The sequence below is a fragment of the Caproiciproducens galactitolivorans genome, from assembly GCF_029266045.1.
Lineage (GTDB): Bacteria > Bacillota > Clostridia > Oscillospirales > Acutalibacteraceae > Caproiciproducens > Caproiciproducens galactitolivorans.
This window is the reverse complement of record NZ_JAJUFJ010000014.1, coordinates 1-57,671: the sequence shown is the minus strand read 5'-3', so window position 1 is coordinate 57,671 and position 57,671 is coordinate 1. Positions and strand designations below refer to the sequence as shown.

The 57,671-nt window shown below is 51.8% G+C and carries 47 protein-coding genes and 1 tRNA gene (1 of these 48 running past the window's edge); 25 read left to right on the top strand and 23 right to left on the bottom strand.

Translation table 11 applies throughout. The features are described 5' to 3' along the window. A protein-coding gene (locus P9B68_RS10265) for a hypothetical protein (RefSeq protein WP_277668975.1) crosses the window boundary here: on the bottom strand, nucleotides 1-212 show its 5' portion. 142 nt of this gene lie to the left of the window's left edge; 212 of the gene's 354 nt are visible here — the first part of the coding sequence; its start codon is at nucleotides 210-212; its stop codon lies off the left edge, out of view. Nucleotides 213-572: 360 nt separating this feature from the next. Then, nucleotides 573-980 carry a Fur family transcriptional regulator gene (locus tag P9B68_RS10260; RefSeq protein ID WP_243112981.1) on the bottom strand — a complete coding sequence of 136 codons (408 nt, stop codon included), beginning with the start codon at nucleotides 978-980 and terminating at the stop codon, nucleotides 573-575. A 170-nt stretch (nucleotides 981-1,150) separates the two neighbouring features. Here P9B68_RS10260 and P9B68_RS10255 point away from each other — a divergent pair, with 170 nt between their 5' ends. From P9B68_RS10255 to P9B68_RS10230, 6 genes are read left to right on the top strand one after another with little or no spacing between them, the layout of a single operon-like run. Next, nucleotides 1,151-2,290 carry a cysteine desulfurase family protein gene (locus tag P9B68_RS10255; protein WP_277668974.1) on the top strand — a complete coding sequence of 380 codons (1,140 nt, stop codon included), beginning with the start codon at nucleotides 1,151-1,153 and terminating at the stop codon, nucleotides 2,288-2,290. Nucleotides 2,291-2,301: 11 nt separating this feature from the next. Continuing rightward, nucleotides 2,302-3,498, top strand: a complete 1,197-nt coding sequence (gene thiI / locus P9B68_RS10250; protein WP_277668973.1) for a tRNA uracil 4-sulfurtransferase ThiI — start codon at nucleotides 2,302-2,304, stop codon at nucleotides 3,496-3,498. Further along, the gene (locus P9B68_RS10245) at nucleotides 3,488-4,762 is read left to right on the top strand and encodes a competence/damage-inducible protein A (RefSeq protein ID WP_135659468.1); all 1,275 of its coding nucleotides are present in this window, start codon (nucleotides 3,488-3,490) and stop codon (nucleotides 4,760-4,762) included. Before thiI ends, P9B68_RS10245 begins: the two co-directional genes overlap by 11 nt. Before the next feature lie 26 nt (nucleotides 4,763-4,788). After that, complete coding sequence (srtB, locus tag P9B68_RS10240; protein ID WP_277668972.1) at nucleotides 4,789-5,775, top strand: class B sortase; 987 nt, start codon at nucleotides 4,789-4,791, stop codon at nucleotides 5,773-5,775. Next, nucleotides 5,772-6,257: a hypothetical protein gene (locus P9B68_RS10235; RefSeq protein ID WP_135659464.1), complete on the top strand. Its 486-nt coding sequence runs from the start codon at nucleotides 5,772-5,774 to the stop codon at nucleotides 6,255-6,257. The genes srtB and P9B68_RS10235 overlap by 4 nt, the downstream gene beginning before the upstream one ends. A 19-nt stretch (nucleotides 6,258-6,276) precedes the next feature. Continuing rightward, on the top strand, nucleotides 6,277-8,106 hold the full coding sequence (locus P9B68_RS10230) for a serine hydrolase domain-containing protein (RefSeq protein WP_277668971.1): 1,830 nt from the start codon (nucleotides 6,277-6,279) through the stop codon (nucleotides 8,104-8,106). A 70-nt stretch (nucleotides 8,107-8,176) separates the two neighbouring features. On the opposite strand, the gene P9B68_RS10225 is transcribed toward P9B68_RS10230, so the two are convergent. Then, complete coding sequence (locus P9B68_RS10225) at nucleotides 8,177-9,553, bottom strand: S1C family serine protease (protein WP_135659460.1); 1,377 nt, start codon at nucleotides 9,551-9,553, stop codon at nucleotides 8,177-8,179. A gap of 178 nt (nucleotides 9,554-9,731) precedes the next feature. On the opposite strand from P9B68_RS10225, the gene P9B68_RS10220 reads away from it, so the two are divergent. Then, nucleotides 9,732-10,256: a cob(I)yrinic acid a,c-diamide adenosyltransferase gene (locus tag P9B68_RS10220; RefSeq protein WP_135659458.1), complete on the top strand. Its 525-nt coding sequence runs from the start codon at nucleotides 9,732-9,734 to the stop codon at nucleotides 10,254-10,256. A gap of 95 nt (nucleotides 10,257-10,351) precedes the next feature. Here the strand turns inward: P9B68_RS10220 and nifJ are convergent, their stop codons facing one another. Continuing rightward, on the bottom strand, nucleotides 10,352-13,915 hold the full coding sequence (gene nifJ / locus P9B68_RS10215) for a pyruvate:ferredoxin (flavodoxin) oxidoreductase (protein WP_135659456.1): 3,564 nt from the start codon (nucleotides 13,913-13,915) through the stop codon (nucleotides 10,352-10,354). Nucleotides 13,916-14,249: 334 nt separating this feature from the next. On the opposite strand from nifJ, the gene P9B68_RS10210 reads away from it, so the two are divergent. The 3 genes from P9B68_RS10210 to P9B68_RS10200 all read left to right on the top strand — a co-directional run bounded on the left by P9B68_RS10210 (nucleotide 14,250) and on the right by P9B68_RS10200 (nucleotide 17,729). Continuing rightward, nucleotides 14,250-15,635 (top strand): hemolysin family protein, encoded by a 1,386-nt coding sequence (locus P9B68_RS10210; protein ID WP_277668970.1) that lies wholly within the window; start codon nucleotides 14,250-14,252, stop codon nucleotides 15,633-15,635. Between the two features lie 171 nt (nucleotides 15,636-15,806). Continuing rightward, nucleotides 15,807-16,331 carry a QueT transporter family protein gene (locus P9B68_RS10205; protein WP_277668969.1) on the top strand — a complete coding sequence of 175 codons (525 nt, stop codon included), beginning with the start codon at nucleotides 15,807-15,809 and terminating at the stop codon, nucleotides 16,329-16,331. 12 nt (nucleotides 16,332-16,343) lie between these two features. Continuing rightward, nucleotides 16,344-17,729, top strand: a complete 1,386-nt coding sequence (locus tag P9B68_RS10200; RefSeq protein ID WP_277668968.1) for a TrkH family potassium uptake protein — start codon at nucleotides 16,344-16,346, stop codon at nucleotides 17,727-17,729. 60 nt (nucleotides 17,730-17,789) lie between these two features. On the opposite strand, the gene P9B68_RS10195 is transcribed toward P9B68_RS10200, so the two are convergent. The 5 genes from P9B68_RS10195 to P9B68_RS10175 all read right to left on the bottom strand — a co-directional run bounded on the left by P9B68_RS10195 (nucleotide 17,790) and on the right by P9B68_RS10175 (nucleotide 21,685). Beyond that, complete coding sequence (locus tag P9B68_RS10195; protein WP_135659448.1) at nucleotides 17,790-18,452, bottom strand: potassium channel family protein; 663 nt, start codon at nucleotides 18,450-18,452, stop codon at nucleotides 17,790-17,792. Nucleotides 18,453-18,469: 17 nt separating this feature from the next. Beyond that, entirely contained in the window at nucleotides 18,470-19,093 is a 624-nt protein-coding gene (locus tag P9B68_RS10190; protein WP_135659446.1) for a potassium channel family protein, read from the bottom strand. Nucleotides 19,094-19,355: 262 nt separating this feature from the next. Further along, nucleotides 19,356-20,603: a hypothetical protein gene (locus P9B68_RS10185; RefSeq protein ID WP_135659444.1), complete on the bottom strand. Its 1,248-nt coding sequence runs from the start codon at nucleotides 20,601-20,603 to the stop codon at nucleotides 19,356-19,358. 463 nt (nucleotides 20,604-21,066) lie between these two features. Further along, nucleotides 21,067-21,143 (bottom strand) — tRNA-Arg (locus P9B68_RS10180). Between the two features lie 131 nt (nucleotides 21,144-21,274). Beyond that, a complete protein-coding gene (locus tag P9B68_RS10175) occupies nucleotides 21,275-21,685 on the bottom strand; it encodes a DUF3842 family protein (protein WP_135659442.1) in 411 nt (136 codons plus the stop codon). A gap of 219 nt (nucleotides 21,686-21,904) precedes the next feature. On the opposite strand from P9B68_RS10175, the gene larE reads away from it, so the two are divergent. From larE to larC, 3 genes are read left to right on the top strand one after another with little or no spacing between them, the layout of a single operon-like run. Next, entirely contained in the window at nucleotides 21,905-22,651 is a 747-nt protein-coding gene (gene larE / locus P9B68_RS10170) for an ATP-dependent sacrificial sulfur transferase LarE (protein ID WP_135659440.1), read from the top strand. 14 nt (nucleotides 22,652-22,665) lie between these two features. Continuing rightward, nucleotides 22,666-23,424, top strand: coding sequence for a nickel pincer cofactor biosynthesis protein LarB (gene larB / locus P9B68_RS10165; RefSeq protein ID WP_135659438.1), 759 nt, complete (start codon nucleotides 22,666-22,668; stop codon nucleotides 23,422-23,424). Further along, the gene (gene larC, locus P9B68_RS10160; RefSeq protein WP_277668967.1) at nucleotides 23,421-24,623 is read left to right on the top strand and encodes a nickel pincer cofactor biosynthesis protein LarC; all 1,203 of its coding nucleotides are present in this window, start codon (nucleotides 23,421-23,423) and stop codon (nucleotides 24,621-24,623) included. Before larB ends, larC begins: the two co-directional genes overlap by 4 nt. Nucleotides 24,624-24,675: 52 nt before the next feature. On the opposite strand, the gene P9B68_RS10155 is transcribed toward larC, so the two are convergent. After that, nucleotides 24,676-27,120, bottom strand: coding sequence for an FAD-dependent oxidoreductase (locus P9B68_RS10155; RefSeq protein WP_135659434.1), 2,445 nt, complete (start codon nucleotides 27,118-27,120; stop codon nucleotides 24,676-24,678). Between the two features lie 140 nt (nucleotides 27,121-27,260). Here P9B68_RS10155 and P9B68_RS10150 point away from each other — a divergent pair, with 140 nt between their 5' ends. From P9B68_RS10150 to P9B68_RS10135, 4 genes are all read left to right on the top strand, one after another. Continuing rightward, a complete protein-coding gene (locus P9B68_RS10150; RefSeq protein WP_330566977.1) occupies nucleotides 27,261-28,199 on the top strand; it encodes an NAD(P)/FAD-dependent oxidoreductase in 939 nt (312 codons plus the stop codon). Nucleotides 28,200-28,284: 85 nt separating this feature from the next. Continuing rightward, a complete protein-coding gene (gene trxA / locus P9B68_RS10145; RefSeq protein ID WP_135659430.1) occupies nucleotides 28,285-28,590 on the top strand; it encodes a thioredoxin in 306 nt (101 codons plus the stop codon). 246 nt (nucleotides 28,591-28,836) lie between these two features. After that, nucleotides 28,837-29,520: a Crp/Fnr family transcriptional regulator gene (locus tag P9B68_RS10140; RefSeq protein ID WP_135659428.1), complete on the top strand. Its 684-nt coding sequence runs from the start codon at nucleotides 28,837-28,839 to the stop codon at nucleotides 29,518-29,520. A 155-nt stretch (nucleotides 29,521-29,675) separates the two neighbouring features. Continuing rightward, entirely contained in the window at nucleotides 29,676-31,766 is a 2,091-nt protein-coding gene (locus P9B68_RS10135) for a cell division protein FtsA (protein ID WP_277668966.1), read from the top strand. 55 nt (nucleotides 31,767-31,821) lie between these two features. On the opposite strand, the gene P9B68_RS10130 is transcribed toward P9B68_RS10135, so the two are convergent. Beyond that, on the bottom strand, nucleotides 31,822-32,691 hold the full coding sequence (locus tag P9B68_RS10130; RefSeq protein ID WP_277668965.1) for a flagellin N-terminal helical domain-containing protein: 870 nt from the start codon (nucleotides 32,689-32,691) through the stop codon (nucleotides 31,822-31,824). 414 nt (nucleotides 32,692-33,105) lie between these two features. Here P9B68_RS10130 and P9B68_RS10125 point away from each other — a divergent pair, with 414 nt between their 5' ends. Genes P9B68_RS10125 through galE form a run of 3 tightly spaced genes read left to right on the top strand, consistent with a single transcriptional unit; the run spans nucleotide 33,106 to nucleotide 36,375 of the window. After that, nucleotides 33,106-34,392 carry a galactokinase gene (locus tag P9B68_RS10125; RefSeq protein ID WP_135659422.1) on the top strand — a complete coding sequence of 429 codons (1,287 nt, stop codon included), beginning with the start codon at nucleotides 33,106-33,108 and terminating at the stop codon, nucleotides 34,390-34,392. A gap of 16 nt (nucleotides 34,393-34,408) precedes the next feature. Beyond that, on the top strand, nucleotides 34,409-35,380 hold the full coding sequence (gene galT / locus P9B68_RS10120; protein ID WP_277668964.1) for a galactose-1-phosphate uridylyltransferase: 972 nt from the start codon (nucleotides 34,409-34,411) through the stop codon (nucleotides 35,378-35,380). Further along, on the top strand, nucleotides 35,377-36,375 hold the full coding sequence (galE, locus tag P9B68_RS10115) for a UDP-glucose 4-epimerase GalE (RefSeq protein WP_135659418.1): 999 nt from the start codon (nucleotides 35,377-35,379) through the stop codon (nucleotides 36,373-36,375). The genes galT and galE overlap by 4 nt, the downstream gene beginning before the upstream one ends. A 103-nt stretch (nucleotides 36,376-36,478) precedes the next feature. Here the strand turns inward: galE and P9B68_RS10110 are convergent, their stop codons facing one another. The 8 genes from P9B68_RS10110 to P9B68_RS10075 all read right to left on the bottom strand — a co-directional run bounded on the left by P9B68_RS10110 (nucleotide 36,479) and on the right by P9B68_RS10075 (nucleotide 48,012). Continuing rightward, on the bottom strand, nucleotides 36,479-38,326 hold the full coding sequence (locus P9B68_RS10110) for a zinc ribbon domain-containing protein (protein ID WP_277668963.1): 1,848 nt from the start codon (nucleotides 38,324-38,326) through the stop codon (nucleotides 36,479-36,481). Between the two features lie 102 nt (nucleotides 38,327-38,428). Then, the gene (locus P9B68_RS10105) at nucleotides 38,429-39,472 is read right to left on the bottom strand and encodes a galactose ABC transporter substrate-binding protein (protein WP_135659414.1); all 1,044 of its coding nucleotides are present in this window, start codon (nucleotides 39,470-39,472) and stop codon (nucleotides 38,429-38,431) included. 13 nt (nucleotides 39,473-39,485) lie between these two features. Continuing rightward, nucleotides 39,486-40,460: a substrate-binding domain-containing protein gene (locus P9B68_RS10100; RefSeq protein ID WP_135659412.1), complete on the bottom strand. Its 975-nt coding sequence runs from the start codon at nucleotides 40,458-40,460 to the stop codon at nucleotides 39,486-39,488. Beyond that, nucleotides 40,457-42,271, bottom strand: coding sequence for a sensor histidine kinase (locus tag P9B68_RS10095; RefSeq protein ID WP_277668962.1), 1,815 nt, complete (start codon nucleotides 42,269-42,271; stop codon nucleotides 40,457-40,459). Before P9B68_RS10095 ends, P9B68_RS10100 begins: the two co-directional genes overlap by 4 nt. A gap of 48 nt (nucleotides 42,272-42,319) precedes the next feature. Continuing rightward, nucleotides 42,320-43,921 carry a response regulator gene (locus P9B68_RS10090; protein WP_135659408.1) on the bottom strand — a complete coding sequence of 534 codons (1,602 nt, stop codon included), beginning with the start codon at nucleotides 43,919-43,921 and terminating at the stop codon, nucleotides 42,320-42,322. 149 nt (nucleotides 43,922-44,070) lie between these two features. Further along, entirely contained in the window at nucleotides 44,071-45,294 is a 1,224-nt protein-coding gene (gene mglC, locus P9B68_RS10085; RefSeq protein ID WP_135659406.1) for a galactose/methyl galactoside ABC transporter permease MglC, read from the bottom strand. A 28-nt stretch (nucleotides 45,295-45,322) separates the two neighbouring features. Next, complete coding sequence (locus tag P9B68_RS10080) at nucleotides 45,323-46,822, bottom strand: sugar ABC transporter ATP-binding protein (protein WP_277668961.1); 1,500 nt, start codon at nucleotides 46,820-46,822, stop codon at nucleotides 45,323-45,325. A 110-nt stretch (nucleotides 46,823-46,932) separates the two neighbouring features. Then, the gene (locus tag P9B68_RS10075; protein WP_135659402.1) at nucleotides 46,933-48,012 is read right to left on the bottom strand and encodes a galactose ABC transporter substrate-binding protein; all 1,080 of its coding nucleotides are present in this window, start codon (nucleotides 48,010-48,012) and stop codon (nucleotides 46,933-46,935) included. A gap of 589 nt (nucleotides 48,013-48,601) precedes the next feature. Here P9B68_RS10075 and P9B68_RS10070 point away from each other — a divergent pair. The 4 genes from P9B68_RS10070 to P9B68_RS10055 all read left to right on the top strand — a co-directional run bounded on the left by P9B68_RS10070 (nucleotide 48,602) and on the right by P9B68_RS10055 (nucleotide 52,519). Then, nucleotides 48,602-49,690: a dipeptide epimerase gene (locus P9B68_RS10070; protein ID WP_135659067.1), complete on the top strand. Its 1,089-nt coding sequence runs from the start codon at nucleotides 48,602-48,604 to the stop codon at nucleotides 49,688-49,690. Between the two features lie 295 nt (nucleotides 49,691-49,985). Then, on the top strand, nucleotides 49,986-50,900 hold the full coding sequence (locus tag P9B68_RS10065; protein WP_135659065.1) for a S66 peptidase family protein: 915 nt from the start codon (nucleotides 49,986-49,988) through the stop codon (nucleotides 50,898-50,900). Nucleotides 50,901-50,904: 4 nt separating this feature from the next. Beyond that, entirely contained in the window at nucleotides 50,905-51,705 is an 801-nt protein-coding gene (locus P9B68_RS10060) for a serine hydrolase (RefSeq protein WP_167875178.1), read from the top strand. After that, nucleotides 51,674-52,519 carry a C40 family peptidase gene (locus P9B68_RS10055; protein ID WP_243112964.1) on the top strand — a complete coding sequence of 282 codons (846 nt, stop codon included), beginning with the start codon at nucleotides 51,674-51,676 and terminating at the stop codon, nucleotides 52,517-52,519. Before P9B68_RS10060 ends, P9B68_RS10055 begins: the two co-directional genes overlap by 32 nt. Nucleotides 52,520-52,621: 102 nt before the next feature. Here the strand turns inward: P9B68_RS10055 and P9B68_RS10050 are convergent, their stop codons facing one another. Next, nucleotides 52,622-53,815, bottom strand: a complete 1,194-nt coding sequence (locus P9B68_RS10050; protein WP_135659058.1) for a peptidoglycan-binding protein — start codon at nucleotides 53,813-53,815, stop codon at nucleotides 52,622-52,624. 23 nt (nucleotides 53,816-53,838) lie between these two features. Next, nucleotides 53,839-55,089, bottom strand: a complete 1,251-nt coding sequence (locus tag P9B68_RS10045) for an ATP-binding protein (RefSeq protein ID WP_277668960.1) — start codon at nucleotides 55,087-55,089, stop codon at nucleotides 53,839-53,841. Nucleotides 55,090-55,237: 148 nt separating this feature from the next. Between P9B68_RS10045 and P9B68_RS10040 the strand changes: the two genes are divergently transcribed. Beyond that, complete coding sequence (locus tag P9B68_RS10040) at nucleotides 55,238-56,059, top strand: hypothetical protein (RefSeq protein ID WP_135659056.1); 822 nt, start codon at nucleotides 55,238-55,240, stop codon at nucleotides 56,057-56,059. Nucleotides 56,060-56,128: 69 nt separating this feature from the next. On the opposite strand, the gene P9B68_RS10035 is transcribed toward P9B68_RS10040, so the two are convergent. Beyond that, nucleotides 56,129-56,830, bottom strand: coding sequence for a hypothetical protein (locus tag P9B68_RS10035; protein ID WP_243112962.1), 702 nt, complete (start codon nucleotides 56,828-56,830; stop codon nucleotides 56,129-56,131). A gap of 15 nt (nucleotides 56,831-56,845) precedes the next feature. Continuing rightward, nucleotides 56,846-57,292, bottom strand: a complete 447-nt coding sequence (locus P9B68_RS10030) for a cell wall hydrolase (RefSeq protein WP_135659054.1) — start codon at nucleotides 57,290-57,292, stop codon at nucleotides 56,846-56,848. Between the last annotated feature and the right edge of the window lie 379 nt (nucleotides 57,293-57,671).

Genomic DNA, 57,671 nt, shown 5'->3' with positions numbered 1-57,671 from the left:
AAAAAGGTAACCGTTTCATCCAAAGACATTGCATAATACTTATCGGTGCCACCGAACCACAGCCCATACACCAGACCACCCCGAGCGGCTCCTTCCGCGTTGATACGATCCACTTCTTCCTGAGAAAGAACCTGATTGCCATACTTGAGAATATTTCTCTTCAGTTTGTCAAGTTCCACCTTGGATATATTAGTAGGTAGATCAATCTTCACAGTACCGTTCCTCCGTTGTAGAACAACTTCGTTTTTCGGCTGGGATGTAGTATCCTTCTCTACCGCAAACGCCGTAACAGAAATTGCCAAAGACATCGTCGCTACCAAAACAAAACTAATTAATTTTTTTCGTACAATTCCTCATTTTTTACACTCCTTTTATTTCGTTTATGTATCACACAAATGTTCCTATGCTTAAATGCACATCGGAATCACCCCTTCCCATAAATGGAACCATTTTTTGATTTCATATTATAAAGACAACAAACAAAGGATTTTGCAACACAATATCCCTAAAATTTTGGAAAATAAAAAGAACCGTGGAAAAATCCATGGTTCTTTTTGTATTCTTATGATCTTCTATTTTTCTTTCAGCGGTTTTCTTTTTTTCGCACACTTCGGGCATTTGCCGTAAATCGCTAACGTATGGCCCTCAATTTCATAGCCGGTGTCGCGCGCAAGGCCCTGTTCAATGCCTGTAAGCGGGCATTCCTCGATCTTGATTTTCGCGCTGCATCCGGTACAGATCAGATAATGCCCGTGGTGCTCCTGGGCAATGGAATACCGGACCACGCCGTCGCTCCAGACTTCCTTTTCAATCAACGCGTCCGCCGCGAAGCGTTCCAGATTGCGGTAAACGGTGGAAAGAGCCAGACTCGGGTATTCGTCTTTTAGCGCCGCAAAAATATCTTCCGCGCTTACGGGGTCGCTGCTGTCTTTTAAAACCCGCATAACCGCGCAGCGCTGCTTCGTATTCTTTAATGCCAATCCGCCGCCTCCTTTGACGAAATACTCTTGCGCATGCATAGTTTTCCTGCCATTTTATTATAATACATTCAGACGAAAATGCAATGCGCTTTCCTCCGTTTTCGTTGCTCAAAGGCATTGCTTGGTGTATAATATGGTAATATCAAAAACAATTTGGAGGGATATCCCAATTGGGTGAAATATATTTGGATAATTCGGCCACTACACAAGTCTGCCGCGAGGCGGCCGCTAAGGCAATGGAGGTCATGACGGAAAACTATGGCAACCCGTCAAGCCTGCATACGAAGGGCTTTCAGGCAGAACGGGAGCTGACCGCGGCAAGGGAGGCCGTCGCCGGGATGCTTGGCGTATTGCCCGAAGAAATCTATTTTACGTCCGGCGGGACGGAAAGCAACAATTTGGCCCTTTTCGGGGCGACCCACGCGCTAAGGCGGCGCGGCAGCCATATTGTTACGACCGCGATTGAGCATTCCTCGATCATGAACACGATGAAGCAACTGGAAAAGGAAGGCTATTCCGTCACGTATCTGGAGCCGGATAAGGAAGGGCGAATCCGACCGGAACAGGTTTTCAAGGCCGTAACGCCGAGCACCATTCTAGTTAGCATGATGTATGTGAACAACGAAGTCGGAACGATACTTCCTCTGGAAGCCGTTCCCCAAGCCATTGCGGCGGCGAAAGCACCCGCGCTTTTCCACGCGGATGCGGTACAAGCCTTCGGAAAAATTCCAGTAAAGCCAAAAAAACTGAAAATTGACCTTCTGAGCATCAGCGCGCACAAAATTCACGGACCGAAGGGCGTGGGCGCGCTCTTTCTCCGAAAGGGTGTCCGCATTGAGCCCCGGGCTTTCGGCGGCGGGCAGGAAAAGGACATCCGCCCCGGAACGGAAGCTATGCCGCTGATCGCGGGCTTTGGCGCGGCGGTAAAAGCGCTGCCGGATACTGCGGAGCAATATGCAGCCATGGAGAAGCTCAGCGCATACTGCCGGAAACGCCTGAGCGAAGTCGACGACGTTACGCTGAATTCGCCGCAGGACGCATGCCCTTATATTGTTAATTTTTCCGCCGGTAATGTCCGCGCGGAAACCATGCTGCATTTCCTCTCGAACAAGGGAATTTATGTATCCTCGGGTTCCGCCTGCTCCAAGGGAAAGGAAAGCCGGATTTTAACCGCGATGGGGCTGCCGAAAAGCCGGATTGCTTCCGCGCTGCGAATCAGCTTTTCCCGCTATAACACCGAACAAGATATTGACGGGCTGGTCGACGCGGTAAAAGAAGGTCTGGCCACCCTGACCACAAAACCGATTTAGGAGACGTTTCAATGGATGAAGTTATATTAATAAAACTCGGCGAAATGGTACTGAAGGGGCTGAACCGGAATACGTTTGAAGCCGCCCTTCTGCGCAATATCCGCCGCCGATTGAACCGGCTGGGCGAATTCGATATAAAAGCCGCCCAGTCCACCGTTTATGTTACCCCCAGCAAAGGCGCAGATCTGGACGCCGCTGTGGAAAGAATCGCAAAGGTATTCGGTATCGTTGCCTTTTCACGCGCCTGCGTTGTAAAAAAGGAGATGCCCGCCATACTGGAAGCCGCCGGGGAATATTTAAAATCCGATTTGCTTGCGGCGAAAAGCTTCAAGGTGGAAAGCAAGCGCTCCGATAAGCATTTCCCCCTGAAATCGCCGGAAATCTCTTCCGAAGTCGGCGGATACTTACTGAAGAAATACCCGCATCTTTGCGTAGATGTACATCAGCCTGACCTTATCGTCCGCGTGGAAATCCGGGATTTCGGCGCATATGTTCACGGCCAGCCGCTCAAGGGTGCCGGCGGGATCCCGGTCGGTACCGGAGGAAACGCCGCCATCCTGATCAGCGGCGGCATCGACAGCCCGGTTGCCGCGTGGATGATGGCAAAGCGCGGCCTGGAACTGACCGCCGTCCATTTTGCCAGCCCACCCTACACCAGCGAGCGCGCCGAGCAAAAGGTGATCGACCTGCTCACAAGGGTAAGCGAATACGCCGGGCGGATGAACCTGTTCATCGCACCCTTTGCCAAGGTGCAAGAAGAAATCATGGCGAAATGCCCCGAAGAACTGTTTACCATTATTATGCGCCGCTTCATGATGCGCGTGAGCGAAGAAATTGCCCGCCAGGAAGCCTGCTCCGCGCTGATAACGGGCGAAAGCCTTGGGCAGGTGGCTAGCCAGACGATTCAGGCCATCGCCTGTACCGACGAGGCCGCCAAAATGCCGGTATTCCGCCCGCTGATCGGCATGGACAAGCTGGAAATCATCGAAATCGCGCGCAAAATCCAAACCTTTGACATCTCTATTCAGCCGTTCGAGGACTGCTGTACCGTATTTACGCCGAAGCATCCGCGCACGCGCCCCGAAATTGGGGATATCCTTACGGCCGAACAGGCACTCGACTGTGAAAAACTGATTTACGATTGTGTGCGTAATGTTCGAAAATTGCAAATTGCGCCACACAGGAACGGAGGAATTTATGAACGCTGAAATTATATCCGTCGGCACCGAGCTTCTGCTCGGCCATACCATAAACACCGACGCGTCCTACGTGGCGCGCGAGCTTTCGGCTATCGGCGTCAACCTGCTGTTTGCAAGCACCGTGGGCGACAATATCGACCGTCTGAAGGAAGCGCTGGAAAACGCGTACAGGCGGAGCGACATTGTGATCACGACGGGCGGTCTCGGTCCCACCGGCGACGACCTTACAAAGGAAACCATCGCCAAGTCGGCAGGGAAACCGCTTGTCCTGCACCAGGAAAGCATGGACCGCATCATCGAGTATTTCAAAGGACGGGTGGTCGGCGAATCCCAGAAAAAGCAGGCATATCTGCCGGAGGGCTGCACGGTATTCCCCAACGACTGGGGAACCGCGCCCGGCTGCGGATTTAAAACCGACAGCGGAAAAATCGTCGTCATGCTTCCGGGACCGCCTTCGGAGCTGATCCCGATGCTCAAAAATTACGCGGTTCCATACCTCATGAAGGACTCCAACGCGGTCATTGTCTCAAGAATCGTACGCGTTTTCGGGCTGGGCGAAGGCTATGTCGCCGAACTGATTCCCGACCTGACCGACGGTGCCAACCCCACCGCGGCAACCTATGCCAAGGACGGGGAAATGTTTGTGCGCGTTACTGCGCGGGCGGAAGATGAAACACGTGCCGCCGCGCTGTGTGAGCCGGTCGTGGAGGAGCTGAAAAAGCGCCTTGGCGATTATATCTACGGCATTGACGTGGAAAGCCTGGAAGAAGCCGTTGTTCAGGAACTGAAAAAGCAGCGCCTGACGCTTGCAACCGCGGAGTCCTGCACCGGCGGGCTTTTGTCTAAGCGAATTACCGACAATCCCGGCGCCAGCGAAGTATTCCACATGGGCGTGGTCACTTACGCGAATGATATTAAGACCCTGCTTCTGGACGTTCCGGAGGAAACGTTGAAGCAGTACGGCGCGGTCAGCGAGCAAACCGCCCGCGCCATGGCGGAGGGCGTGCGAAAAAAATCCGGCAGCGACTTCGGCGTGGCGATTACCGGCATTGCCGGACCGGGCGGCGGCACGGCGGAAAAGCCCGTGGGGCTGGTCTATGTTGCGCTGAGCGACAAGGAACACACTTGGGTGCGCAAGATGCCGGGCACCGGCACAGCGAAGGGCCGCTGCTATATCCGCACGCTTGCCGCTTCCAACGCGCTCGACATGGTGCGCCGCCGCCTGAACGGGCTGGGCGGGCTGGAACAAGCCGCCTATACGCTGAAAAAATAATAGAAATTGGAAAGGGGGCAAGGCACATGAACCCGCAGAACGAAGAAAACCGCGCGAACCGGAAGAAGGGCGGAAACAAACTTCTCCTGAACAAAATTGTTTGTATCCTCGCCGGCAGCGTATTTGTGATTTGCGTCCTTTTCCTTGCCTGGAAGCTTTTTGTACAGCCGGCGATGATGGACAGGGAACAACAGGAAATCCAAAAAATATACTATCATAACCCGCAGCCTTCCCCCTCCGGTTCCCCGGCACAAAACAGCGAACAGGTACATAAACTGACATTTGAAGAGCTGCGGAAGGTCAACCCCGCCATTGTGGGCTGGATTAAAGTCCCAAATACGAATATCGACCTTCCGGTTTTACAGGCGGACAAAAAAGACCCGGATTATTATTTGACGCATGATTACCGGAACCGGTATGCTTCCTATGGCAGTATTTATGTTGACGCCCGCTGTTCCGTGGAACAGGGAAAATCGCGCAGCGTCCTGCTGTACGGACATTCCCTCCATTCGGGGCGTATGTTTACGCAGCTTGAAAAATACAAGTCCCTTGATTTTTACAAAAGCACGCCGGTGTTTACCTTCGACACCGCCGAAGCCAAGGCGCAGTGGAAGGTCATCGGGGTTTTCCTTGCAAATACCCTGCCGGAGCAGGGGGTTCCGTTCAATTACCTGAAAACCAACTTTAAAAGTGACAGCGATTTTTTAAACTTCGTTTACCAAATGAGGATTCGTTCGATTTACAATACGGATGTGAGCGTGAACAAAAACGACAGCATCCTTTTACTGTCCACATGTTCCTATGAATTCGATGATTTCCGCGAGGTTGTGGTCGCGCGGAAAGTTCGCGCCGGAGAAAGCGAATCGGTGGACGTTCCGAAGGCATCCTACAATAAAAAAGTAGTCTATCCGGACTGCTGGTACAAAAAGAATGGCGAAAAAAAGCCGGTTTGGCCTGACACCTACGAACAGGCCGTTCGAAAAAAGCTGATTACCTGGGGGGATGGAACATGAACGCCGGTATCCTGTATTATCAGGCACACAAAACCATGCACTGTAAAGAGCAAATCCAAAAAACACTTTCCCCTTACGGCATAACCATAGCGGAAACAAAAATATGTATCCGAAAAGAAGATTTGAATTCTTGCATGGCAAAGCTTCTGCATGCGGTTCCGTTTGTCCTTACCGTAAGCAGCACGCCCGGCTACCGGCCCGACTGCGCGCCGCTTCTTTTCCATACGCTTCGCATCCCGCTCGACAAAAACGGCGAGCCAAAGGGTGTTTTGCGCCTTCACGGTATTGAGAAAACCGGATACCTGATCGAAAGCATCGATCAGGCCATTGCCGTGCTGCCCGATCTTCCCGAGGAAATCCTTAAAATGCTGCCCGACTCGTTCGAACGGCTTACTTTGAAATTCGGCCTGACCGCTCCCCCGCCGAAAAAAGACCGCGAGCCGTTTGCCGTCCGGCTGGAGAATTCGATGAATCAAGCCTAACATTGGAGGGCTGTTGCCAATGATGGATATACTGTCCCAAATGAAAACTGCCGACCTTGTCGCGAAGTTTGTGCGCGGCGACATGCAGCGTATCACGCCCTATCCCTTTCTTCCCTGCAAGAAGAAGAACGAGCCGAGAACAGGGAATCAGGGCCTGCTTCCCTCCACCCCGGAGGACGAGGGGATCCCCAGCGGATACATCGAGCGCTTCTTTACGGAGCTTGCCTCCTGCGGCCACATCCGGGTACACAGCGTCCTGCTGATGCGGCACGGCAAGGTCATTGCGCAGGGCAGCTTTAAGCCCTATACCACAAGCTATCCGCATATGATGTTTTCCCTTGCGAAAAGCGTCACCGGCATGGCGGTGGGCATTGCGCAGGGCGAAGGGCTTCTTTCTCTTGACGAAAAGGTAATCGACCTTTTCCCCGAAAAAGGAATTCTGCTGCGCAGCCCGCGTATCAACGCAATTACCATTCGGCACCTTTTAAATATGACCAGCGGCATCAAATTCAACGAAGTGGGTTCCTTTGTGGAAAAAGACTGGGTAAAGGCCTTCCTGCTGTCCGACTGCGTTTTTGAGCCGGGCACCCAGTTCCAGTACAACAGTATGAATTCGTATCTGCTCAGCGCCATCGTACGGAAAAAAACGGGGATGGGGCTGGTGGAATACCTGACTCCCCGCCTATTTGAACCACTGGGCATTGAAAATGTGTACTGGGAAACCTGCCCGCTGGGCATTGAAAAGGGTGGCTGGGGGCTGTACCTGCACATTGCAGATATGGCGAAGCTCGGCCAGCTTTATTTGCAGCGCGGGTGCTGGAATGTGGGCTGCGAGTGGAAGCAGCTCGTGCCCGAAGAGTGGGTGGAGGAATCCACAAAAGTGCAAACGCCGCCAAGGGATGGAAAACCGCCCGTCGGCTACGGATACCAAATTTGGAAATTCGGCGTCAGGGACGCGTACCAGTTCAACGGCGTTTTCGGTCAGTACGTGACCGTCCTGCCACAGCACGATATGGTGGTCGCCATGACGGGCGGAAGCCAGAATCTGTTTGCCGACGATTCCTGTGAAATCATAAAGAAATATTTCGGGGATGGCGCACAGGAAATCTATGACCATCCCCTGCCGAAGGATATAAAGGCGCTGCGTTCGTTGAAAAGCAGGCTGGAAAACCTGTATGCTGTCCCGGAAACCGCACCGAAACCACAGAAAACGAACCGCTTCGCCGCGTTTTTCCTTCGCTTTCTTCCCCGGAAGGCGGAAACCATTCCCCTGCTCGCGGCGGGAATCAACAACCGGGAATATCGGCTGGGAAACAGCCATGGGACGTTGATGCCCCTCATTTTACAATGCGTCACCAACAATTTTGCCGGCGGAATCATCCGGGTGTATTTCTCGTTTGAACCGAACCTGTGCCGGATAACGCTTTACGACGGCAGCGACAAAAACGTAATCATCGCCGGGCTGGACGGCGTGCCGCGCCGGTGCGACATTACCTCGAACGGCGATGTTTACACCGTGGGCGCAACCGCACGCCTTAACACCGACGAGGACGGCCGTACGGTCCTACAGCTGTACCTGTCCTTTATCGAAACACCTTGCCTGCGGGTGATGAAATTCATTTTTTACGGCGAAAAGCTGCTGATCCGCTTTTTTGAGCATCCCGGCGTGGAAGCCTCCGCCAAAATGCTGTTCGGGCTGATCGGCGGAAGCGGAAACACCATTGACAAAATGCTGATTGACGCGCTTTCAAAAGAACGCATGGCCGCCCGTCTGGAAACAATCCTGAAGCCCCGGGCAAAGGGCACCGTTTACGGCGAAGAGAGCTTGCGCGATCGGGTAAGCAAATAAAAACAGCGAAACCTTTCGGTTCCGCTGTTTTGCAAAAGAAGGGAGAATTTATGAAAAAGTTCCTAGTACGTTATTTTCCGGTTGCCTGGGACAGCTTCACTTTGGCGGTAAAGCTTTCCCCTGTCAGGGAATTTGTCACGTTCAACGTAACCGTATCCCCGGGCTTCTTTGTGCTGATCACACTGGTTATCACATTCTGGCTGTTTACATCCTTGCCGTCGATCTTTGTGATTACATCGCCCTTATTAATCCCTGCGGCCGTAACGTTCTGACTGCTCACCGAGCTAACGTACATGCCCACGGGCAGGTTATAGAACCGCGAAGTCATGGAATCGATGAACTTTCCGGAAATCCCCAGCACCGCGCGATCCTTCACGTATCCGTACTGCTTTAAGTCGCTGATAATGGGCTGCGCCTCGTTGACCGGAATCGCAAAGCCAAGCCCTTCGTAGCCGCTCGCCACGATTTTGGATGAGTTGATGCCAACGACCTGGCCGTACATGTTGACCAGCGCACCGCCGGAGTTACCCGGGTTAATTGCCGCGTCGGTCTGGATGCATTTCATGGTATAGCCGGTTTCCGAATTGGTAATTTCACGGTTCAGCGCGGAAACATAGCCTACGGTTACGCTGGAGTTGAACTCCATGCCGCCCGGGTTGCCGATTGCCATAACGGTATCCGCAACCTTTAGGTCATCCGAAGAACCGAACTCCGCCGGCGTAAGGCCCGTGGCATCTATTTTGATTACGGCAAGGTCGGTTACGCTGTCGCTGCCGATCAGCTTCGCCTCGTATTTCGTGCCGTTTGATAAAATCACTTTCAGGGAGGAAGCGCCATCCACAACGTGCGCGTTTGTTATAATATAACCATCGCTCGTTGTAATAATCCCGGAGCCTTCGCTGGCGGGGCTTACCGTGTCATCATCCTCGCTGCTTTTCGTGCCGTTTCTCTCGGTTGTTCCGCCGATTGTATAGCGGGTGCTCTGGGTAATCTGATAATTCTGGATACAGACAACGGAGGGAATGACCTTTTGCGCAATCTGCTGTTTTGTCAGCTCGCCGGCTGTCGCTGTATTGGTCGTGCTGTTCACGACTCTATTTACGGTAAACGCTGGTGCGCTTGTGGAAGTACTGGATGTTCCAAGCTTGATATAGCCATTATTGACCAGCGCTGTAAAGCCTGCAATGGAGCCGACTGAGATCATCATACAGCAGAGGACTCCTGCCACAACTTTTAAAAAGGTTTTCTTCCCACCGAATTTTTTTGTTTTCTGTTCCTGATAAAAAGGCGGTTTTGGCGCGGGCGACTGCCAACTGTAGGATGTCGGCTCCTTCGGTTTACTATAGTGGTAATAATCGCCCTGCCACTGGGTCTGTCCCGAATTGGTGTAGCCCGTATCCCATGTATTCTGATTTGTCCGGTCTTTATCTTCAAACGGATGATACATTGTACCAGCTCCTCTCAAATTGTTCTTAATTGCTTCTATGGTTGTTATTATGCCGTTTCAATGTGAAAACGATGTGACAATTAGTTTATATTTTTATGATTATTTTTCAAAAAATATGTAAAGGCTGTTTGTCCAAAATATGAACATTGCCAGCAAAGAAACGCAAAGGAGGAATCACATGAACGGACTTGTCCATATATACTGCGGCGACGGGAAGGGCAAAACCACCGCGGCGGTCGGCCTTGGGATCCGCGCCTGCGGCAGCGGGAAGCGGGTTTTGATGGTCCAATTTTTAAAAGGAACCACCTCCGGCGAGCTGAACGTGCTCCGGGATCTGAAGGATTTCCATATCCTTCCCTCCCTGGACCGCATAAAATTCACTTTTCAAATGACCAAACAGGAATTGGAGGAAACTGCGGCTCTTTGCGCGGGACAGTTCCACCGCGCGGCTTCCGCCGTTCACGCGGGGGAATATGACGTTTTCATCCTCGACGAGGTCTTCGGTGCCGTCAACTGCGGCCTGCTTGACAAAAGCTTGCTGATCGACCTTATAAAAAACAAGCCCCAAAACCTGGAGCTTGTTCTTACGGGACGCGACCCGGAGCCGGAGGTTCTGGAGCTTGCCGACTATGTTTCGGAAATCCGGAAAATAAAGCATCCCTACGACCGTGGAATTCCCGCACGAAAGGGGATCGAGTTTTAAACTAGTGTCCTTCTTCCTCCTTATTATCTGAAATATGCAAACAAAAAGGGCCCCGCACAGTACACTTGTGCGGGGCCCTTTCAACGGTAAATAGATTATTCCATCTTGGAGAGTTTCACGAGATGCTCGTAATTCTCGGCCGCAATCTTTTCGGCCTTCTGGAACAGAGCCTCTGCGCGCTCTGGGAATGCGCGGGTAAGTGCGTTGTAACGAACTTCACCCATGATGAAGTCACGATAGCTGGCTGTCGGAGCCTTACTGTCGAGCTGGAACGGATTCTTGCCCTGCTCCGCAAGACGAGGATCGTAACGGAAGTTGGTCCAGTAGCCGGCCTCAACCGCCTTCTTCTCCTCAAGCTGAGCAATGCTCATGCCGCCCTTAATACCGTGGTTAATGCACGGTGCATACCCGATAATGAGGGACGGGCCGTTGTAGCTTTCCGCTTCCGTAATCGCCTTGATGCACTGGTTCATGTCGGCACCCATAGCAACATGGGCAACATATACGTAGCCGTAGCTCATTGCAATTGCCGGAAGATCCTTCTTCTTTGTTCCCTTACCGGTTGCGGCAAACTGTGCAACGGAACCGATCGGGGTGGACTTGGAAGCCTGTCCGCCTGTATTGGAATACACTTCGGTATCGAAGACGAAGACATTGACATTCTCGCCGGAAGCAAGAACATGGTCAAGACCGCCGAAGCCGATATCATAAGCCCAACCGTCGCCGCCGAAGATCCACATGGACTTCTTGGCGAGGAAGTCCTTATCCTTCAAGGTCTTCTTCGCAAGCTCGGCAACTTCGTCGCTGCCCTTTGCCGCTTCTTCAAGCTGTGCAATCAGCGCATCGGTAGCCGGGCGGTTTGCGCCGCTGTCCTGTGCGGTTGCAAGGTAGTTCCTGCAAGCTTCTTTCAAGGAAGCGGAAGCATTGTCGGAAGCTTCGATCTTCTCAACATATTCCGCAAGTCTGCCTCGGATTGCGTTCTGAGCGAGCGCCATGCCGTAGCCAAACTCTGCGTTGTCTTCAAACAGGGAGTTGTTCCACGCGGGACCGAATCCCTTCTTGTTAACGGTGTAAGGAGTTGCCGGTGCGGAAGCGCCCCAGATGGAGGAGCAGCCCGTTGCGTTGGCAATATACATTCTGTCGCCGAAGAGCTGGGTGATCAGCTTTGCGTAAGGAGTTTCACCGCAGCCCGCACATGCGCCGGAGAACTCAAGCAACGGCTGTTTGAACTGGCTGCCCTTTACAGTTGTCTCCTTGAACTTTTGTGCAACTTCCGGTTTCTCGCTGAGCGTAAGACCGTAGTTGAAGCCCTCCTGGCTTGCAGTCTGGGAATCGATCGGCTTCATAACGAGCGCCTTGTTGCCCTTTGTTCCCGGGCAGACGCTTGCGCAGGAGCCGCAGCCCGTGCAGTCGAAGGTGGAAACCGTGATACCGAACTTCATGCCGGGGATGCCGGTCATGTCCTTGTACTTCTGGCTCTTCGGTGCCGCGTCGGCTTCGGCCTGTGTCATTGCGACAGGGCGGATAACGGAATGCGGGCAAACATAAGAGCAGAAGTTACACTGGATGCAGTTTTCCGGAATCCATTCCGGAACGTCGATTGCGATGCCGCGCTTCTCATAAGCAGCCGAGCCGGACGGAACCGTACCGTCAGCCATTTTGAGGAACGCGGAAACAGGAAGCTGGTTGCCCTTGTATTTATTCGCAGGATTCATGATGTTGTTTACATACTCAACTGTTTCCTTCCTGCCTTCGGTAACCTTCTTTTCCTCTGTGCCGTCGGTGCAGTTCTTCCAGGATTCCGGAACCTGTACCTTAACAAAGTCGGTTGCGCCGCGCTCAATTGCAGCGTAGTTCATCTCGACAACCTTCTGGCCCTTCTTAGCATAAGAATGCAGAGCCGCATCCTTCATGTACTGAATAGCCTTATCGGAAGGAATAATGTTTGCAATCTTAAAGAAAGCGGACTGGAGGATGGTGTTGATGCGGCCGCCCAGACCGATTTCCTTACCAAGCTTAATACCGTCGATGGTGTAGAAGTTGATATCGTTTTCCGCGATATATCTCTTCATTTTCGCCGGCAGCCTCTTGTCCAGTTCTTCGAGATCCCACTGGCAGTTCAAAAGGAAGCTGCCGCCCTTCTTCAGATCCTGAACCATATCGTACTCATATACGTAGGAAGGCTTATGGCAGGCAACGAAGTCCGCTTGGCTGATATAGTAGGTGGACTTGATCGGCTTGTCCCCAAAGCGCAGGTGGGAAACGGTCAAGCCGCCGGATTTCTTAGAATCATAGGCGAAGTAACCCTGTGCATACATATCCGTATGGTCGCCAATAATCTTAATGGAGTTCTTGTTTGCACCAACGGTGCCGTCGGCGCCAAGGCCCCAGAATTTGCAGGAATGTGTGCCTTTCGGAGTGGTATCTGGATTTTCCTTAACTTCGAGGGAAAGATGCGTAACGTCATCGACAATGCCGATTGTGAAGCGCTTCTTCGGCGTGTCGCTTTCCATGTTGCGGTATACGGCAACAAGCTGACCCGGGGTTGTATCCTTGGAGCCAAGGCCGTAACGACCGGTGTAAACCGGAACAGTACCGAATTCGGTGCCGCTAAGGGCTGCGAGAACGTCCAGATACAGAGGCTCGCCAATGGAACCCGGCTCTCTAGTTCTGTCGAGTACGGAAATCTTCTTAACAGTCTTCGGTAAAACATCAAGCAGATATTTTGCAACAAAAGGCCTGTACAGTCTTACTTTCACAAGTCCGACCTTGTCACCCGCCGCGTTCAGGTAATCAACAACCTCTTCCCCTGTTTCACAGACAGAACCCATGGCAATGATAACCCTCTCCGCATCCGGAGCACCGTAGTAGTTGAACGGCTTGTAATCGCTGCCGATCTTTGCATTGATCTTGTTCATATAGTCCACAACGACTTCCGGCAGTTTATTGTACTGCTCGTTTCCTGCCTCGCTTGCCTGGAAGAACATATCGTCGTTCTGGGCCGTACCGCGGATTACCGGGTGCTCTGGGTTCATTGCATGGCGGCGGAAGGCTTCAACGGCGTCCCAGTCAAGGAGCTCGCCCAAATCGGCGTAATCCCACATGTGGATTTTCTGAACCTCGTGAGAGGTGCGGAAACCATCAAAGAAATGCAGGAAAGGCACACGGCCTTTAATTGCAGAAAGGTGGGCAACTGCACCCAGATCCATTACTTCCTGCGGGCTGTTAGAGCAAAGCATTGCATAACCGGTCTGGCGGCATGCATAAACGTCGGAATGATCGCCAAAAATGCAAAGAGCATGGGTTGACAGGGAACGTGCGGAGCAGTGGATAACGCTCGGCAGGAATTCGCCCGCCATCTTATACATGTTGGGGATCATCAGAAGAAGACCCTGGGAAGCGGTATAGGTTGTTGTCAGCGCACCGGCCGCAAGCGAACCGTGCACAGCGCCAGCCGCACCGGCTTCGGACTGCATTTCGGTAACCTTAACTTCTCTACCGAAAAGATTTTTTCTGCCGGCCGCCGCATACTTATCTGTTTCGTCAGCCATAACAGAAGACGGGGTGATCGGGTAGATGGCTGCAACATCCGTAAATGCGTACGAAACGTGCGCGGCGGCGTTGTTGCCATCCATAGTTTTCATCTTTCTTGAATCCATTTCTTTTTATTTTCCTCCTTTAAGGATAATCTATTTACCACGGTACAGGCCAAATACGCGTACCTTGTCTAAATTTTATCATCTTTCTTAGGATATGTAAAGAATATTTCCTTAAAACCCGGTAGAATTTACATCCTCTTAAATAAGTTTACGAAAATCTACTGTTTTGGGGGCGCTGGCACCCCTGTAAAGCGGCTTTCAGCAGCCACGTCGTTGTGGCTTTGGCATGCTCGCGCGCACAGGGCGCAAGCCCTTTTCCGGCTGATTGACATTTCCACTAAAAATACGATAGAATAAATGTTAAATAATTTCATTTCTGAAAGGGGAAAACTGAATGTCTCCTGAACCTGACGGCTCTTTTTTTCATTTTTTAAGCGTACTTCCTGCTGCTGTGGAGCAGCAGCCAAGCCCGTTTGTTTCCATCCTGATTTTGCTTTTGCTGATTTTAACCAACGCGTTTTTTTCCGCGAGCGAAATCGCCGTCATCACTTTAAATGATAATAAGATCCGGAAAATGGCGGAGAATGGAAATAAAAAAGCCGCCCAAATTATGAAGCTGACGGAAAACTCCAGCCGCTTTCTCGCCACGATTCAGGTCGGCGTTACGCTGAGCGGCTTCTTAAGCTCCGCTTCCGCTTCCCAAAGCTTTGCCGGGAACCTTGCGGACGCTCTTTCATTCCTGCCCGCTTCCCAAAGCCTTATTTACGGAGTATCCACCGTACTGATCACCTTGCTCCTCTCATATTTCTCGCTGGTTTTGGGTGAATTGGTCCCGAAAAAAATCGCCATGCAGCGCGCGGAACAGCTTTCCTTCCGGTTCGTCGGAATCCTGCAGGGCACCTCAACGGTGTTTAAACCGTTTATCGCCTTCTTATCTTTTTCAACCAACGTGGTTTTAAAGCTGCTTGGCGTTGACCCCAACGCTTCCGAGCAGACCGTCACCGAGGAAGAAATCCTGATGATGGTGGACGCCGGCGAGGAACGGGGCGTGATTGGCGAAACCGCCAAGGACATGATTTCCAATATTTTCGATTTCAGCGATATTACGGCAAGCGAGGTCATGACGCACCGCACCGAGGTGGATGCGGTCGAGGACACCGCCACGATCCAGGATGTAGTGAAGCTGTCTATGGAAAAGGGACATTCCCGTATCCCGGTTTACCATGAGGATCTGGACGAAGTGCTCGGCGTCATCTATGTGAAGGATCTGCTCCAGTTTGTCGGCAGCCCGCTGGAGCCGGATATAAAAATCACCGACCTGATGCGCCCGGCCTATTTTGTGCCGGAAAGCAAGCACTGCAGCCAGCTTTTCGCCGAGATGACCGAGAACCGGACGCAAATTGCGATTATCGTGGACGAATACGGCGGTACCGAAGGTATCGTCACCATGGAGGATATGCTGGAATCGATTGTTGGCAACATTCAGGATGAATATGACCACGAGGAAGAGGAAATACATAAAGTGGATGAAAATAAATTCACCGTTGACGGTGGCACTTCCATTTATGAAATTTCCGACCTGGTCGGTGTGGAACTGCCGGAGGGCGACTACGACACCATCGCGGGTCTTGTGGTGGAAATGCTTGGCCGAATCCCCAAGCCGGGCGAACACCCTTGCGTACAGATCGAAAATCTGATGCTCACGGTTCAAGAGGTTGAAGAACGCAGAATCTCCAAGATTTTGATTGAAAAACTGCCGGAACCGGAGCAAACCGGATAAAACAACGCAAAAGAATAGAAATACAACCGGAATGCCGGGGTATTCAATCAAAATGGATACCGATTCCGGTTGCTTTTTTATTATATTTGTAGTATTGTAATGTATTGTCGGTAACGGCACGGTCAGTCGCAACATCCTGACCTTAAACAAAACTACGGAGGCTCAGAAAACATGAGAAAAAATGCACAGCACTTACAGTATTTGGTGCAGGGTGCAATGATCGCCGCGATTTACACGGTGCTGACCTTGCTGGCAGCGATGGCGAACCTTGCTTACGGCCCTGTCCAATTCCGTTTTTCCGAAGCACTTACCCTTTTGCCGGTATTTACCCCGGCAGCTATTCCCGGGCTTGCGGTCGGATGCCTGCTTTCAAACATCTGGAGCGGGTACGGCGCGGCCGACATGATATTTGGCACAATGGCCACCCTTTTGGCGGCCATTGCAACCCGCCAATTGCGGAATGTCCGCGTGAAAAACATACCCTTTCTGGCGCCGCTGCCCCCCGTCCTGTTTAACGCGGTGGTCATCGGGTTGGAAATTGCGGTGTTTTCCCCCAAGGGCTTATCTTGGGCAGGCTTTTGGAGCGCCGCGCTTACCGTTGGCGCGGGAGAACTGGTAATATGCTTTTTTCTGGGGCTGCCTTTGGTGGCTGCCCTGCAAAAGATTGGGGAAAAAAGAAAAATATTTTTGTCTTGAGGTGTTTCTTTTATGGGAGAAGAAGCGTTCCGGGTAAAAAGGCGGTTGAAAAATGTTCCGCCGGTTAGGCTGATTGTCGTCAGCTTCGCCGTTGTAATTCTGGCGGGCGCATTTTTGCTTACCCTGCCCGCCGTATCAAGAAGCGGACTGCCCACATCGTTTGTAGACGCGTTGTTTACGGCAACCTCCGCAACCTGCGTCACGGGGCTGATCGCCTTCGACACCTGGACTCACTGGAACCTGCTGGGTCAGGTGATTATCCTTTTGCTGATCCAGATCGGTGGCCTGGGGGTCATTACGCTGACCACCGGTTTTTCGCTTTTGCTGCATCGGAAGCTCGGCCTGCGCGATCTGCAGCTTGCGACGGAGAATACAAGCGGGGACACAATCAATATTACTCATCTGGTGAAAATGATCCTGATTTTCACCTTCCTTTGCGAATCGGCTGGCTCACTCCTGATGATGTTGCGATTTGTACCGCAGTTCGGTTCCAAGGGAATATGGATCGCCGTATTCACTTCTGTTTCCGCCTACTGCAACGCGGGCTTCGATATTTTCGGATTCGTCATGAAGGATGGCAGCCTGATTCCCTATGTGAGCGACCCGCTGATCTGCCTAACGGTGGAAGCGCTGATCATAATCGGCGGGATTGGGTTCATTGTCGTAGCCGATATTTATTACTCCCATATATTAAAAAGAATACATAAAAAAAAGCCGGAACACCTGAATTTCCATTCCACTATTGCTTTAAGCATGAGCGCCTTTCTGATTGTTCTAGGCGCCGTGCTATTTTTCTTATGCGAAAATAACAACACTCTAAAAGGCATGGATTTCGGCACGAAGCTGAACGCTTCGCTGTTCCAGTCGGTCAGCCCGCGCACAGCCGGCTTCTGTACTGTTGACATCGCCAAAGAGCATGATTTTACAAAAATCCTCACGGTAATCCTGATGTTTATCGGCGCTTCCCCTGCCGGAACCGGCGGCGGCATTAAAACCACCACCTTTGTGGTTCTTCTGGCAACTGTCGTCAGCGTGATGAAAGGGAACGAGGAAGCGACGATTTTAAAAAGAAGGCTGGACAAGCTTACGGTTTACCGTTCGCTTGCGATTGTTTTCAGCGCGGCATTGCTCGTCCTGATTACCACCGGGATCATTCTGTCTGCCGATCAGGATATCAGCGGCATCGACGCCCTGTTCGAAGCAACCTCCGGATTCGGTACGGTTGGGCTTACTGCGGGTGTTACGCAAACGCTAAGCTGGGTTTCGAAGCTTGCCGTAACGTTTACAATGTACGTTGGGCGCGTCGGCCCCGTTTCGCTCGGACTTGCACTGACACTACAGAAGGGGCATCATGCGAACGGCTCCATCCTTCCGGAAGGCAAAGTGATCGTTGGTTAATCCCTACAATTAAATATACAAAATCCCACCGCAAAACGGTGGGATTTTTTTTGCTTTCTTCTAAGCCGTGGCTCCCAGAATCTTCATGAGCTCTTTCTGGCTGTCGCCCATGCAGACGGCGACAATTTCGTCCCCGGCGCGGATTTTCGTCAAACCATTCGGAATCATCGTGTCTTCCCCCCGCACAATGGAAACGATCAGCGACCCCTCTGGCAGTATTATATCCTTCAGCGCTGTACCGTTTAGAGAGGTGTTGTCTGAAAGCGTAATGGAGCAAATGCTGGCTTTCCCCTTATTCAGCGTTGCAAGCAGATGCATCCCCGACACATTTACCTCCTGCTCGATTAAACTGGTAATTATTTCCGTACTGCTTACGACGATGCTCGTACCCAGCGTTCGGAGCGCCTCCAGATTACGTGGGTCGTTTGCCCTTGCAATGACCTTTTTCGCTTTGAATTCGATTCGCGCAAGCTGGGAAGCCACCAGATTATCCTGATCGCTGCCCGTCACCGCGATAAAGCAGTCCGCGTTTCTGGTTCCGGCGGCGTCTAGCGCTTCAATTTCGGTGCCGTCGCCGCAGATTACCTCTGCGTCCAGTTCATTCGCAAGGCGCATACATTTCGCCTTGTCCTTTTCAATTAGTTTAACGGTATATTTTCTATCCAACATATTGCCGGCTATTTGATGGCCAAGCTTTCCTCCGCCTACAATTATAATCTTCATAATTTCCTCACCCTAATTCAATCCACTACCTTAGCGAAAATGACCTGATCGCCCTCAGCAAGCATCATACTCTTTCCAACCGTGTAAAGCTCCATCTCCCCACTCGTGCGCAACACGCCAAAGATGGTTTCTCCCCCGTCCATCGGCACAGACTCCACAACCGCACCGTCATGCGCTTTATCTACGGCACGGCAGTGAAAGGTAACCGTTGCCGTTTCAAACGATAGATTTTTGGGGCTTAAGGGCTGTGTCAGCGCGGTAAACATCGCGTCACCCGCCAGCTTTGTGGGACAGACGGTTTTCAGCCCGAACCGCTTGAATACATTTTCGCGCGCCGGGTCGGAAATCCGCGCGACCACATTTTTCACACCGAAAAATTCGCGGACAATCTGTGACACGGTTATGTTCAGATTATCGTCCGGTGTGACAACCGCTACTGCGTCGCAATTTTGCACTCCCGCGTTCTGCAGCACCTGCATATCCATCGGCATGCCGGTGATTGTTAGCCCGCTGAAATCTTCACTTAAGTTCCGGAATGCGTCAGGATTGGAATCCACCACGGCAACGTCGTGTCCATGCTCATCCAAAATCTCTGCCAGACGTGTTCCCAGCCTTCCGCATCCTACAACAAGAACATTCACAATATCGCTCCTTTGCTGCATACGAATTGTCTATAATCAGCCATTATACTCCGGCAGCAGATTAAAGTCCATGGTATTTACAAAAATTCATGATAATAACGCTTAATCTCCCAAAGTTCCCGGGAATTCGTCCGATTTCTATTGTATAAAAAAGAAAGCACCGCCCGGGACAGCACGAGGGGATCTTTTCCACCAGCCATGGAACAGCGCCTTGCAATTCAGGCAGGATTCCGCCAGATGGTCATTCCAACTCCGGACCAATCTAAGCCTCGCATCGAAGATCCTCCAGAACCCTTTCCCAGACCTCTTTCGTCTTCTGGAACTGATCGTAATGCTTCCGGACGTTTGCGTCATACCGGTCCAGTTCCTTCCGGATTTTCACAAAGTCGTCCTTTCCGAAATATTTGCTCACCTTCGGGAGCGTTTCGCCAAGCGCGGAGCGCATCTCCGTGATCCGCCTCCCGTAATCCTCCCTCTGTGTAATATACAGCAGCAGGGGCTTGTATCGAACCCAGCCGACGCAGCAGTTGTAAAACCGGTCGATCACTTTCCCGGAATCCGGAAGGATTGGTTTTAACTTGATCGGCAGTACGCCATCCATTAAATGCTTATAAGTTGAAAAACCGTCGTGGAAGGTGTAGCAGGGAACGCGAAGAACCTTGCTGCCTGTCAGACATGTGCTCAAAAAGGTATCTTCCCCCCGCGCGCCCGGCGGGTTGTAAAACGGGTAAATCTGTTTTTGCCCGGTCAGGCGAATGCAAAGATTGCTGCCGGAAATAAACTTCGTGCAGTTGGTTTCCGGCACCTCCTGTGCCCGATCCGCCGTTATGATTCCGGGGTCGGCATAGGTTACCCCGCCGTTTTTCATAAGGGAATGAATGGTGTCCCAGCGAATAATATCATTGCTCAGCGCCTCAATGAATTGCTTGAAATCTTCTTTTTTCAACGTATCATTAAATGCAATCTGCGGAATGGGGGAAATGTATCCGCAGTGGTACCCATTGGTAATATCCGCGTCTTTTATGTATTCCAAATGCGTTTTCAGCACGTGCTGACCGCCCCATACCGCGGTGGAACGCGTATTGGTCACCGCAATGGGATATTCGTCGTCATCCAGGAAAAGAAGGTAGTCCATTCCTTTTTTCAATGCGGTGTAAAGCACCGCGTTGCGTTTCCCGGCATACCCGCTCCCAAACAGCAAATGAACCTCCTTTTCGCTTAGTATGCCCCTGCGAATCATTTCATCGGTTTCTTTTTTGATAAACTCGGCGTCCGCAAAATAAATATCGCCAACTAAATCTCTTAATTCGTTTTGGATATTTGTAAAGTCTGTTTTCTTCGCGTTTGCAAAACGCAGGTCGTATGCGACGATCGGATGAATTTCCATGCTTTCATTCTGGGCCAGTCCGCATTCCTCGTGCCAGTTATAAATATAGGTTTTCAGCACCTTTTGAAAGTGCCTGCGCCCCGTTGCAAAACCGACACCTATTTTGATTCTTTTCGTATTCAAACAATTGCTCCTTCCTGCATTCACTTATATTTCTATAAATTAATTATAACATATTTTCATGTTTTTTGCAAAAAGTTCGCAATTGCAACCGTCGAAGAAGCCACCTATGATTACTGACTAACGGTAGGATTTTTGCCCACCCTCCCGGCCATGAATGCGGGCATTTCGTGTTGCATTTTTTACTGTATTTTTATGTTTTAAGCAATATAATAGTCCGATATAAAACACTCTGAAAACGTGGAAAACCCGCATGAATACTGAAAAAAATCAGCGTTCATGCGGGTTTAGCATTTGGTCTGCCGGAGGGATTCGAAGGCGGTGCAATCCCCAGCCCGCGTTCCGCGAGTACCTCCAATAAATTCAGAAAAAACAAGAAAGTGCTTCCCAAAACTTGCGCCAGGGGGTTCTCACCCTGTCGGCTCGAACTAAAAAACAGGACGGGGCAAAAGCCACATCCTGTTTTTGGCCCGCCCGGAGGGATTCGAACCCCCGGCCTTCAGAATCGGAATCTGCTGCGATATCCAGCTTCGCCACGGGCGGATATTTAGCTTTACTATTATAACACAATCCTTTGAGAAGTCAACACAGCAATCATAAAAGGAGTGGAAACACAGCCATGCTCCTGAAGAACCGCTTCGCCCACCGGCTTTCATCTGCGTATCAAAGATTCATTACTGGCTGATCAGTTTTTTGATCATTTCAACCGTCTGCTCTATGTATTTCGCCATGGGCCTATCCTCCGTTCCGGCAATATGCACACGGCAGGTGGAAACCGGAACCAACACCTTCTGCGCCATGCTTGCGGAAACGGCGCACGCCATTTTCGGGGATATTTCGCCCAGCATGGCATTTGCCAGAAGAATGCCGATCGGGCCGGTAATAATATCGGCGTGGGAACAATTGAAAATCACCGCGTTTTCCCCGGTCGCGCCAGCGTCCGCACCCGCTTTCAGCATTGCAGAGGTGGCAAGAGAATTGGTTCCGACCGCAATCACCTTAACGCTTGGAATTTCCGCCTTCAGCTTTTCCACCAAACTTCGGCCCATCCCGCCGCCCTGACCGTCGATTACAACCACTCTCATTCTTTTCCTCCAAAAAATACACCGTATAAAATCCTTAATTATCATAGCATTAAATGGATTGTTCGTCAACGAAAATCCCCCGCTGTTTCAATTGACAAACCTACTGTCCAAAGGTAAAATGTTCAGATAGAAACGCATGGCTGAAACCGTGCATACCGCCAAATAGACGCATATCCCTAAGCAATCCGGTTTTAACACAGATATGCACGAGGAGTTAAAATGAATCTAAAAACATTTTTTGCTGAAAATCCAAGCGCCGCCCTCGCCTTTTCCGGCGGCACCGATTCTTCTTATCTGCTGTATGCCGCAAAGTATTACGGCTGTGATATTCACGCATATTTCATTTACTCCGCTTTCCAGCCGCAGTTTGAACTGGACGACGCGAAGCGGCTGGCCGATGAACTTGGCGTTCCGTTTACCGTTGCGGAAATTGACGTGCTAAAAGACACGCAGGTTGCGGCAAACGGCCCGCTTCGCTGTTATTATTGCAAAACAGCTTTGTTCACCCGGCTTCGAGAGCTAGCACAAAAAGACGGCTACTCGCTGTTGATCGACGGCTCAAACGCCTCCGACCTTGCGGACGACCGTCCCGGCATGCGGGCTTTAAAGGAACTGGGCGTCCGCTCGCCCCTGCGCGAATGCGGCCTGACAAAACCCGAAATCCGGCGGTTTTCCAAAGAAGCCGGGCTTTTTACGCACGATAAACCGGCTTACGCCTGCCTGGCGACGCGTATTCCCACCGGGACCGAAATTACCCCGGAGTTGCTGAAAAAAGCAGAACAGGCTGAGACGGCCCTGTTTTCCATGGGGTTCACTAACTTCCGCGTGCGCTATTTCCACGGCGCCGCAAAGCTCCAGCTTCCCGAAAGCCAGTTTTCCATGGCGCTTTCGAAGAAGGATGAACTCACAAAGGAGCTTTCCCGCTGGTTCGACGGAGTACTGCTGGACTTAACACCGCGGGGCTGAAAGGAAGGACAAAAATGGACTCAAAAAAGACGCTGGCACTACTTCAGGAGGTAAAGAACGGAACCCTTTCCCCCGAAAAGGCGGTTTTAAAGCTTCGGACAAGCCCTTACGAAGATTTGGGCTACGCGAAAGTGGATCTGCACCGCGAACTGCGGCAGGGCGTGCCCGAAGTCATCTACGGAAGCGGAAAAACACCGGAGCAGATTATGGGCATCGCGTCCGCCATGCGAAAAAACGGCGTGGGGACCATCCTAATTACCCGGCTTTCCACCGAAGCCGCAGAAATAGTGGAAAAAGCAATCCCGCTGGACTACGACGAGGTATCCAGGCTCGGAATTGCAGGGCGCAAAGCGGAAATCACCTCCTCCGGCATTATTGTCGTCGCATCCGCCGGAACTAGCGACCTTCCCGTAGCGGAAGAAGCCGCCCGTACAGCGGAAGCTTTGGGGAACAAGGTCACCCGTCTGTACGATGTAGGCGTTGCTGGACTTCACCGCCTGCTTTCCAAGCTGGACGTGATTCTCAAAGCGCGCGTGATCGTCGCCGTTGCGGGCATGGAAGGAGCGCTTGCAAGCGTGATCGGCGGCCTTGCGGACTGCCCTGTGATCGCTGTGCCGACCAGCATCGGCTACGGGGCGAATTTCGGCGGTGTGTCCGCCCTGCTTTCCATGCTGAACTCCTGCGCGAGCGGCGTCAGCGTCGTAAACATCGACAATGGCTTCGGCGCGGGCTTTCTCGCCAGCAGGATTAATCATTTGGGGGACAAGGAATGAAACGGCTTTATATCGAATGCAATATGGGCGCCGCCGGGGATATGCTGACGGCCGCCCTGCTGGAGCTTTTCCCCGACCGGGAGGGCTTTTTAAAGCAGATGAACACCCTCGGGCTTCCGGGGGTTACGGTAAGCTGTGTCCCCTCTGTAAAATGCGGCATTTCCGGAAGCCATATGGTTGTCACCGTAAACGGGTGGGAGGAAAACGAAGTACCAGCACAATCCTGCCGCGCGGAAACAAACGCACACAGCTATGAAAGCATAAAATCCCTGATTGCACAGCTCCCGGTGCCGGAAGAAGTCCGGGAAGACGCGCTGGCCGTCTACCGAAAAATCGGCGAAGCGGAAGCGCATGTCCACGGCGTTACTCTGGAACAGATCCACTTCCATGAGGTCGGTACTTTGGACGCCGTCGCCGACGTTGTCGGCTGCTGCCTGCTGTTTTATCTGCTGGGTGCGGATGAAATCACAGCTTCCCCGGTTCACGTAGGGAGCGGTTTTGTCCGCTGTGCGCACGGCTTGCTTCCCGTTCCGGCCCCTGCAACAGCCCGGCTTTTAACAGGCGTTCCCATTTATAGCGGCGAGATCCGCGGAGAGCTTTGCACGCCAACGGGCGCTGCGCTTCTGCGGCACTTCGCCACCCGTTTCGGGCCGATGCCCCCGATGTGGGTGGACAAAATCGGATGCGGCATGGGAACAAAGGACTTCGAAGCGGCAAACTGCGTACGGGCCTTCTGGTCGGAAACAGAGGATTACGCGGACGAAATTGCGGAGCTGCGCTGCAATCTTGACGACATGACGCCGGAGGCTATCGCTTTCGCGGCCGACCGGCTGTTTGAAGCCGGCGCGCTGGACGTTTTCACAACGCCGGTTCAAATGAAAAAGGGCCGCCCTTCCGTCCTTCTGACCTGCCTGTGCAAGCCGGATATGCAGGAACGTTTTATGCGGCTGATTCTTCTGCACACCACGACGCTGGGCGTGCGAATGTCGCCCTGCTCCCGCACAATCTTAAAATCCTCTTTCCGAACCGTTCAAACCGCATACGGCCCCATCCGGATAAAAGTCAGCCAAGGCTGCGGGATTACAAAATACAAGCCGGAATATGAGGATGTGAAAAAAGCCGCCGAAGCGCACGGCGCACCCTTTGACGCGGTTTACAAGCAGGCTTTTGCCGAAGCGGAAAAAGAATTTATAAAATAACCGTTCATAAAGAAACCCTCCGGTTTTCCGGAGGGTTTTGTGGTCTTATCCATCAGATAAACAGGTTTGTGTCCGACTGCTCTGCGGAGCCAAGGAAGGTTGCCACCCCGGCGATTTCCACTCCGTCGATCAGTTCCTCCCGCTTGATTCCCATGATATCCATGGACATCTGGCAGGCGACAATCCGCACCCCATTGTCGATTGCCGAACGGAGAAGTTCTTCCAAAGAAGAAACATTTTTGCTTTTCATCACGCTGCGGATCATTTTCGGCCCCATGCCGAGCATGTTCATTTTGGAAAGGCCCAGCTTTTTACTGCCGCGGGGCATCATCATGCCGAACATCTTCTCAATAAAATTCTTCTTTACGGGCACATATTCGTTTTTGCGAAGAATATTCAGCCCCCAGAAAGTGAAGAACAAGGTGACCTTTCTTCCCATGGAAGCCGCGCCGTTGGCAATGATCAGCGCCGCAAGTGCTTTGTCAAGGTCGCCGCTGAACACCACCATGCTCTTGCCGTTCCCGCCTGCTGCCGAGGCGGCGGGCGCCGCGTCGCCTTTCCGGATGGTAACGGAATACGTGCTCCCTTCGCGTTCCACGCCAAGCAGCGGGTTACCCGTCCGTTCGCACCAAATGCGGATATCCGAAGCAAACGCCGGGTCTGTCGCGCGGACCTTCAGGCATTCGCCTTCACGGATGCTTTTTATCCCCTCCGAAACCTTCATGATCGGTCCGGGGCACTGCAAGCCGCAAGCGTCCACTTCGATTATTTTTACATCCTTACCGCACGCTGGCGCCACCGGTTCAGTCAGTTTTTTTTTACAGCCGATGCAGTCCGTACCCGTCGGTTGTTCCCGGTCGCCCTTCGCGGTGATATAGGTTTTATAGCCCCCGCTGAGGTTTTTTACGTCATACCCATTCTGCATCAGGATGCGGGCCGCAAGATAGCCGCGCAAACCCACCTGGCAGAATACATATACCGGCTTTTCCTTCGGCAGTTCCTGCATACGCTCACGCAGCTGATCCAGCGGGATATTGATTGCGCCGTCAATCGTGCCCGCCTGCACTTCCGAAGGGGTTCTTGTGTCTACAAGGCTGACCTTGCTTCGGTCGAGCGCGTCGACTTCGTCGAAGTAAAATACCTTTACATCCCCGCGCAGAATATTGGCGGCTGTAAAGCCGAGGATATTGACCGGGTCTTTCGCAGAGGAATAGGGCGGCGCGTAGCAAAGCTCCAGCTTTTCCAGATCGTATACCGTGCCGCCAAAGCGGAGCGCGGTCGCCAGCACATCGATGCGCTTATCCACACCGTCAAACCCGACCACCTGCGCGCCCAAAATTTTCCCGTCCGGCGCAAACAGCAGCTTCATGCTGATCTGCGAAGAACCCGGATAATAGGTGGCATGGTCCGCCGGATGGATATATGTCCTTTGATAAGGGATTTTTTTCGCTTTCAACTGCTTTTCATTCATGCCAGTAGATGCCGCGGTCATATCAAACACCTTCAGAATCGCGCTTCCCTGCACGCCGTCGTTGATTCCGACCCTTCTGCCCAGGACATTTTCCCCCGCGAGGCGGCCCTGGCGGTTTGCCGGACCTGCAAGCGGAACCAGCGTATCCTCGCCGGTCAGGAACTGCCGCACACTAATGGCGTCGCCAACAGCATAAATATCCGGATCCGAGGTCTGGAGGGTATCGTTCACCTGAATGCTTCCGCCGACGCTCAGCTCAAGCCCGGCGTCCTTTGCAAGGCTGCTGTCCGGCGCAACGCCGATGCTCAGAACCACCAGATCGGCGCAAATCTCTTTTTCCCCGGTCAGCTTCACTTTCAGATTCTCCGCCTTTTCAAAGCCCTGCACCCCTGTGCCGAACAGCAGCCGGATTCCGTTTTCCCGCAGGTGCCGGTGCAGGATCGCCGCCATTTCCGGGTCGAGCGAAGCGATGGCCTGATCCAGGTATTCGACAATCGTCACATCCAGCCCGCGCTTTTTCAGGTTTTCCGCCATTTCCACGCCGATGAAGCCCGCGCCGACCACAACCGCGCTCTCCGCCTTCGTTTCCCGGATGTATTCGTCAATCCGGTATGTGTCGGGAACGGTGCGCAGGGTGAATATTCCCTCGCTGTCAATACCCGGCAGCGGGGGGCGCTTCGGCTGCGCGCCCGGGGAAAGGATCAGCTTGTCGTAGCTTTCCTCATACACCGTACCGTCGGCATGGTTTTTTACGGTGACCATTTTTTTCGCGCGGTCAATCTTCACAACCTCGCTCATCGTGCGGACGTCAATGCGGAAGCGGTCGCGAAGCAGTTGTGGGGTGGTTACGATCAGCCGCTCCCTGTCCCGGATCGTCCCGCCTATATAATAAGGTAAGCCACAGTTTGCGTAGGAAATATATTCGCCTTTTTCAAACAAAATAATCTGGGCGTCTTCGCTTTGCCTGCGAAGCCTTGTTGCCGCGCTTGCACCGCCGGCAACGCCGCCTACGATCAATACCTTCATTTTCCTTCCACCTTTCGAAATCATTTAAAATAAAAAATTAACAAAGAAATTGTAAAACAACTGTCCTGTTTTGCAAATTTATGATATCATGAAAAAAAAACATATTCCGTGACAAAATCACAATAAGGAAGGATTTTGTGATGTTGTCACGGAATATTAACCGGCTTTGGCATATACTAAAGCCAGAAACGGCAGAGAAGGTGTTAAAAATGTCCGATGTGATCATCCTGGGAAACGGTCCCGCCGGAATTTCCGCGGCGGCGTATACGGCGCGCGCCGGGCTGGAAACGCTGGTGATCGGGCGTGACAGCGGGTCTCTTTCCAAAGCGGGGGAAATTGAAAATTATTACGGCTTTCCCGAACCGATTTCCGGCGAACAGCTTGTCCGCAACGGGCTGGATCAGGCTTCCCGGCTTGGCGTTACCACCATTGAGGACGAGGTGGTAGGAATCCAATACGACGGCGGATTTACCGTCCAGACAAAAACAGAGGAATATCAGGCGCCGATCGTGATTTTGGCAACGGGCGCGGCGCGCAGGGCGCCCGCGATTGAAGGGCTGCGCGAATTGGAGGGAAAGGGCGTCAGCTACTGCGCCGTCTGTGACGCATTCTTTTACCGGGGAAAACATGTCGCTGTGCTGGGGGACGGAAACTACGCCCTGCACGAAGCGCAGGAGCTGCTTCCCGTTGTCGGCTCGGTTACGGTACTTACCAATGGTTGCGAACCAGCCGCCGCATTTCCCCCGGAAATTCCGGTGGACAAACGGGAAATCGCCGCGCTGCAGGGCGGCAAGGTATTGGAAACCGTCCGGTTTAAAGACGGCTCCGCGCTGCCCGTTTCCGGCGTATTTGTCGCACAGGGCGTGGCTTCCAGCGGGGATTTCGCCCGCTCCATAGGCGCCCAGACTGAGGGCGGACGCATCGTCGTGGATGAGAATATGCAGACCAGCGTTCCCGGGCTGTACGCCGCAGGCGACTGCACCGGCGGCATGCTTCAGATTTCCAAAGCGGTTTATGACGGGGCAAAAGCCGCGACCAGCGCCATCCAATATTACCGCAAGCTGAAAAAAGCACGGTGATTATGTCACAGAAAAGGAACCCTAATTGCGTATAATAAAAGCAGAAAATACAAATACCAATTCCAATTAGAAAAGGAGAAGAAAGATGTCTGTAATTACATTGACAAATGAGAATTTTACACAGGAAGCCGTTCGGTCCGACAAGCCTGTTCTTATTGACTTCTGGGCGCCGTGGTGCGGTCCCTGCCGCATGGTCTCCCCGATTGTGGACGAAATCGCGGAGGAAAACCCGAATATCAAGGTCGGCAAGGTCAATGTGGACGAACAGCCGGAGCTTGCCTCCCAGTTCGGCGTAATGAGCATCCCGACACTCATCGTGATGAAAGACGGGAAAGTCGCGAATACCGCCGTCGGTTCCCGCAGCAAACAATCCATTCTGGATATGCTTTAAAATTAACCGTTTATTAAAAAATACTGCTGCAAAATAATTATACGGAAGCCTGCAGGAATCACTAAAAAAGCGCATTTTGGTAAACGCTATGAAACCCCTGCTGAATCCACGCCCCGCGTCTTTTGACGCGGGGCGTTCGCTTTGCCGCGGGCAAGTCCGCGAAGAGGAGCAGCCGTTGCTCTTTTTCGATACCGTAGTATAATAAGAGCAAGGAAATACTGGGAATATAGAATAGGGGGCGGCTGTATGGCGATAGCAAAAACGGAACTGGAATTCATGAAAGAGGCTCTTCCTTTCTGGAATGCGCTTTCGCAGAATCAAAAAGAAAGAATCGAAGCGACAGCTTCCGCGTTTACGGTTAAAAAGGGACAGAGCCTGCACGACGGCTCGCAGGACTGCCTGGGGCTGATTCTTGTAAAAAGCGGGCATCTTCGCGCCTATATCCTTTCCGACACCGGCAAGGAGATCACCATTTACCGCCTGTTCGAACGGGACGCCTGCATTTTTTCGGCTGCCTGCATGCTGAAAAACATCACCTTTGACATTTCCATCGAAGCGGAAAGCGAAAGCCGCGTGCTGCTGATCCCGACAGCGGTGTACAATGAGCTGAACGAGAGCACGCTTGCGGTGTCCGGCTTCACCAATCAGTTAATCTCCTCCCGTTTTTCCGACGTAATGTGGATTATGGAACAGGTTCTCTTTACAAGCTTCGACCGAAGGCTTGCGAACTTCCTTTTGGAGCAATCTGCTGTGGAAGGCTCCGACACGCTTCACATTACGCAGGAGGCGATTGCAAACCATTTGGGTTCCGCGCGCGAGGTCGTCACCCGCATGCTCAAATACTTCCAGAGCGAGGGCATGGTTTCGCTGTTCCGGGGCGGGGTTACGATCAGCAGCCGGAAGAAGCTCGAAAAGCTGTCGGAGAAATAGCCGAGGCCCGCGGCAGAAATACGGATTTACCCGGTGAAAAAGCGGCAGCGCGGGTTTGAGAATCCGACGATTTGATTGCAATTCAAATAAACTTATAGTAAAATAAAATGGAATTCTAATCGTAATTTGGAAATTCTGCAAGTGGAGGCCGAACGATGCAAATGGAAACACAAAAGGAACAGAATACGGCTACCGGGGAAACGCCGGAAGATTATGTATTTGCGCTCGATATCGGCACCCGGAGCGTGATTGGCGTTGTCGGCGAAATGGACGGCGAGATGCTGCGAATTCTGGCCGTGGAAACCGTTGAGCATCCGAAGCGCGCCATGATCGACGGGCAGATTGAGGATATTGAGCAGGTAAGCCGTATCGCGGGTATTGTCAAAAGCCGACTGGAAAAACGGCTTGGCTACCCGCTCCGGCACGTCTGCGTCGCGGCGGCGGGGCGCGCACTCCGGACGCAGAGAGCCTCCTATGAAATGGATCTGAACCCGTCGCAGTCCATCGACGAAGAAACCATCAGTCGGCTGGAAGCAGGCGCGATTGAAGCGGCGGAGTGCCAGTTTGCCCCCGAAACCGACGACGGCAACCAGCCGGTATTCTACCTTGTAGGCTATTCCGTCGTGCAATACCTGCTGGACGATTACCCGATATCGAACCTTCTTGACCACCGCGGCCAGCGCATCCGCGTGGAAGTAATCGCCACGTTCCTGCCGCGCGAGGTTGTGGACAGCCTGTATACCACCATGCATAAAACCGGGCTGGAAGTCGCCAGCCTGACTTTGGAGCCGATCGCTGCCATGAACGCGGCTATTCCGCAGAAGCTGCGCCTGTTAAACCTGGCCCTGGTGGATATCGGCGCGGGGACCTCGGATATTGCCATTTCCAAGGACGGTGGCGTGGTGGGCTACACCATGGCGACGATTGCCGGCGACGAAATCACCGAAGCGATTATGAAAAAATACCTCGTCGATTTTACGGCGGCAGAAGATATAAAAATGAAGATGAGCGGCGAAAGTGAGATTTCGTTCAAGGATATTCTCGGGTTTGAGCACACCGTTGCGCCGGAAGAAGTGAAGCGCGAAACCGAACCGGTTATGCGGACTCTTTGCAAAGAAATCTGCGACCGTATTATCGAGGCCAACGGGGGCGCGCCTTCCGCCGTCTTTCTGGTCGGGGGCGGGAGCAAGCTGCCCGGCCTGTGCGAATGCGTTGCGGAATATCTGAAGCTTCCGCCGACCCGCGCGGCAATCGGGGGAAACAATTTCCTTATGCATGTTTCCTCGTCCGACACGGACGTAACCGGGCCGGAATTTGCAACCCCGCTGGGGATAGCCGTTTCCGCCGCGCTCAATCTGATCAACGACAGCTTTTCCATCCGGCTGAACGGCAGCCGGGCAAAGCTGTTCCGTAGCGGCAAGCTGACCGTTCTGGACGTTCTGCTGATGAACGGCTACACTTACAGCCAGTTTATCAGCCGTTCCGGGCAAAGCATGATTATCGAACTGAACGGCGAGAAAAAAGTCCTGTACGGCGGCCACCCGAAGCCCGCGCGCATTTTGCTCAACGGCGAGGAAAGCGGCATTACCGCCATTATCAAAGCCGGGGACGAAATTCTATTCGAACCGGCTGTCCCGGGCGAAAACGCGCATCCCTCTTTAGGGGATGTTGTACATTTCCAAGAACCTTGCAAAGTCTTTTTTAACGGCATGGAAGTGGAAATCGGCACCCACGCGTCCGTGAACGGCCAGCCCGCCAAACCGGAGCAGAAGCTCTGCGCCCGCGACAAGGTGCGCACCTATTCCGTCGGCACGCTGCGGGAGCTTCTCCGGTATCTGGGGGAAGACGAAGAAAGAGCCTGCACCATTAACGGGAAACCGGCGGAACCGGATACGGTGCTTTCTAAGGATGACCGGATTGAATATGCGCAGGCAGTTGTGGATCAGCAGCCCGTTTCGCAGCCGGTACAGCCCGAACCTCGTCCGGAAGCAACACCCACAAAGGAACCGGATTCCGCGCCGGCGGAGAACAAGGTTCACATTACGCTGAATCACGCCCCGCTTTTATTGGATCCAAAGCCGGACAAAACCCCGTACCGCCTGATCGACATGCTGAATCTGGTAGACATCGACCTGTCGAAGCCGCAGGGGAACATTGTCCTGCATGTGAACGGACAGGACGCGGCATACCTGCAAACCCTTGCGGACGGCGACTATGTCGACATCTATTGGGAAAAAAGGCAGTAAACATAGACAGAAAAAGCTTCGGCGCCGATTTTCGGCGCCGAAGCTTTCCTTTTTGCTATTTGTCCTTTTTGACGTAACAGGAATCCAGCAGCTTTAAAATAAGCTGCGGCTGCTGATTTGCCTGCGCGAGCATTGCCATGCCCGCCCTCACAAGGATATTGTGCTTGGAAAACTCCATTATTTCCTTTGCCATATCCACATCCCGGATACGGCTTTCCGCGGAAATCAGGTTTTCCGACATGGTATCAATGCAGCTTAGTGTGCGCTCCAGGGTCCGCTGCGCCGTTCCCATCCCGGCCCTTGCTTCTGAAACGCTGTCTATTGCCTTTTGAATCAACCCCATTGCCTTCTGTGCGTCTTCCTGCGTGGCAATGGAAGCGTCGGAAAGGCCAATTGCCGCGGCGCTCATGTCCGGAAGGAATACCGTAAACCGGCTGGATTCGGAGCTGTCCGCCCCGACCTGAAGCGTCAATCCCCCGGGTTTAGGACCTTCCTTTTTAGCGAAATTGCCGTTGAGGAGATACTGACCGTTAAAATGCGTCGTACGCGCAATACGATCAATTTCCTCCCTGAGCGCATTAAATTCCTTTTCGGCAAACTTCCGATCCGTTTCATTCCGATACGTCCCGTTCGCCGACTGCGTTGCAAGCTCCAGCATCCGCTGTAAAATGGAATGCGTTTCATTTAGGTTTCCTTCGGCAGTTTGAAGCAGGCTGATACCGTCCTGCGTGTTATTCCGTGCGGCACTGAGCCCGCGAATCTGCGAGCGCATTTTCTCGGAAACGGCAAGGCCGGCCGGGTCGTCGGCAGCCGAGTTGATGCGGTAACCGGAAGAAAGGCGCATAAGGCTCCGCTCGCACAGCCTTTGGTTTATCGCAATGTTACGCAGTGCGAACATCGCACTAATATTGTGTTGGATGCGCATGGTTCCTTCTCCTTAAAATCCGTTCGCAGCGAGTCCTTTCGCTGCGCCTGCAAACTATAATTATATATCGTCCGGAGCATAAAAAAGATTAAAACATCTAAAAAGAAAAATACTGCGGACCCTTCGGGTTAAAAACGGTTGCAATAAAAGCGGTATTTTGTGTCCATAATCGCAAAAGGAACGGGTGGGCAAACACAGCTTCTTGTCCGGATTCGACGATGAGCATTTCTCCTCTCAGTTTGCCCAAGTGCAAGGCCGTCTGAAGCTGAAGAAACGCGGAAACGAGTCACATGGAGGTGCTTTTTTCATTGCAACATTTCTCCATAAAGTTGAGAATTTTGTCCTTGTGGAAACCGGATGATTGGCATAGAATAGAGTCAGATATTCCATAATATTTTTACTGGGGGGATTACGGTGCTTTCTTCTAAGGCAAAGGAATGGATTGCAAACGGGAATTTGGACGAAAAACTGGCGTACCTCTACGTTTGCGGCCCGGATAAAGCAAAGGATTACCGAAACCGTCTGCTTCAGGCGGTGGAAGCTTTCGAAAAACGATATGGAACGGATCGGGACATCAATATTTTCAGCGCGCCCGGACGGACGGAGATCGGCGGCAACCACACCGACCATCAGCGCGGGAATGTGCTTGCGGCAAGCGTGAACCTGGATGTGATCGCCGTCGTGTCGAAAGGGGATAACAACCGGGTACGAGTGGAATCTGAAGAATACCCCGCAGACGTACTGGACGCAGGTAATCTGGAAAGAAAAGAAGCGGAGCAGAACACCTCCCCCGCGCTGATTCGCGGAATTTTAAGCAAATTCGCGCAAATGGGTTACCGCGTCGGCGGATTTGAAGCCTACACCACCTCGGACGTTCTTTCGGGGTCCGGGCTTTCTTCCTCAGCGGCATTTGAAGTGCTGATTGGCACCATTGTAAACGATTTGTTCTGCGGCGGAAAGGAAAGCGCGCTGAAAATCGCGCAGATCGGCCAGTATGCAGAAAATGTTTACTTTGGGAAACCCTGCGGGCTGATGGACCAGGCGGCCAGCTCGGTCGGCGGCTTCGTCGCCATCGATTTTAAGGACGCCGAAAACCCGGTGGTGCAAAAGGTTGATTTCGATTTCGGAAAATGCGGATATTCGCTGTGCATCATCGATACAAAGGGAAGCCATGCCGATTTGACCCCCGATTACGCGGCGATTCCGGCCGAAATGAAGGCGGTTGCGGCGTACTTCGGGAAGGACGTCCTTTCCGAAGTGAGCGAGGACGCATTCCAACGGGAAATTTTGGAAGTGCGGAAAAAGGCGGGCGACCGCGCGGTGCTGCGCGCACTCCATTTTTACGCGGACAACGCAAGGGCAAAAAAAGAGGCCCAAGCTTTAAACCGCGGGGATTTCGAAACATTTAAGAAGCTGATTATCGAAAGCGGCTATTCGTCTTATATGTATCTGCAAAACGTTTTTTCGCCGTCCCATGTGCAGGAACAGGGCGTTTCCCTTACGCTCGCCCTCTGCCAGAAATATCTTAGCGAAAAGGGCGGGGCCTACCGCGTGCACGGCGGCGGCTTTGCGGGAACGGTACAGACCTTTGTTCCGGACGCGTATCTGGAAGAATTCATCGAAAAGATGGAGGCTGTTCTGGGCAAGGGTAGCTGTCACGTGCTGAAAATCCGGCCGGTCGGCGGCACAAGGATTTTATAAAGTATGGAGGATTTTTATGGCTGAATTAAGATGGCATCCGCTGATAAAGGACTGGATTATGATTGCGTCGAACCGGCAGAACCGCCCGCAGATGCCGAAGGACTACTGCCCGTTCTGCCCAAGCTTCGGCAATGTGCCGGATTACGAGGTAATGGAATACGACAACGATTTTCCGGCGCTGTCGCAAAACCCGCCCGAGCCGGACGACGTTGCGACCGATTTCTTCAAGGTAAGACCCAGCTACGGCAAATGCGAGGTCATCCTGTATTCGCCGAAACACACGCAGACCCTGCCGGAGCTTTCGGACGAGCATATGCGTAAGCTGGTGGACCTATGGTGCGAACGCTTCACCCTTATGCGCGCGGATGAAAAAATAAAATATATCTTCCCGTTTGAAAACCGGGGCGAAGCGGTGGGCGTAACCATGCCCCATCCGCACGGTCAAATTTACGGATATTCTTTCCTTCCAAAAAAGCTGGAGCTTGAAACCGGCGCGGCAAAAGAGTATTATGTAGAAAAGCACAAATGCCTGTTTTGCGATATGCTGGAAAATGAGCTGAAGGAAAACAAGCGTATCATCTTTAAAAACAGGTATTTTACCGTGTTCCTTCCGTTTTACTGCGAATACCCCTACGGCGTGTACATCTTCTCCAACCGCCATACGGAGTATATGACGGACTTCACCGTGGAAGAAAAAACAGAGCTGGGGCTGACCATCCGCGACACCGTCGGGATGCTGGACAGTTTGTTTGGCTACCAGTTCCCCTACATGATGTGCATGCACAACGCTCCGGTCAACATGGGTGATTATTCAAAGGATTTCCATTTCCACATTGAATTCTTCCCCCCGATGCGGAGCGCGCAAAAGCAAAAGTTCAACGCTTCCAGTGAAACGGGCGCATGGGCGTGCTGTAACCCAACCTGCCCCGAAGAAACCGCACAGGAGCTTCGCGAGGCATACAAACGTTATAAGGAGAATTCAAAATGAGAGTATTAGTAACCGGCGGAGCAGGATATATCGGTTCCCATACCTGCATTGAGCTTCTGAACAACGGCTATGATATCGTTGTAATGGACAACTATAGCAATTCTTCGCCCGAAGTACTGAAAATTGTTGAAAAGCTGACCAAAAAAACCTTCCCGGTTTACGAGTGCGACATGCTCGATTATGACGGCTTTGAAAAAATTTTTGAGGAAAATAAAATCGACGCTGTGATTCATTTCGCTGGGCTGAAAGCCGTTGGCGAATCCGTTGAAAAGCCACTAGAATACTACCACAACAACCTGACCGGCACCCTCAACCTTCTGCGGTTAATGCGGAAATACAAGGTTTACCAGCTTGTGTTCAGCTCTTCCGCAACGGTTTACGGCATGAACAACAAAGCTCCGTTCAAGGAGGACATGCCCCTTTCCACTACCAACCCCTACGGCAGCACCAAACTAATGATTGAAAACATCTTAAAGGATGTCTGCTTTGCGGATAAAAACTTCAAGGTTGCGCTTCTGCGCTACTTTAACCCGATCGGTGCACACCAAAGCGGCCTGATCGGCGAAAACCCGAACGGTATCCCGAACAATCTGATGCCGTATATCATGAAGGTTGCCGTCGGCAAGCTGGAATGCCTGAGCGTATTCGGTAACGACTATCCGACCCCGGACGGAACCGGCGTGCGCGATTATATCCATGTGTGCGACCTTGCAAACGGCCATCTGAAGGCGCTGGAGAAGCTCCCGCATATTGAGGGCGCCGAGGCGTATAACCTTGGCACCGGCAAGGGAAGCAGCGTGCTGGACGTTGTTCACGCCTTTGAAAAGGCCAGCGGAAAAAAGGTAAATTATAAAATTGCCCCGCGCAGAGCCGGCGACATTGCCGTCTGCTACGCCGATGTTTCCAAAGCAAAAAAGGAGCTTGGCTGGGAAGCAAAGTATTCCCTGGACGATATGTGCCGGGATAATTGGAACTTTATTAAAAATAATTCCTGATGTTAATAAAATGAAAAGGGACCGCTCCTCCGGGCGGTTCCTTTTTTGCATGAGGGAAGGGCGCCGCTCACGGTGCGGCGCCCTTCCCTTTGCCACATTGGCTTTATTTCAACTGTGCGCGGTAAAAATCAACCATGGTTTTATTGATGCCTACTTGCTGAAGCAGATCCGCCAGATCCTTATCTTTGCCGAGCTGTTCGGACAGATAAGCCATAAAATCGCCGGCATATTTTTTCTGTAGCTCTTCCTGGCCCTCACCCGTGCCGGAAGAGACCATTTTCAGCACTTCGTTTTCTTTCACAGCGGGCATTGTAATCGCGTTGCTGGTTTTCGGTTTCGACTGGGTGCTCATTTTGATAGAGGCCAATCCTTTTAAATCGAATGTGCAATTGGAAAGCAGCTGATCATTCTTGATGGAATTTTCCAGTTTAATGGTTGACTTGGACAAATTCTTCGCCCATTCGTTCCGTTCGAGGGACGACTGGATCGCGTTCTGAACCGTACCCTTCGGGTCATAAAGGGAGAGCGTAAATGTTCCCAGAAGGATATCCCTGTTCGCGAACTTCTCCATCTTCGCATTTGCGAAATCAATTTTGAGGCCGGCATCCTGGGCCTTATCCTTGTCTTTTATCAGAACTTGCATGACGCCGCTGTCCGCCGTATTATAGAGCAGTTTTGCAGAAAAACATTCTTTCCCGTCCGCAAGGACATTTGCGGCAAACTGCTTTTTTTGGAACGCCAGGTTCAAAGTAACCTTTGCCGAAGCTTCGCTGATTTCATAGCTGCGGGCAACCTGCGTATCATCCGCAAGGACATACGCAGAAACCGTCAGCGCCGCCTTTTCGTCTGTGTCGCTGCCAAGCTGTTGGGCAAAGGCGTCAATCATTTCCTTGAATTTTTCCTTATCGATCTTTTCATTTGGGAAGAAGGCATTGTAATTTTCCGAAAGATATGTGCAGAGATAATCATCCTTCTTGAGCACTTCCAGGGTCTTTTTCATAATCCGGTTCATCTGGCCTGCGCTCAGGGTTACGGAAATTTTCGCGGCGTTGTTGACCGTTATGTCTTCCACTTTCAGGCTCTGGTTCTTCTGCACCGTAATTTTTCCGTTCTGCACAGCCTCGACGTACGGCTGCGTTAACGCACGTAGACTAGCTTTCAGCTTATTGGAATCATAGTCCACTTTCGAAACCGCGAATGCCGGATTGGCGGTTTGCATATTCTCCATGCTGAGATAGGTTTTTGATATTTCCGGAAGCTGCACAAGATACTTGCCGTCTTTATCCATAAACATATTTACGGAAACCAGCTTACCGGACTTGTCATTAAAGGAAACGTTGCCCTGCATCTGCTGGTTGTTCACATTGGAGCTGCCCTCCATCGTGATCGAGTTTATGTAGTCAAGAGTCTTATTCAGTATTTCGTCGTGGCCGCCGAGCTGTTGCTTGATTTGCCCCTTGAAGCTGTTGTCCAGATCAATGTGCATGGAGCCCTTAAATTCTTCCGCCGTAGCGTTTTTCTTAGCGGGAAGCTGATTCATGACCATGTCGAGCGAACCGACCGCACGATCGGTAATCGCTTCGGTGCAGGTTTTTTCCAACGCCTGCATATATTTGCCGTTCCCCATCATCATCATTTTCAGGTCACGGGCAAAATATGTTTTTGCCGCGAATCCGCAAATAAAGAGCAATACGGCACAGCATGCTGCGATAATCGCGATTTTCTTCGCTTTCGGGGAAGGCTGCCCACGCTGTGGAAACGCCTCCTGCGCATGCTGCGCTCCGGTGTTTTCTTCCTCAAGAGCTTGCGCCGGAGCTTCGTTTTCTAAATTTTCTTTACTGTCCGCAACGGCGGGCTGGCTTTCAGACGAATTTTCAATCGGTTCCCCGCACTGGGAGCAAATCGTCTGGCCATTCTCCATTTCGGCACCGCACTTTTTGCAAGTTGCCATTTCTAATCTCCTATTCCTGTTTATTTTGCATAATTGCTTAGCGATAATATTATATTTGACTTTAAAAACTTTGTCAAATATTATCAAAGCAAAAGGTAAAATTTAGTTTTGAAGGATTGAAAGAATATCATCCGCGTTTTGTATGGTTACCATACGATAGGGTACCCAAACGTAATGCCCGCCCTGCAGTTTGACCGTTTTCGCCGGGTCTTCGCCGGTAGCAAAGGCATAGGAAAGGTCGAAAATCGCTTTGGCCTGCCCCCGTGCGTCATTATAAACCGTTCCGAACATACTGCCGTCCTTTATGGCGTTTACGCCCCCCTCCGTCGCGTCTATACCCACGACAATCGGTTTTACTTTCCGTTTGCTTTCTTTAATCGCATCAATCGCGCCAAGGGCCATATCGTCGTTGTTACAGAATACGACTTCGATGCGATCCCCGTATTTCGTAAGCCACTGGTTCATTTTTGCCGTCCCCTGCGCGCGCTGCCAGTTTGCAATTTCGTCGGCAAGCTTTTCCACCTTGATTCCCGCCCCGGTGACCGCCTTAATGGAATATTCCGTACGCAGCAGGGCGTCCTGATGCTCCTGTTCGCCTTCCAGCATCACATACTGGATTTTCCCGTCGCCGTTGCGGTCAATGGAAGCCGGATCCTTCGCGTAGGCCTTCGCAATAATTTCGCCCTGAAGCTGCCCGGACTGAGCCGCGTCCGCGCCGACATAGTACGCGCGATCCCACAGCCGGATATCCTCTTCGACAGGTTCGCGGTTAAAGAAAATCACCGGGATATCGGCCGCTTTGACTTTGTTGACGATCACCGCGGCGGACGTGCGATCCACTTCATTTACACAGATCACGTCATAATGGCGGGAGATAAAGCTGTCCACCTGATCGTTTTGCAGCGCCTGGCTTGACTGCCCATCAACCACGTTCACAACAATCTTCTTGCCAGACTTGGCTTCCATCTGCTTCGCAATTTTTTCAAGGTCATTGCAAAGGCTCGCCACAAAAGTGTCATCCTTGCGGTAAAGCGTAACGCCGATTTTAATTGTATCCACTTTATCCTTTCCACCGGAGGAACTGCAGGCAACCAGCGGAAGAAGGAGGAACACCGCGGCAAATACTGCTGAAAAGACTCTTTTCATAGAACCCCTCCTCTTATCTTGAAAACGGGAAAAGCAGCCTCTGATTTTCCGAGCTGTACATATTTTCCTGGTTTATCACGGCAAAATTAATGCTGGGATCGTGCGAATCCGGCTTTTTATTGATTTTATCGACCGCGGCCTGAATACTGAGATATCCAAGGTTGTACTCGTTTTCCACGCCGACCGAACGGATAATCCGGCTGTCTAGGAGAGAAACAATCGTATCCGTTCGCCCAATTCCAAAAATACGCACTTTGGTGAAGCCGGATTTTGATAAGTCCTGTTCCGCTTTTGCCACCGCTTCCAGCGTGGAAGCGTCCAGCGCAATGACGGTGTCCGCCGCGCTGCTCAGAAGCATTCCCTTTGCCGTATCGTACGCTTGTTGGCTTCCGTTGGGAATATCCCAGTACTCGATCTTGTTTTTGCCCTCATCAAGAATTTTCATCACGCCGTCATAGCGGCGGCGGATGCTGCTGCAATCCATACTGTTGCGCAGAATAGCAATCCGGAGCAAGTTCTTTCCGTCCCCGGCGGCCGCCTGCGCCAGGGCGCTACCAAGCTTTTCGTTATCACAGGAGATGAGCGGCAGATTTGGAATCGATTCCACCGTGGACTGCATGGCGATTACCGGAACGCTTTTCATCGCTTCCCTTACGGGCTGCTCTAAATCCTCCGAATTCACGGGCGAGATGACAACCGCGTCCGCGCCGTTGCGGATTTCCCGCTTCAAGAGGGAAACCTGCTCTTCGGCGCTGTTTTCCTTTTGAAGCGTAATAAAACTGATTTCCGCATTCAAATCCTTCGCCGCCTGCTCCATTCCCTGCCGGACAGACGTGCTGCTTGCCGTGCTGCTGCTTCGGCAGATTACCGAAATTTCATAAGGACTGACGATTTTTTTGCCGAAATAGCGCTCCCGGTTCAACAGAACGAAAGAACTGATAAACGCGAAAAGAATCAGGAAAAACACCAGAACCTTTTTCCGGGTCATTTGGCGTCTCCTCCTTCATCCAGTTCTTCCAGCGTTTTCAGCGGAAGGTGGATTCTTGCGGTTGTGCCTTCGTCCGGTTCGCTGTAAATCGCAAGTCCGTAATCCTTCCCGAAATAAAGCTGGATGCGTTCCTGTACATTCTTCAGCCCGATTCCGGAGCCTTTTCCACGCGCGCGCGGGGCTTCTTCCGTTAAAAGCGCGTCCGCCTGTTCCTGGGGCATTCCGAGGCCATTGTCGATAATATCAATGTACAGGCTGTCTTCCTTCCGGTAGGCATGGATTTTTATTTCCCCGTCCCCGCTCATAAACTCCATGCCATGGTAAATCGCATTTTCCACAAGGGGCTGTACAATCAGTTTAATGGTTGCATATTGGAGCATTTCCGGCTCCGCGTCGATTTCATATACAAATTTGTTCTTATAGCGCATCTTCTGAATGGTCAGATAGTTGCGCACATGCTCCAGTTCATCCGCAACGGAAATGATATTCTTTCCCTTGGAAAGGCTGATGCGGAACAGCCGCGCCAGCGCCGTAACCATAGTGACCGCGCCATCATAGCGCTCGTTTTCAATCATCCAGATGATGGAATCAAGCGTATTATAAAGGAAATGCGGGTTAATCTGGGACTGGAGCGCATCCAGTTCGCTTTTCCGCTTGGATTCCTGTTCGGCAACGATATCGTCCATAAGCTTATGAAGCTGGTCTACCATGGAGCGGATCGTCTTCCCCAGATGCTGAACCTCATAGGAACCGGAAATAGCAATATCCACACTACTCAGGTTCCCCTTGTCAAGGTCTTTCACCGAATGTTCCAGCTCCTTAATCGGGTTGGCGATGCGCGAAGAAAGGAACAGGTTCAGGAAAACCATCAGGAAGATCGAGAAGAAAATAAAGAACCACGCGAAAATGCGAAGCTGCTGGTAATTCGAGGCAATATCCTGCATAGATGTTACGGCGATGATTTTCCAGCCGGTATAGCCCACCGTTTTTACGGTCACCATGCGCCGCTGCCCCTGAAAGGTTTCGCTGTGGCTGCCGTCGTCGTAATGCGCGGCGGCGATATTGTTTTCCTGCATCAGATTTGAATAGATCAACTGCTGCCGCGGATGGTAAATCAGTTCTCCGTTCCGGTTGGTCAGGTAAATGTATCCGGATTCTCCCATATCCACGTTCTTGCAAATCTGCTCAATTCCGCTGAAATTCATGTCTACCAACAGGACGCCCTTAGTGATTGAGCCGGCATTGGTCAGTTCCACAGCGCGGCTGAGCGAAACTACCCAATGATATTTATTATCCGGATCCACAAAAAGATTCTGAACATGGGGGGTTGAAAAATGGCTGTTTTCAATTTTCTGCGAAGCGTTCTGAAACCAGCTTTGGCCGGTTACCCCAGCGGACGGCTTCAGCTGCGCGAGCGGCTCGGCGGCGATGACCTTGCCAGTGCTGGAAAAAACCCCGATGCTGACCAGCAAGTCGTGGTTCGTTTCATACAACAAACTCATGGCATCGCCAATATTGTCGGTAGACAGATCCGCGTTCTTAATCACGCGGTAATACATGGAGTCGGAAATACGCATCATATTGCGAAGATAGGTATCCAGATTCAGGTTCACCTGATTGACCATGTGCGTATTGTCTTCGGAAATCATCTTTTCGCTCAGCCCGATGTACCGCAGGGACAGAGAAAAACCGACAATCAGCATTCCCACCACCGAAACTGCGGTAAAGGTAAGCGATATTGTAAACTGCAGGCTTCTTTTTTGCAGAAAATGTGTAATTTTATCCAATATTTCTCTTGTTTTTTTCCGCAATAGCATTCCCTCCGTTCTACAAGGCTGATTTCCCGGCCGCCCGAAATCTTACTGGTTCCTGTATTTTGAAGGTGACACGCCGAATTTCTTTTTAAAGACATAACTGAAATAATTCGGTTCCGTATAGCCGACCTTTCCTGCTATGATATAGGTTTTATCATCTGTCGTATTCAAAAGATTGACCGCTTCCTGCAAACGCACTTCCGTAAGGTACGCAACAAAGCTCATGCCGGTTTCGCGCTTGAAAACGGTTGAAAAATAAGTGGGACTTACGTGGAGAAAGGAACACAGGCTGTCCACGGAAAGATCCGGATTCTGGAAATTTTCCGCGATATACTGCTTCGCGTTTTGCGCCAGAACCCGGGTGGAATTAATCCGCTCATGCTTTACCAACATACTGATCCGAATACAGCATTCCGTGCACCACTGCTTCATTTCCACGGGAGAACGCAGGGCCGCGATCGTGTTGACATAATTGAAATTTTCCCCGAAGATTTCCTCCGTACTCAGCTCGTATGCGTGCATCAGCTTCAACAAAGAAGTCACCATTTCCATCAGATAAATCTGGTACTGGTTCAAAGGCAGAAGCCGCCTTTCAAAACGCGCGAACAACGTCCCAATTTTTTCCTTTATTTCCTCTTCCGATCCCATTTTGATAGCACTAGAAATCTCGCGCTCGTCGTGCTCGTCGAACTGGAGCTTCACGGATGTTTCCGGCTCCACGTCCGAAATATAGATTGCCTTGCCCGCGCCCATCACGGCGCAGTAGTCCATGGCGTCCTGCGCTTCGCGGTAAGAATGCCGGATATCCGCCAGCGCAGAGCAGGGCGTCCCCACTCCGGAAACCATCTTCACGCCCATGACCAGCTCCGCGTATTTGCAGACCTCGTTCATGCCGCGGATGAGCGGGACGACGCCGGTTTCCGGCGAAAGCTCCGCAATGACCGCAACGCAGTCGGAATAAAGGAAATCGGTAAAGGCGCAGTAATTCCCCAATATCTCGTCCACCGTACGCCGCAGCGAGATCGGTATCAGCTCCTCTTCGCGCAGAACAGCGCCTTCCAGGGGCGCGCGGTCAGCACGCACAACCGCGACCGCCCAGCCGCCCTCCGCGTCCAGGTTGATCTGGAACATCGGCGCCTGCGCCCGCATCCGCTCCTCCGAAATGCGGCCTTCAATCAGCCCCACCAGAAACTGCTCGCGCATAACCGGGAGGCTGTCCATATAGGCTTTCCGCAGCATTTCCACGTCGCGCCGCTCCGCAAACTCGCTGTCAAGCTGCTGCTTCATCTTTTTCAGCGTTTCTGTCAGCTCGTTCGCGTTAATCGGCTTTAACACATATTCCGCCGCTTTGATTTTGATTGCCTTCTGTGCGTATTCGAAATCGTCGAAGCCAGAAAACAGGATCAGCTTCGTGGAGGGCATGGAATCCCGCAAGCGGCTCCCCAGCTCCAGCCCGTCCATGAACGGCATTTTAATATCCGTCATCACCACATCCGGGCGCAGGTGCTCGGCTTTTTCCAGCGCGTCCAATCCGTTTTCGGCGTCGCCCACAACGGTATAGCCCAGGCTTTCCCAGTCAATTTTCTTTATGATGCCCTCGCGTATCTCCTCTTCATCGTCCGCAAGAAGAATACGGTAAAGTCCCATAAATTTTTCACTCCAATTCGAACTCTGTTTGTTCGTATTGTATCATACTTAACCCCTCTTTATTGTTCGTAATAAAAAGATTTTTCTTTGCAAAAAACCCGCGCAGGAATCTGCGCAGGTTTTCTGCAGAAATAGTGTAAAAAGGTGAATTATTTCTTTCTGTACTTGGAAAGATCGATTGCAACCGCAATTGCAATGATAATTCCCTTGATAATCTGCTGCCACATCGGGCTTACGTTGATAAACTGCAAACCGTATTGAATGACAGTAAAAATCAGAACACCAGATATAATGCCGCCAATTTTTCCGACGCCGCCGTTCAGGGAAACGCCACCCACCACGCAGGCCGCAATGGCATCCAGCTCGTACCCGTTGCCGTAATTGTTCGTGGCGCCGGCGGTCCGGGCAGCTTCCAGCACACCGCCGATCCCGTACAGGGCGGATGCGAGTATGAAGATTCCCATGATGGTGGCATACACGTTTACGCCGGAAACAATCGCCGCTTCGCGGTTGCCGCCGATTGCATAAACGTTTTTGCCGAATACCGTTTTATTCAGCACAAACCAAATAATCAGCGTGATAACCAGCGCGATCGGGATGAGAATGGAAAATCCTCCGAAGAAACCCTTGAAAAATTTGAACTGTCCCAAGCTGGTAAAGTCGGAACGAATGCCGCCGATCGGTTGGGAATGGTTCGGGGGCATATCGAAGTACAACGAACACGCGCCGAAAACAATAACCTGCACAGCCAGCGTCGCAATGAACGGGTGCATGTCGAACTGTGCAACCAGAAAACCGTTCAGCACGCCGAACAGCAGACAGACAACGACGGCAGCCAAAATGGCGTACACAACCGGAATCTGCGGCAGCCCCGGGAAAAACCGGTTCGCATAGTCCGCCGTCTGCATCAGCGAGGTGGAAACAACCGCCGCCAGGCCGACCATGCGGCCTGCCGAAAGGTCGGTACCCGCAATTAAAAGGGTAAAACAGATTCCCAACGCGATAATCAACCTTGTGGAAGACTGCGTCATAATATCCAAGAGAACCCGAATCTGCATGAAACGGGGCTCAATAAAGATGATCACAATAACCAGCACGAGCAAGGCGAGGATAATCGCATAGTTCGTTAAAAAAGTTTTTATCGTTTTTTGAGAAATCACAACGTGGGTTCCGATACGCTCCGCGTTCAAAATCTGCAGCAGGCCGTAAATACCCAGGCACGCGCCTATTCCGACCAGGAACCACGGCATATCATACATTTTCTTGGAATAGAGGAAAAATTCCAGGATAAGGCCCAATAACAAAAAGATCGATCCTGAAATTATGTAAACCAGAGCAAATTTTTGTCTGGGGATAATTTTTTCTCCTTGCATATACGCAGCCTCTCTTTCTATTCTGACTCTACTGGGCGAACTTTGTGGCAAGCTGCATGACTTTGATCTGATCCGCCTCTTCGCGGCTCAAGATGCCCGACACGCGCCCCTCGCACATAACCATAACCCGGTCGGATACACCCAATAGCTCCGGCATTTCGGACGAAATCATAATAATGGACTTCCCCTGTTTGACCAAATCCATCATAATCGTATAAATTTCGTACTTTGCACCCACGTCAATGCCGCGCGTCGGTTCGTCCAGAATGAGGATATCGGGTTGCGTCAGCAGCCAGCGGGCGATTAGAACCTTCTGCTGGTTACCGCCAGAAAGGTTCTGCATCAGCGTTTCCAGCGAAGGGGTTTTTACGTTGAGCTGCCGGTTTGATTCTTCCGCCGCCTTCAGGCGTTTGCGCTTTTGCAGCACGCCCTTTTTCGCGTATTGCTTCTGGCTGGCAATAACCGTGTTGTCAAGTACGGAAAGAATGCCGAAAACGCCCGTCGCGCGGCGTTCCTCCGTTAAAAGGGCAAGGCCGTGCTTTTTCGCGTCCTGAACAGATTTCACCTTAAATACCTCGCCGTCCTTTTCCACTTCGCCCGATTCAATGGCGCGAAGCCCGAAAAGCGCTTCCACCAGTTCGGTGCGCTGTGCGCCCACAAGACCGCCGATGCCTAAGATCTCACCCTTGTGCAGCTCAAAGCTGACATGCTGGAAGGAGCGTTTGATCGGCGAGCACAGATCCGTAACCTTAAGGACAACCTCGTCGCCCGGGGTATGCGTCCGGGGCGGGAACCGGTTTGTCATATCACGACCGACCATGCGGCTGATGATAAGGTCGGTGGTCAGCTCACCGGCAGGCCAGGTTCCCACATACTGCCCGTCGCGCATGATGGTGACTTCGTCGGCAATCTTCAGAATTTCCTCCATTTTATGGGAGATATAAATGATTGCGCACCCCTTGCTCTTTAGCTGACGTATTATTTTAAACAGATGCTCCGTTTCATTATCCGTTAAGGAAGATGTCGGTTCATCCATAATAATAATCTTCGAATTGTAGCTGACCGCCTTCGCGATTTCCACCAGTTGAAGGTTGGAAGCCGACAGATTGCCGGCCAGCGTCTCCGGATTGATATCCAGTTCAATTTCTTTGAAAAGTTCCCTTGTTTTTCGGATCATGGTCTTTTTGTCAACGGCGATCCCCCGCATGGGGAACCGGCCGAGCCAGATGTTTTCCATGACCGGTCGGAAACGAATCGGGTGAAGTTCCTGATGAATCATGGATACGCCCAAATCAAGGGCCTGTTTTGAGCTGGTAATATTTTCACGTTTGCCGTCCAAAATAATCTCGCCGCTGTCTTCCTGATAAATGCCGAAAAGGCATTTCATTAGTGTGGATTTCCCGGCGCCGTTTTCCCCCATCAGCGCGTGCACGCTGCCGCGGCGGACCTTTAAGCTGACGTTATCCAACGCTTTAACGCCGGGAAATACCTTTGTTATGTTATTCATTTCCAATACATATTCGCCCATACACCATACCCTCCTTTTGCTGAAATCAACGGGGAACGGAAAGCTTTCGCTTTCCCTCCCCCGCTGAACAGACACCGTCTGAATAACAATTCAGCAGGAAATCCGCGCGCTTATTTCTGGAATTGCTTGTAGTTTTCCGCTGTTACCTTTACATACGGAATCCAAACATATTTGCCGTCTTTAACATCATAGCCGATGGTTTCCTTGTTGATTTCCTTGCCCTGTGCTGCGGCTACCGCGATATTGACCGTTGCTTTGCCCTGATTTTCGCCGTCGTTCAGAACGGTTCCTAGCATGGAGCCTTCCGCCATGGCCGACAGCGCTGGAGCGGTTGCGTCAACACCGACAACCGGGATATATTTGGATTTGTCGCCTTTGTTGTAGCCCTGTGCCTTCAGTGCTTCGATTGCGCCGAGAGCCATATCGTCGTTGTTTGCCAGAACGGCTTCTATCTTGTCAAGGCCCTGGGAGGAAATAAAGGTGTTCATCAGGTCGGTTGCCTTAACTTTATCCCACATTGCGGTGTCGGCAGCCAGCTTCTGGGTCTTAAAGCCGGCGTCTTCGATCGCCTTGACGGAATACATGGTGCGAAGGGTTGCATCCTGATGGCCCGGCTCGCCCTGCAGCATTACATACTGGATAATGCCGTCGCCGTTCTTGTCGGCGGACTTGTTCGCTTTAAAGTAATCCGCGATGAGTTCGCCAGACATGGTTCCGGACTCCTCTGCCTTCGCTCCGACATACCAAACCTTGTCGTAGCTCTTCATAACGTTTGCTTCCGGCTCGCGGTTAAGGAAAACGATCGGAAGACCTGCTGCTTTTGCCTTTTCAACCAGCGGCGCGGCCGCAGTACGGTCAACCGGGTTGACTGCCAGCGCGTTAACGCCTTTTGTGATAAAGGTATCAACCTGCTCATTCTGGGTGGGCTGTTTGTTCTGGGAATCCACGATGTCCAGCTTCGCGCCCAGCGTTTCGGCCTGTGCGCTCATATTGTTGCGGACACCTGTCATAAATGTGTCGTCAAATTTGTAGATGCACACGCCAACATTGACATCGGAAGCATCCGCCTTGTTTTTCTCGGTTTTGACTTCCGCAAGTGCGGCTTTGCTGTCTGTCTGTGAGTTGGAGCAACCAACCACCGTAGATGCCATCATCAGTACGGCAAGAAGCAACACAGCTATTTTTTTCATAATACAATCCCCCTACTTTCATAATGATTGTGTGCAAACTTAATTTTGTGCATTTGCACAAAATTCATTTGGTTTGCACCTTACTATTAGACAGTATAACTTTTGTAAATCTTTAAATCCATAGAATTTTCTTTTGACTTATATTAAATTTCTTTGCTTGTATAGCAAAATATAACGTAATTCAATGTGAAAATTTATGATATTTATATAATTTAATTTTAATTTTTAAAAATTTGTATAGATATTTGTCAGATTAATCAACCGTATGAAAATCGGAAAAGTTTTCTTGTATTAATATTTCAATACGATTATAATAAGGACACAAAATGGGAAACCCACGAAAGCCTTAAAAACAAGATTTATAAGAAATGTCCGGCACGCCGGACAGGAACTGCCGGCGATATTGCGGGCCGCTGTACGGATTACAAAGTATGACAAAACCGTAATGAAACTTTAATCAACTTGAAATTCATTTTTTAATTTCCAAACTTTACATTTTCGCCCTTAAGTGGTATAATTTTTCTGGTTTTTCAGATAAAATGAATTTCTGTTTTTTAATAGTTGCATTTGATTTGCAGGGGGCCGTCGCTTGAAAATAGCAGAAATTGAAGTTGGAGAGATTTCCGTTCCGCTCGTAACGCCGTTCAAAACCGCGCTGCGCACGGTGGAAGCCATTGAGGATATCGTTGTAAAAATAACCGCCGATACCGGTGAAACCGGTTACGGTGAAGCGCCGCCAACCGCTGTTATTACAGGGGACACCAGGGGTTCCATCATTTGTGCCATCCGCGATTATATCCGCCCTGCCATTCTGGGCATGGAAATTGAAAATATCGACGGGATTATGCACAAGCTCCATACCTGCATACAAAAGAACACCAGCGCCAAGGCCTGTGTAGATATGGCGGTTTACGACCTTTTTGGAAAGCGCTGCGGCGTGCCGCTGTACCGCCTGCTTGGCGGGTACCGCAGGGAATTGGAAACGGATCTGACCATCAGCGTCAATCCGATCGACGAAATGGTGCGCGACAGCCTTTCTGCCGTGAAGCGCGGTTTCCGCATACTAAAGGTAAAGGTCGGCCAAGAGGGCGAAAAGGATATTGAGTGCATTGCCGCCATCCGGGACGCCGTCGGCAAAGATGTAAAAATCCGGGTGGACGCAAACCAGGGTTGGACCGCTAAGGAAGCGATCCGTATCCTTTCCGTTCTGGAGCGCGAGGGGCTGGACATTGAACTCTGCGAACAGCCGGTAAAGGTGCAGGATATCGACGGCCTGCGCGCGGTGACGAAGGCAGTTTCCACCCCTATTCTGGCGGACGAAAGCGTCTTTTCCGCCGGGGACGCCATGGAAATCCTGCGCACACACGCGGCGGATCTGATCAACATTAAGCTCATGAAAGCCGGGGGAATCTACGGCGCTTTAAAAATTTGCGCCATTGCGGAAACCTGCGGCGTAGAATGCATGATGGGCTGCATGCTGGAAAGCAAGCTGGCGGTCAGCGCGGCGGCGCACCTTGCCGCGGCAAAGAGCATTATCACGCGCACCGATCTGGACGGCCCGTCGCTTTGCAGAATTGACCCGTTCGAGGGCGGCCCGGACTTCCTTGAAAGCCGGATTGTGATGAACGACCGCCCCGGTATCGGTATTCAAAGCGTTCCCGCGTTTCCATCCCGTTAAAAGGGCGGCGCCTTCTTTCCACGCCGAGAGGCGGATAATACGCCGCTGCGAAAAGGAAAGCAGAGCGCCGCAAAGGAAAAAACATTGTTTACAAGAGAATCCATTTCTTTTTTAATGGCTCCGCTGTTTTGGCGGAGCCGTTACAGGTTGTTGGCATGCGGACAAACCCGGTCATGCACGATTATTCGGCTAAAAAATGAACCGGTGCAAAATGGCACCCGGGCAGCCCGGCCTTTCAAACGAATCTGAACCTGTGTAATATAACGCGAAATATAAAATTCATTGGAGTGATTGTATGTTTACACCCAAGCCACTATTTCCGGGCGCGCGCGTTGCGCTGATTGCGCCCTCCGGACCGGTTTTGCCAGAAAAATTCGGCCCGTCCGTGCGGGCGGTAGAAAATCTTTCCTTAATGCCCGTCATTTTTGAAAGCTGCCGCCGGGCGCACGGCTATTTCGCTGGGGATGACCGTATGCGCGCCAAAGACATCTGCGACGCGTTTGCAGACAAAACCATCGACGGCATTCTGTGCGTGCGGGGCGGATACGGTGCCCAGCGCCTGATGAATCTCATCGATTTTGACCTAATCCGCAGAAACCCGAAGTGCTTCTGCGGTTACAGCGACATTACCGCGCTGCACACCGTCTTTAACCAGAAATGCGGCTTTGTCACCTACCATACCCCCATGCCCTCCACGGAGCTTTGCATGAACCCGGACGAATATACCCTTCAAAGCCTGAAAAAGGTCCTGTTCGGGGAAAAAATCGGGGAATTGCAGAATCCCGCAAATATACCGTTGAAAACGCTGGTGGGCGGATGCGCCTGCGGCGTCCTGACCGGCGGCAACCTTTCGCTGGTTTCGTCCTCGCTTGGCACGCCGTACGAAATCGACACCCGCAATAAAATCCTGTTTCTGGAAGATGTTGGCGAGGAGCCGTACCGGATTGACGGCATGCTGAACCACCTGAAAGCAGCGGGGAAATTCCGCGACTGCGCCGGAATCCTTTTCGGAAGCTTTACAAAATGCCAAGCGGAAAATCCGGAACGCTCGCTGACGCTGGAACAGATTCTTGAGGAGCTGATTGTCCCCGAACACAAGCCCGCCATCATGAACATGGCCTGCGGCCACGGTATGCCGTCCATGTCCCTTCCGCTTGGGAAAACCGTCGAAATGAACTCGATTTCCTGCAAAATTAATGTATTGGACTGATTTTATGAAATTAAGGAATTTACGCGATTACGCAGAAAACGAAATCAATAATAGCAATGCGAACGTTTCCTTGCTCGTTCACGATTTTACCCGCAGCCAAACGCTTCTGTCCTTTCACGCCGAGCAAAAGGTTGTCGCCGCAAGCACAATCAAAACGCTGATTCTGCTTGCCGCGCTGGAAAAGGTGCAAAAGAGCGAACTGGAGCTGAGCCAGATGGTCACAGTCCCCGCCCTGGAAATTTTGCCGGATACCCGCGTGTTCGACCGGGATGTGCGGGAATACCGCCTGGAAGAGCTTCTGACATGGATGATTATTACCAGCGACAACACCGCCACAAATGTGCTGATCGACCTACTCGGCATGGACGCCGTCAACGCGTACTGCCGGAAGCTGAAGTTGGAATCCACGGTGCTGGAACGCAAAATGCACGATTGGGGTGCAATCGAACAGGGGCGCAACAATTACACCAGCGCCATAAACCAGCTCACCGTCTTTGCCGCCCTGCACCGCAGGACGATCCTGACCCCAAAGCTCTGCGACCGGGCGCTCGGCATTTTAAAGCGCCAGCGCGATTACAGCCTGGCGTTCCGGTATATTGCGGACGAATCGCTGACCGCCGCGCACAAAACCGGCGGGCTGGATCGTCTGAACCACGATTCGGGTTTGTTTTACCTTGACGGCAATGTGTATTATTTCGGCTGCTTTGTTTCCGAATCCATGGACGACACGAAGGAAAACCCCGTTTCCAAAAAGCTGATCGGACGGCTTTCCCGTGAAGTCTACGAATATTTCAAAGGGGTTTGAGATGCAATTCGCATTGATAAAAGCTCCGATTGCGCCGCTGATGAAGGGACCGCATAAAAGCGAACGTACCGACGAAGCACTCTGCGGAATGACTGTGGAAATTCTGGAGCGATGCGGCGCGTGGGTTCGCGTGCGCACGCATTACCGGTACGAGGGCTGGGTAAACGAAAGGCACCTTTGCTTTGACCGCTGTCTTGTGCGGCAATGGACAAATGCCCCGAAGGCGGTGGTGCTGCAAGCCTGGGCGGACGTTCTGGATGCGCCGAAGGTGCAGGGGCATCTCGTCGGCGAAATCCCGCGCGGCGGCCTGTTAAGCCCCGCCGGCGAAGCAGGGGACGGCTGGCAGAGGGTGCGCTTCTGCGACGGGCGCGAAGGCTACCTTTGGGGCGCGTTTCTGGGGGAATACCGCACCGCATGGCAGAAAGAAGAGGAACCGGCTCTGCGCAAAGCGCTGACGGAAACCACACGCTCCTACCTTGGCGTCCAGTACCGCTGGGGCGGAAAAACCCCGCTGGGCATCGACTGCAGCGGGCTTTGCTCCATGGCCTATCTTTTAAACGGGGTCATCATCTACCGGGACGCACACATTCAGCCGGGTTTCCCCATACATGAAATAGGCTTCGATGAAATCAAGGAAGGCGATCTTCTGTATTTTCCCGGCCATGTCGCCATGTACCTTGGGGACGGAAGGTATATCCACGCTACCGCAAGCAACAACTGCCACGGCGTGGTGATCAACAGCCTTGACCCACGGGCGCCCGATTTCCGCGCCGATCTGCCCGGAAAGCTGACCTGCTGCGGCAGTATCTTTTAAAGACATCCCCGTCCCAAAGCTGAAAAAACTGAATAAGATACATAAAAGCCCCGTACATCGCATGAGGGATTGTACGAGGCTTTTTCATTCTGAATAGTGCTTTTATGGAGTTGTGCGTTTTTTTGCGTCGCTTGAAAACATCTTTTGCAAGGTTTTCGGATCGGCAATGCCGGTTGTCGGCATGCCGTTCAGCAACTGGAAGTCCTTGACGCTCTGTTCCGTTCCTTCCGCAAATTCACCGGTGGGCTTCACGAACATATAGCCCAGCTCCTGCAGACGCTTCTGCATTTTTAGGACATTGTCGTTCTTGTCGCCCTTTTTCAGCGTGATCGACGTGTCCATCGATCCGGATGCGCCGCCCGTTGTGAAGGAAGCAGAGGACGTACCGGAAATGTTCGTCCCTTCTGTAAGCTGCGGATAGACTTTCCCGGCGATAAAGGTAACCGCATCCACCATTCCCCTGCCCTGCAGGAGCATGAGGTTCGGATTCATTTCATAGACCTTGCCCGATTTCACAGCGTCCAGCTTTTTATATTCCGCGGACGCTTCCAGCTTTGCCTTCACGCCGGTCGGGCAAAATATGTACTGCGGGTTCGCAATCAGCAGTTCGCTCACAGGCATTTTATTTCCGGTTCCGCCCGAAGCGGCATTAATCAGCCCTGCCGATTCAATGAGCTTTCCCTGCAAGGTGTCGCCGGTAACCACCCCGCCATCCGCATCAAACAGATAGGCCACCGTAATCGGCTTGTTGCTGTGCGGGATAATCCGGCTAATATCGTCAATCGTCAGAAAAATACTCTGGGATGTTTTCTGTCCCTTTTCATACCCGGTTTTCGCGCCTTTTAGTGCCGAACCCACCTCTGAGTAAAGGCGGTCAAGGTCTTCCCGGCTGGTGGCTGCGCGGATGGTCAAAACGGTAATGCCCGCTTTGTTCATCGCCTCTATCTGCGCCTCGGAGGGCTTTTTGTCGGTGAGCACCAAATCCGCTCCCAAATCCTTAATTTTCTGCGCCTCATCTAGTGTTACGTTCGGCAGAACCGACAGATCGCTCTGGGTACATTCCACGCTCTTCGCCTTTAAGGAAATCTCATAATCCATCGCGAGAACCACGTCCGCAAGATTGGGCGAAAGCACCGCAACGCCGGAGGGTTCCCGATGGATCGTTACATCCCCGATTTTAACAGGGAAATCCTTTTCCCCCGCGCCGGAAGAAATATCGTTTTTCGACCCGCAGGCAGTCAACGCGCCCGCGGCAAGTATTACGCTCAGAAAAAAAGCTGTCAATCTTTTCAGCATATTTTCGCTCCTTTCTGCAGCGGCTACGCAAGCCCCTGCCCACGGCGGACGCGCGCTTCCGCGTCCCTGATAAACTGCCTTGCGCAGCGTGGTGAACGCCCTCCGCGCGTGGTCGCCCATCGTTCCGCGTAAAATTCCAGTTCTTCTCTCGCTATATTCAGCTTTCTCTGTTTCGCAAGCTGGCGCACAATTTCCAGATAATGTTCCTTATCCGGCAGGGTAAAGCCAATGGAAAGGCCGAACCGGTCGGCCAGCGAAAGGCTTTCCTGCATGGAGTCCCCCCGGTGCACCTCGTCGCCGTCGCGGTCGGAAAAGGTTTCACGAACCAGATGGCGGCGGTTGGAAGTCGCGTAAATCAGCGTGTTTTCCGGCCGGGCGGCAAGGCCGCCCTCCAGAACCGCTTTCAGCGCGGCATAGGTATCATTTTGCTTGGAAAAGGACAGATCGTCAATAAAAATAATGAATTTCATCGGGATTGCGGCAATCTGATCGACCAAGAGCGGAAAATCCATCAGATATTCCTTCGGCATTTCGATCATGCGCAGCCCCCTGGAAGAATACTCGTTTAAAAGCGCCTTTACGGTGGAGGATTTCCCCGTTCCGCGGTCGCCGTACAGCAGGCAGTTATTTGCGGGAAGATCCTGCAGAAAAGACAGGGTATTGTTTATCGCCAGACTGCGCTGCTGCTCATAGCCCTTTAAATCGGCCAGCGTGGTTTTGTCGGGATAGGCGACCGGCTCAATCCTTTTCTCGCGCCAGATAAACGCACGGTAACGCGCATACATCCCGCAGCCGTTTTGGCGGTAATATTCCGTCATTTTGCGGATGCATTCTTTTAAGTCGCCCCGCAGCGCTTCTACCGGTTCCCCGGTTTTCCACTGCGGCAGCGCAAGGGCTTCCGCCTGCTGCCCGAACTGGCAGCTCCCGATAATTTCCTGCGGTGTAAGTGAGGAAACCTCCAAAATAATTCTCAGATCGCGCTCCACCGCCTCCATCATCGTCGGCGGAAATTCCGTCTGCCCCGCGGTGGCGGCAAGCGAATACGCGTTTTGATCAAACAGCGCCGTTGCTGTGATGCATTCCGAGAGGTTTTCGCTACAGCCGCGTTCGCACAGCACAGCGAAAAAATCGCCCCAAGCGTTCAGAAATTCCTCCTCCGTCCTGTCGCAGGACCAGAGAAGGCGGTACAAAGCCTTGGGAACGGTGCGATTTAAAATTCCTTTATAAATAGAAAGGGACGCCATTTGCATTGCGGCCCGCTTCATCTCGTTCATATTTTGCTCCTTATGTCATATAAGACCGCTATCTTTGTTATTTTACCCTTATCGCAGGTATTATGTCAAGTTATCAGGAGGATTTGGGTTGCGATTCGGATAAAGATTTGCTATTATAATAAACAGAAGCAAATGAATGAGGGTTACCATGAAAATACAAAAAGCGATCCTGTTTCTCTTCGCGGCGGTTCTTGTTGTGGGCCTGTCCGCGTGCGAAAAAAAGGCCGACGCGGACGTTCTGATGCGTGAGGCAAAAACAAACACGAACGCAATCCAGAACTGCAGCGCCACCTATATTAGTGAACTGGTTTTTACGGCAAACGGCAAACAGAATGTTTTCAAAACAAATGCAAACTGTGTTTATTGGGCAAAGCCGTTTGCATTGAAATCCACCCAAAACACCCTTCTGGGCAACACGGCAAACACCAGCGTTTCCTATACCGTAACCGATGAGGACGGCGTGTGGTTTTACTCCAACGCCGGAAGCGGCTGGCAGAAAACCTCATCTGAAGGCGTGGGCACCACGCCGTTGGAACAAATCGATATCCTGCGCCTAACGGACAGTATATCCAGCCAAAAATACGTACGGGAAACGAAAATCAATTCCCGCAAAGTACATAAAATCGAACTTACTTTCCAGAGCGATGTGCTCCGCAGCACGGTAGAAAACATTGTTACCGCAACGGGGATGGGCGAGGGTTCAAAAACCATTGTGCAAACCCTTCTTGAAAACGCGCCCACGGTTTACGGCTACGCCTATCTTGACGAATCCACCGGGCAGATTGTCCGGCTGGAACTGGACGCTACGGAAGCAGTCAATAAAATATTCCAGTCGATTGACGGCAGCAGAATAAAAGTGAATGTATCCCGGTGCGTAACCAGCGGGGATATTACGGATATCGGCAAAGCCCCCGCCGTATCGCTGCCCCCCGACGCCGCCGCCGCGCAAACTGTGCAAGCCGCCGGTTAAGCAATCGCCGGTTTTTACTCCCTTGTCTGGCCTTGCCCTTTGGCATTGCCCGGCAAGGGAGACAATAATTTAATAGTAAAATTTAATGAATTTTATATTATAAAAGTCGCATGCCAGAAGGTCGTCGGTTTCCGCTTCCTGCAACAGGATATAGTTTACGCCAACGCCAAGCAGCGTGCCCGACCGGTCGACCAGCGTATTTGTACCGATCAGGAATTCCACGAGAACGGGTCTACCGATCTGCGTGCGCAGAAAACCATTTAAATATTGCAGGCTATCGGCGTTGATCGTAACCGACTGGGGCGGGGCCTGGTTCAAACCGGGACTCATTACGCTGCCGGTGGCCGCCGGAAGCAGAGCCGCCTGAGCGGCCGGTGACGCGGGCATTCTTTGCATCTGGCCCGTTTGTGTACTGCCCGTCGGGACGGTTCCGCTACCAGGAACCGATTGGGTCATCATTCCCGGAAACTGACCTGGAGCCGCAGGCTCCGCCGTGATGCCCATTGCGGCGCCGCCGATCCCGGCAGCCAGCAAAGGGGGCTGTACCCCGCTGTTGCGACTTGTGCCCGGAATCGAAGGATGGCTGCTCCCCATTTCCTTTAGTTGCTGGCTGAATTGCTGCTTCTGCAGCGGATTCATATAGTTATAGCTTGCAACATCCTCTAACGTAGGCATCGTGCTCTGTATGGAAAGCCCTGTCGGCATGCCGGCACCCTGGCATCCGGCGCAGGGCGTTTTTGAATATTCTTCATTGGAACGGTTGTTGTCCATAATATCCTCCTTTTGTCAAGTGTTCGCATAAACTTCGGTTGGGCTGTAAAAACAATGCTGATTTATCCGGTTATAAATGACGCCCGCACGGTTTTTGGGAAAATACGGGGGACATTGCGGGCTGTACGGATTAAAGTAAAAAAGGCACGGGCCGACCGAGGAAGCCGTATTGCCGGCAAGGGCCCAATCCGCTATTTCGTATTCAATTTCATCCGGGTCCATATTCCACACGTTCTGCGCATTGTAAGCACCGCCTATGGTTTCTTTCATGCATGTAAACTGATTGGGCTGTTCAATGATATTGCGTACATTTCCGCCCTGGCTGATGCGGGCAAACTCCCCGTAATCCACATTTGCCCGGTTCATAACAATAGAAGCCACCGCGCGCATGCCGTTGTCCCCTTCCCCTTCGGCCTCGCATTTCAGGAGCTTTGCAAAAAGTTCTCTGGTTGTTAAGGGCATATAATCACCTATTCATAAGTTTGTTTTACTGCATAATATGTCCCCCTTGCTCCGCATGGCACAATATCTACGGAAATCGAGGAATATTTTTATGGATTTTGGAAAACCGAAAAACACTTGACATTTAGCAGACAAATCCGTAAAATGTATAGGTAGCGTTTTTCGCAGGTCAAGTTCATAAGGAAGCGTATCGAAGTGGTCATAACGGGCCTGACTCGAAATCCACTCGGTCAGTTGTTTTGAAAATGCGGGAAACCCTTGAGTTTTCGCGGGTTTGCGGGATTTTGAAAATTTAGCTTTTTACCGATTTCTACGGTTTTTCTACACTTTGCCTTGACTTTTTCGAAAGGCTCGGTGTATTAAAATAGAATATGGAGGC

What these genes read in the sequence shown, in the direction of transcription:
- thiI (WP_277668973.1), top strand. Translation starts at nt 2,302, where the DNA reads ATGGATGAAGTTATATTAATAAAACTCGGCGAAATGGTACTGAAGGGG.
- P9B68_RS10245 (WP_135659468.1), top strand. Translation starts at nt 3,488, where the DNA reads ATGAACGCTGAAATTATATCCGTCGGCACCGAGCTTCTGCTCGGCCAT.
- srtB (WP_277668972.1), top strand. Translation starts at nt 4,789, where the DNA reads ATGAACCCGCAGAACGAAGAAAACCGCGCGAACCGGAAGAAGGGCGGA.
- P9B68_RS10235 (WP_135659464.1), top strand. Translation starts at nt 5,772, where the DNA reads ATGAACGCCGGTATCCTGTATTATCAGGCACACAAAACCATGCACTGT.
- P9B68_RS10230 (WP_277668971.1), top strand. Translation starts at nt 6,277, where the DNA reads ATGATGGATATACTGTCCCAAATGAAAACTGCCGACCTTGTCGCGAAG.
- P9B68_RS10225 (WP_135659460.1), bottom strand. Translation starts at nt 9,553, where the DNA reads ATGTATCATCCGTTTGAAGATAAAGACCGGACAAATCAGAATACATGG.
- P9B68_RS10220 (WP_135659458.1), top strand. Translation starts at nt 9,732, where the DNA reads ATGAACGGACTTGTCCATATATACTGCGGCGACGGGAAGGGCAAAACC.
- nifJ (WP_135659456.1), bottom strand. Translation starts at nt 13,915, where the DNA reads ATGGATTCAAGAAAGATGAAAACTATGGATGGCAACAACGCCGCCGCG.
- P9B68_RS10210 (WP_277668970.1), top strand. Translation starts at nt 14,250, where the DNA reads ATGTCTCCTGAACCTGACGGCTCTTTTTTTCATTTTTTAAGCGTACTT.
- P9B68_RS10205 (WP_277668969.1), top strand. Translation starts at nt 15,807, where the DNA reads ATGAGAAAAAATGCACAGCACTTACAGTATTTGGTGCAGGGTGCAATG.
- P9B68_RS10200 (WP_277668968.1), top strand. Translation starts at nt 16,344, where the DNA reads ATGGGAGAAGAAGCGTTCCGGGTAAAAAGGCGGTTGAAAAATGTTCCG.
- P9B68_RS10195 (WP_135659448.1), bottom strand. Translation starts at nt 18,452, where the DNA reads ATGAAGATTATAATTGTAGGCGGAGGAAAGCTTGGCCATCAAATAGCC.
- P9B68_RS10175 (WP_135659442.1), bottom strand. Translation starts at nt 21,685, where the DNA reads ATGAGAGTGGTTGTAATCGACGGTCAGGGCGGCGGGATGGGCCGAAGT.
- larE (WP_135659440.1), top strand. Translation starts at nt 21,905, where the DNA reads ATGAATCTAAAAACATTTTTTGCTGAAAATCCAAGCGCCGCCCTCGCC.
- larB (WP_135659438.1), top strand. Translation starts at nt 22,666, where the DNA reads ATGGACTCAAAAAAGACGCTGGCACTACTTCAGGAGGTAAAGAACGGA.
- larC (WP_277668967.1), top strand. Translation starts at nt 23,421, where the DNA reads ATGAAACGGCTTTATATCGAATGCAATATGGGCGCCGCCGGGGATATG.
- P9B68_RS10155 (WP_135659434.1), bottom strand. Translation starts at nt 27,120, where the DNA reads ATGAAGGTATTGATCGTAGGCGGCGTTGCCGGCGGTGCAAGCGCGGCA.
- P9B68_RS10150 (WP_330566977.1), top strand. Translation starts at nt 27,261, where the DNA reads ATGTTGTCACGGAATATTAACCGGCTTTGGCATATACTAAAGCCAGAA.
- trxA (WP_135659430.1), top strand. Translation starts at nt 28,285, where the DNA reads ATGTCTGTAATTACATTGACAAATGAGAATTTTACACAGGAAGCCGTT.
- P9B68_RS10140 (WP_135659428.1), top strand. Translation starts at nt 28,837, where the DNA reads ATGGCGATAGCAAAAACGGAACTGGAATTCATGAAAGAGGCTCTTCCT.
- P9B68_RS10135 (WP_277668966.1), top strand. Translation starts at nt 29,676, where the DNA reads ATGCAAATGGAAACACAAAAGGAACAGAATACGGCTACCGGGGAAACG.
- P9B68_RS10130 (WP_277668965.1), bottom strand. Translation starts at nt 32,691, where the DNA reads ATGCGCATCCAACACAATATTAGTGCGATGTTCGCACTGCGTAACATT.
- galT (WP_277668964.1), top strand. Translation starts at nt 34,409, where the DNA reads ATGGCTGAATTAAGATGGCATCCGCTGATAAAGGACTGGATTATGATT.
- galE (WP_135659418.1), top strand. Translation starts at nt 35,377, where the DNA reads ATGAGAGTATTAGTAACCGGCGGAGCAGGATATATCGGTTCCCATACC.
- P9B68_RS10110 (WP_277668963.1), bottom strand. Translation starts at nt 38,326, where the DNA reads ATGGCAACTTGCAAAAAGTGCGGTGCCGAAATGGAGAATGGCCAGACG.
- P9B68_RS10105 (WP_135659414.1), bottom strand. Translation starts at nt 39,472, where the DNA reads ATGAAAAGAGTCTTTTCAGCAGTATTTGCCGCGGTGTTCCTCCTTCTT.
- P9B68_RS10100 (WP_135659412.1), bottom strand. Translation starts at nt 40,460, where the DNA reads ATGACCCGGAAAAAGGTTCTGGTGTTTTTCCTGATTCTTTTCGCGTTT.
- P9B68_RS10090 (WP_135659408.1), bottom strand. Translation starts at nt 43,921, where the DNA reads ATGGGACTTTACCGTATTCTTCTTGCGGACGATGAAGAGGAGATACGC.
- mglC (WP_135659406.1), bottom strand. Translation starts at nt 45,294, where the DNA reads ATGCAAGGAGAAAAAATTATCCCCAGACAAAAATTTGCTCTGGTTTAC.
- P9B68_RS10080 (WP_277668961.1), bottom strand. Translation starts at nt 46,822, where the DNA reads ATGGGCGAATATGTATTGGAAATGAATAACATAACAAAGGTATTTCCC.
- P9B68_RS10075 (WP_135659402.1), bottom strand. Translation starts at nt 48,012, where the DNA reads ATGAAAAAAATAGCTGTGTTGCTTCTTGCCGTACTGATGATGGCATCT.
- P9B68_RS10065 (WP_135659065.1), top strand. Translation starts at nt 49,986, where the DNA reads ATGTTTACACCCAAGCCACTATTTCCGGGCGCGCGCGTTGCGCTGATT.
- P9B68_RS10060 (WP_167875178.1), top strand. Translation starts at nt 50,905, where the DNA reads ATGAAATTAAGGAATTTACGCGATTACGCAGAAAACGAAATCAATAAT.
- P9B68_RS10050 (WP_135659058.1), bottom strand. Translation starts at nt 53,815, where the DNA reads ATGCTGAAAAGATTGACAGCTTTTTTTCTGAGCGTAATACTTGCCGCG.
- P9B68_RS10045 (WP_277668960.1), bottom strand. Translation starts at nt 55,089, where the DNA reads ATGAACGAGATGAAGCGGGCCGCAATGCAAATGGCGTCCCTTTCTATT.
- P9B68_RS10040 (WP_135659056.1), top strand. Translation starts at nt 55,238, where the DNA reads ATGAAAATACAAAAAGCGATCCTGTTTCTCTTCGCGGCGGTTCTTGTT.
- P9B68_RS10035 (WP_243112962.1), bottom strand. Translation starts at nt 56,830, where the DNA reads ATGGACAACAACCGTTCCAATGAAGAATATTCAAAAACGCCCTGCGCC.
- P9B68_RS10030 (WP_135659054.1), bottom strand. Translation starts at nt 57,292, where the DNA reads ATGCCCTTAACAACCAGAGAACTTTTTGCAAAGCTCCTGAAATGCGAG.